44 protein-coding genes (1 of these 44 running past the window's edge) are annotated in these 57,671 nt (G+C 56.6%); 33 read left to right on the top strand and 11 right to left on the bottom strand.

From position 1 onward, the window contains the following. The 14 genes from L991_RS07275 to rfaE1 all read left to right on the top strand — a co-directional run. Positions 1-790, top strand: the 3' portion of a protein-coding gene (locus L991_RS07275; protein WP_052190706.1) for a DUF3422 family protein. Its footprint begins 545 nt before the window's first position; only the last 790 of its 1,335 coding nucleotides appear in the window; the start codon falls outside the window, past its left edge; the stop codon is at positions 788-790. 114 nt (positions 791-904) lie between these two features. After that, positions 905-1,471, top strand: coding sequence for a CDP-diacylglycerol--glycerol-3-phosphate 3-phosphatidyltransferase (gene pgsA, locus L991_RS07270; protein WP_047394155.1), 567 nt, complete (start codon positions 905-907; stop codon positions 1,469-1,471). 62 nt (positions 1,472-1,533) lie between these two features. Beyond that, positions 1,534-2,700: an MFS transporter gene (locus L991_RS07265; protein ID WP_047393706.1), complete on the top strand. Its 1,167-nt coding sequence runs from the start codon at positions 1,534-1,536 to the stop codon at positions 2,698-2,700. A 162-nt stretch (positions 2,701-2,862) separates the two neighbouring features. Beyond that, a complete protein-coding gene (aroF, locus tag L991_RS07260) occupies positions 2,863-3,867 on the top strand; it encodes a 3-deoxy-7-phosphoheptulonate synthase (RefSeq protein WP_231550505.1) in 1,005 nt (334 codons plus the stop codon). A 10-nt stretch (positions 3,868-3,877) separates the two neighbouring features. Next, positions 3,878-4,546: an META and DUF4377 domain-containing protein gene (locus tag L991_RS16490; protein ID WP_052190705.1), complete on the top strand. Its 669-nt coding sequence runs from the start codon at positions 3,878-3,880 to the stop codon at positions 4,544-4,546. Beyond that, positions 4,543-5,412: a prephenate dehydrogenase/arogenate dehydrogenase family protein gene (locus L991_RS07250; protein ID WP_047393703.1), complete on the top strand. Its 870-nt coding sequence runs from the start codon at positions 4,543-4,545 to the stop codon at positions 5,410-5,412. The genes L991_RS16490 and L991_RS07250 overlap by 4 nt, the downstream gene beginning before the upstream one ends. 27 nt (positions 5,413-5,439) lie before the next feature. After that, positions 5,440-6,429, top strand: a complete 990-nt coding sequence (mgrA, locus tag L991_RS07245; RefSeq protein WP_047393702.1) for an L-glyceraldehyde 3-phosphate reductase — start codon at positions 5,440-5,442, stop codon at positions 6,427-6,429. Positions 6,430-6,535: 106 nt separating this feature from the next. After that, on the top strand, positions 6,536-7,192 hold the full coding sequence (cmk, locus tag L991_RS07240) for a (d)CMP kinase (RefSeq protein ID WP_047393701.1): 657 nt from the start codon (positions 6,536-6,538) through the stop codon (positions 7,190-7,192). Between the two features lie 179 nt (positions 7,193-7,371). After that, the gene (gene rpsA / locus L991_RS07235) at positions 7,372-9,060 is read left to right on the top strand and encodes a 30S ribosomal protein S1 (protein WP_231550504.1); all 1,689 of its coding nucleotides are present in this window, start codon (positions 7,372-7,374) and stop codon (positions 9,058-9,060) included. A 25-nt stretch (positions 9,061-9,085) separates the two neighbouring features. Beyond that, on the top strand, positions 9,086-9,370 hold the full coding sequence (locus L991_RS07230) for an integration host factor subunit beta (protein ID WP_028449033.1): 285 nt from the start codon (positions 9,086-9,088) through the stop codon (positions 9,368-9,370). Between the two features lie 114 nt (positions 9,371-9,484). After that, a complete protein-coding gene (locus L991_RS07225) occupies positions 9,485-9,787 on the top strand; it encodes a lipopolysaccharide assembly LapA domain-containing protein (RefSeq protein WP_047393700.1) in 303 nt (100 codons plus the stop codon). 3 nt (positions 9,788-9,790) lie between these two features. Continuing rightward, positions 9,791-10,966: a lipopolysaccharide assembly protein LapB gene (gene lapB, locus L991_RS07220; protein ID WP_197053836.1), complete on the top strand. Its 1,176-nt coding sequence runs from the start codon at positions 9,791-9,793 to the stop codon at positions 10,964-10,966. Between the two features lie 41 nt (positions 10,967-11,007). Next, positions 11,008-11,706 (top strand): orotidine-5'-phosphate decarboxylase, encoded by a 699-nt coding sequence (gene pyrF, locus L991_RS07215; protein ID WP_047393699.1) that lies wholly within the window; start codon positions 11,008-11,010, stop codon positions 11,704-11,706. Between the two features lie 4 nt (positions 11,707-11,710). Further along, positions 11,711-12,634 carry a D-glycero-beta-D-manno-heptose-7-phosphate kinase gene (gene rfaE1 / locus L991_RS07210; RefSeq protein WP_052190704.1) on the top strand — a complete coding sequence of 308 codons (924 nt, stop codon included), beginning with the start codon at positions 11,711-11,713 and terminating at the stop codon, positions 12,632-12,634. A gap of 63 nt (positions 12,635-12,697) precedes the next feature. Here rfaE1 and L991_RS07205 read toward each other — a convergent pair whose 3' ends face one another. The 6 genes from L991_RS07205 to flgA all read right to left on the bottom strand — a co-directional run bounded on the left by L991_RS07205 (position 12,698) and on the right by flgA (position 20,674). Beyond that, positions 12,698-14,470: a GGDEF domain-containing protein gene (locus L991_RS07205; RefSeq protein ID WP_047393697.1), complete on the bottom strand. Its 1,773-nt coding sequence runs from the start codon at positions 14,468-14,470 to the stop codon at positions 12,698-12,700. 105 nt (positions 14,471-14,575) lie between these two features. Further along, positions 14,576-15,496, bottom strand: a complete 921-nt coding sequence (gene ispH / locus L991_RS07200) for a 4-hydroxy-3-methylbut-2-enyl diphosphate reductase (protein ID WP_028449038.1) — start codon at positions 15,494-15,496, stop codon at positions 14,576-14,578. Continuing rightward, the gene (gene lspA, locus L991_RS07195; RefSeq protein ID WP_047393696.1) at positions 15,493-15,984 is read right to left on the bottom strand and encodes a signal peptidase II; all 492 of its coding nucleotides are present in this window, start codon (positions 15,982-15,984) and stop codon (positions 15,493-15,495) included. The genes ispH and lspA overlap by 4 nt, the downstream gene beginning before the upstream one ends. After that, positions 15,977-18,862, bottom strand: coding sequence for an isoleucine--tRNA ligase (ileS, locus tag L991_RS07190; RefSeq protein WP_047393695.1), 2,886 nt, complete (start codon positions 18,860-18,862; stop codon positions 15,977-15,979). Before ileS ends, lspA begins: the two co-directional genes overlap by 8 nt. A gap of 30 nt (positions 18,863-18,892) precedes the next feature. Then, entirely contained in the window at positions 18,893-19,819 is a 927-nt protein-coding gene (locus tag L991_RS07185; protein WP_047393693.1) for a bifunctional riboflavin kinase/FAD synthetase, read from the bottom strand. A gap of 156 nt (positions 19,820-19,975) precedes the next feature. Further along, positions 19,976-20,674 carry a flagellar basal body P-ring formation chaperone FlgA gene (gene flgA, locus L991_RS07180; protein ID WP_052190703.1) on the bottom strand — a complete coding sequence of 233 codons (699 nt, stop codon included), beginning with the start codon at positions 20,672-20,674 and terminating at the stop codon, positions 19,976-19,978. Between flgA and rmuC the strand changes: the two genes are divergently transcribed. Together rmuC and acnB are read left to right on the top strand one after the other, a co-directional pair. Continuing rightward, on the top strand, positions 20,673-22,226 hold the full coding sequence (rmuC, locus tag L991_RS07175) for a DNA recombination protein RmuC (RefSeq protein WP_231550503.1): 1,554 nt from the start codon (positions 20,673-20,675) through the stop codon (positions 22,224-22,226). The two genes, flgA and rmuC, sit on opposite strands and share 2 nt — an antisense overlap. Before the next feature lie 241 nt (positions 22,227-22,467). Continuing rightward, complete coding sequence (gene acnB / locus L991_RS07170; protein WP_047393691.1) at positions 22,468-25,053, top strand: bifunctional aconitate hydratase 2/2-methylisocitrate dehydratase; 2,586 nt, start codon at positions 22,468-22,470, stop codon at positions 25,051-25,053. 72 nt (positions 25,054-25,125) lie between these two features. Here the strand turns inward: acnB and L991_RS07165 are convergent, their stop codons facing one another. Beyond that, the gene (locus L991_RS07165; protein WP_052190702.1) at positions 25,126-25,932 is read right to left on the bottom strand and encodes a carbonic anhydrase; all 807 of its coding nucleotides are present in this window, start codon (positions 25,930-25,932) and stop codon (positions 25,126-25,128) included. A gap of 196 nt (positions 25,933-26,128) precedes the next feature. Here L991_RS07165 and L991_RS07160 point away from each other — a divergent pair, with 196 nt between their 5' ends. The 6 genes from L991_RS07160 (at position 26,129) to L991_RS07135 (ending at position 31,571) form a co-directional block, all read left to right on the top strand. Then, the gene (locus tag L991_RS07160; protein ID WP_047393689.1) at positions 26,129-26,584 is read left to right on the top strand and encodes a PilZ domain-containing protein; all 456 of its coding nucleotides are present in this window, start codon (positions 26,129-26,131) and stop codon (positions 26,582-26,584) included. After that, a complete protein-coding gene (gene ung / locus L991_RS07155) occupies positions 26,581-27,258 on the top strand; it encodes a uracil-DNA glycosylase (protein ID WP_047393688.1) in 678 nt (225 codons plus the stop codon). The genes L991_RS07160 and ung overlap by 4 nt, the downstream gene beginning before the upstream one ends. A 2-nt stretch (positions 27,259-27,260) precedes the next feature. Then, positions 27,261-28,139, top strand: a complete 879-nt coding sequence (locus tag L991_RS07150; RefSeq protein ID WP_047393686.1) for an ROK family protein — start codon at positions 27,261-27,263, stop codon at positions 28,137-28,139. A 78-nt stretch (positions 28,140-28,217) separates the two neighbouring features. Next, on the top strand, positions 28,218-29,993 hold the full coding sequence (locus tag L991_RS07145; RefSeq protein ID WP_231550502.1) for a glycoside hydrolase family 9 protein: 1,776 nt from the start codon (positions 28,218-28,220) through the stop codon (positions 29,991-29,993). A gap of 9 nt (positions 29,994-30,002) precedes the next feature. After that, positions 30,003-31,007 (top strand): ADP-glyceromanno-heptose 6-epimerase, encoded by a 1,005-nt coding sequence (gene rfaD / locus L991_RS07140; RefSeq protein ID WP_028449048.1) that lies wholly within the window; start codon positions 30,003-30,005, stop codon positions 31,005-31,007. A 129-nt stretch (positions 31,008-31,136) separates the two neighbouring features. Then, positions 31,137-31,571, top strand: coding sequence for a DUF4124 domain-containing protein (locus tag L991_RS07135; RefSeq protein WP_047393685.1), 435 nt, complete (start codon positions 31,137-31,139; stop codon positions 31,569-31,571). A 100-nt stretch (positions 31,572-31,671) separates the two neighbouring features. Here the strand turns inward: L991_RS07135 and L991_RS07130 are convergent, their stop codons facing one another. After that, on the bottom strand, positions 31,672-33,564 hold the full coding sequence (locus tag L991_RS07130) for an MFS transporter (RefSeq protein ID WP_047393683.1): 1,893 nt from the start codon (positions 33,562-33,564) through the stop codon (positions 31,672-31,674). 170 nt (positions 33,565-33,734) lie between these two features. Here L991_RS07130 and L991_RS07125 point away from each other — a divergent pair, with 170 nt between their 5' ends. The 4 genes from L991_RS07125 (at position 33,735) to L991_RS07110 (ending at position 39,466) form a co-directional block, all read left to right on the top strand. Beyond that, positions 33,735-34,568, top strand: a complete 834-nt coding sequence (locus L991_RS07125; protein ID WP_047393681.1) for a DUF1338 domain-containing protein — start codon at positions 33,735-33,737, stop codon at positions 34,566-34,568. Continuing rightward, positions 34,568-35,686, top strand: a complete 1,119-nt coding sequence (locus L991_RS07120) for a saccharopine dehydrogenase family protein (protein WP_052190747.1) — start codon at positions 34,568-34,570, stop codon at positions 35,684-35,686. The genes L991_RS07125 and L991_RS07120 overlap by 1 nt, the downstream gene beginning before the upstream one ends. Then, on the top strand, positions 35,683-37,251 hold the full coding sequence (locus tag L991_RS07115; protein ID WP_081986570.1) for an aldehyde dehydrogenase family protein: 1,569 nt from the start codon (positions 35,683-35,685) through the stop codon (positions 37,249-37,251). The genes L991_RS07120 and L991_RS07115 overlap by 4 nt, the downstream gene beginning before the upstream one ends. Positions 37,252-37,342: 91 nt before the next feature. Next, on the top strand, positions 37,343-39,466 hold the full coding sequence (locus tag L991_RS07110; RefSeq protein WP_231550501.1) for a prolyl oligopeptidase family serine peptidase: 2,124 nt from the start codon (positions 37,343-37,345) through the stop codon (positions 39,464-39,466). Positions 39,467-39,468: 2 nt separating this feature from the next. Here the strand turns inward: L991_RS07110 and L991_RS07105 are convergent, their stop codons facing one another. Genes L991_RS07105 through L991_RS07095 form a run of 3 tightly spaced genes read right to left on the bottom strand, consistent with a single transcriptional unit; the run spans position 39,469 to position 42,180 of the window. Next, complete coding sequence (locus L991_RS07105; protein WP_047393678.1) at positions 39,469-39,717, bottom strand: DUF2164 family protein; 249 nt, start codon at positions 39,715-39,717, stop codon at positions 39,469-39,471. Between the two features lie 18 nt (positions 39,718-39,735). Continuing rightward, positions 39,736-40,833, bottom strand: a complete 1,098-nt coding sequence (locus L991_RS07100; RefSeq protein ID WP_047393677.1) for an anhydro-N-acetylmuramic acid kinase — start codon at positions 40,831-40,833, stop codon at positions 39,736-39,738. Between the two features lie 24 nt (positions 40,834-40,857). Next, positions 40,858-42,180 (bottom strand): peptidoglycan DD-metalloendopeptidase family protein, encoded by a 1,323-nt coding sequence (locus tag L991_RS07095; RefSeq protein ID WP_052190701.1) that lies wholly within the window; start codon positions 42,178-42,180, stop codon positions 40,858-40,860. A 318-nt stretch (positions 42,181-42,498) separates the two neighbouring features. Between L991_RS07095 and L991_RS07090 the strand changes: the two genes are divergently transcribed. The 7 genes from L991_RS07090 to L991_RS07060 form a co-directional block, all read left to right on the top strand. After that, positions 42,499-43,329: an SAM-dependent methyltransferase gene (locus L991_RS07090; protein WP_028449055.1), complete on the top strand. Its 831-nt coding sequence runs from the start codon at positions 42,499-42,501 to the stop codon at positions 43,327-43,329. Positions 43,330-43,573: 244 nt separating this feature from the next. Beyond that, positions 43,574-44,989, top strand: coding sequence for a GNAT family N-acetyltransferase (locus L991_RS07085; RefSeq protein ID WP_047393675.1), 1,416 nt, complete (start codon positions 43,574-43,576; stop codon positions 44,987-44,989). A gap of 208 nt (positions 44,990-45,197) precedes the next feature. After that, positions 45,198-46,346, top strand: a complete 1,149-nt coding sequence (locus L991_RS07080) for an HD-GYP domain-containing protein (protein ID WP_047393674.1) — start codon at positions 45,198-45,200, stop codon at positions 46,344-46,346. Beyond that, positions 46,343-47,962: an ABC transporter transmembrane domain-containing protein gene (locus tag L991_RS07075; RefSeq protein ID WP_047393673.1), complete on the top strand. Its 1,620-nt coding sequence runs from the start codon at positions 46,343-46,345 to the stop codon at positions 47,960-47,962. Before L991_RS07080 ends, L991_RS07075 begins: the two co-directional genes overlap by 4 nt. Then, positions 47,955-50,105: an ATP-binding cassette domain-containing protein gene (locus tag L991_RS07070; protein WP_047393671.1), complete on the top strand. Its 2,151-nt coding sequence runs from the start codon at positions 47,955-47,957 to the stop codon at positions 50,103-50,105. The genes L991_RS07075 and L991_RS07070 overlap by 8 nt, the downstream gene beginning before the upstream one ends. Further along, a complete protein-coding gene (locus tag L991_RS07065) occupies positions 50,102-51,433 on the top strand; it encodes an HlyD family type I secretion periplasmic adaptor subunit (RefSeq protein ID WP_047393669.1) in 1,332 nt (443 codons plus the stop codon). The genes L991_RS07070 and L991_RS07065 overlap by 4 nt, the downstream gene beginning before the upstream one ends. A 30-nt stretch (positions 51,434-51,463) precedes the next feature. Continuing rightward, a partial coding sequence (locus L991_RS07060; RefSeq protein WP_047393668.1) for a VCBS domain-containing protein occupies positions 51,464-57,671 on the top strand: 6,208 nt, incomplete at its 3' end.

Here is a 57,671-nt window from a genome sequence, read left to right as displayed (position 1 = left end):
TTACCAGCCCGATCACAATGGCTTTTTGCGCTTTGTGCTCGCCGATCGGCGTATGGGGCGGCGGCAGGCTGGGCGGATGTTGCAGCGGCTGTTTGATATCGAAAGCGCGCGGGCGCTGGCCCAGCTGGCGCCACCGATCGCCCAGCAAATTGCCCCTGAGCTCGCCGCGGCCGATCTGGAGCTGGCCGAGCTCATCAGTAGCTTGCAGGATTTGAGCGCGCACAATGAATGGCCGCTGCTGCAGCGGCTGACGCGCCTGTCGGCACAGGTGGAAAGCGCGCTATCGCGCACCGACCACCGCTTTGCCGCCTCGGCGGATTACTACACGCAGGTGCGTGAACGGCTGCTAGAGCTACGCGAAACCCGGGTGCAAGGGGTGCAACCCTTGAGTCAATTCCTGACTCGCCGACTGGCGCCCAAGTTGCAGCATTGTGCGGTGGTGGCGCAGCGCCAGCGCACCTTGGCTCAGCGCGTGAGTCGCGCCACGGCCTTGCTGCGCACGCGGGTTGAGGTCGGGCTAGAGCAGCAAAATCAGCATTTATTGAGCGGCATGGCCGAACGCGCGCGGCTGCAGTTACGTTTGCAGGAAACCGTGGAAGGCTTGTCGATTGCGGCGATCAGCTACTACTTATGTGGGCTGCTGGGCTATGGGCTGAAGGGGCTCAAAGCCATGGGCGTGCCAGTGGCGGTGGAGCTGGTGCAAGGTCTGAGTTTGCCGCTGTTGGTGGCGGTGCTGTTTGCTGTGCTGCGGCGGGTGCGGCGTAAGCTGGGCGAGCAGCCGGCCGCTTAGGGCAAGCGGTGGGCGCGGAAAACAGTTACAATCTCGGCCATTCTCATGCGGGTGGGCTTAGTTCGCCTGCATGGCCGTGATAGCTGGCCACCGGCCTACCGACGACCTCAGACTATGCCTTTGAATTTGCCGATTTTGCTAACCTGGTTGCGCGTGGCGCTGATTCCGGTGTTTGTGGGTGTGTTTTATCTGCCACATACCGATTATCCGGTGGCCTGGCAAAATATGGTCGGCACGGGCCTCTTTGCGCTGGCCGCCATCACCGACTGGTTTGATGGCTTTCTGGCCCGGCGCTGGAATCAGACCAGCCAGTTTGGCGCCTTTCTCGATCCAGTCGCTGATAAATTGATGGTGGCAGCGGCGCTGATTTTGCTGGTGGAGATCGATCGCGCGCCATCGTGGCTGGCGGTGATTATCATCGGTCGCGAAATCACTATTTCGGCCCTGCGCGAATGGATGGCTCAGCTGGGTAAATCCAGGAGCGTGGCGGTGAATATGATCGGCAAGCTCAAAACCACCGCGCAGATGATTGCGATCTTGTTCCTGTTGTGGTGGGCGCCGCTGGTGCCGGGCGTGTCAACGCCACTGATTGGCAGCATTGCGCTCTATCTGGCCGGCATTCTGACCATCGTGTCGATGTTTTATTATCTGCGCGTTGCGGCCGAGCAGTTTAAATCGTGATGCAAGGGTATTACTACCCACGCCAATCTTAATCAGCTTGCTAGGCCTATACCTAGCTAGGTATGCAGAAAAAAACCGCCTTGCTGGCGATCGCCGGCTTTTATTTTTGCTATTTCGCCTTTAACGGTCTGTTTTCCCCTTACTGGGGCCTGTATCTGGCTGGGCTGGCTTTTCCGGCCTGGCAGATCGGCATTCTGACCAGCCTCACGCAAATCAACCGCATTTACGCGCCAGCCATCTGGGGCTATCTGGCCGATCGCAGTGGCCGCCGGCAAACCATTTTGCGCCTGGCTGGTATCGCGGCCCTGTTGTTTTTTATTCCGCTGACCTTTAGCACCAGTTTCTGGCCGCTGTTTCTGGCGGTTTTGCTCGCCAGCTTTTTCTGGAGCGCGGCTTTGCCGCTGGTGGAAGCCACGGCCATGAATCTGCTGCAGGGCGATTCGGGTGCGTATGCGCGCTTGCGCATCTGGGGCTCGGTGGGTTTTGTGGTGGCCACGCTGGTGGCGGGCTATTTGATCGAAGCGCTGGGCGTGGGCGTATTGCCATGGGCAGTGATCTCGGTGATGACGGCCCTGGCGCTCTATTGCTGGTGGGTGCCAGAAACCGGCGCGGCGGCAGCGCGCAGCACGGTACAAGCGGGCTTTGCCCAGATATTGCGCCAGCGCGAAGTTTTGGCGTTGCTGGGCGCCACCTTTCTGATGTCGCTGGCGCATGGCCCGTATTACAGCTTTTACTCGATTTATGCGGCCGAGCAGGGCTATAGCAAGAGCTTGATTGGCTGGTTTTGGACCATCGGGGTGGTGGCTGAAATCGCGGTGTTCTGGCTGATGCCGCAGCTGACGCAGCGGTTTCGCTATCGCAGTCTCTTATTGTTCGGGCTGGCCGTCGGGGTGCTGCGCTTTGCGCTGATTGGCTGGTTGCCTGCGACCTTGGTAGTGGTGATCGTGGCCCAGCTGGGGCATGCCTTTACCTTTGGCAGCAATCACGCGGTGAATATGTGGTATATCCATCGTTACTTTGCCGGTCGACATCAGGCCAAGGGGCAGGCATTGTATATTGCGATGTCTTTTGGCTTGGGTGGCAGTTTAGGCGGTATCCTGGCCGGGCTAGTCTGGCCGCTGTGGGGCGGGGCGTGGGTGTTTACCGCTTCGGCGCTGGTGTGTGCGGCCGGCTGGGCGCTGGCCCGCTGGGGTGTGCCGCCGGATGAGGTTGTGCGAGCCGCCCCCTAAGCAAACTGGCCGCGCTGTTGGGTATGGCGGTGCGAACCGCTGGCAGTGATTAATACCGACCGTATTGGCGGGTAAGGCTTGCCGGTGTTAGTCTGGCTGGCTATACCTCGGTGATTGCACCGGGTTTAACATGTTAAAAAGGGCGATACGATGATCATTGTGATGAAATTATCGGCCACCGATGCACAGGTGCAGGCGGTGGTGAATGAAATCCGCGCCCGTGGCCTGACCGAGCACGTATCGCGGGGCTCGGAGCTGGTTATTATTGGTGCGATGGGCGATGAAGACCTGCTGGATGCCTCGCGCTTTGAAATCCTGCCTGGGGTGGAGCGTGTGACCCGCATCATGAAGCAATACAAAATTGTCTCGCGTGATACGCACCCGGCCGGCTCGGTGATTTCGGTGCGCGGTATACCCCTGGGCGGCAAGCAGATTCAGGTCATCGCCGGCCCATGCTCGGTAGAAACCCAGCCGCAAATGGCCGATGCGGCCGCCATGGTGGCCGCCGCCGGTTGTCGCATGATGCGGGGTGGGGCCTTCAAGCCACGCACTAGCCCATATGCGTTTCAGGGCTTGGGGGTGCAGGGGCTGGATTATTTGCAAACCGCGGCGCGCGCGCACAATCTGCCCGTGGTTACCGAGCTGATGGATGTGCGTATGCTCGACACCTTTATGGAATACGACGTGGATGTCATCCAGATTGGCGCGCGCAACATGCAAAACTTTGACCTTCTCAAAGAAGTGGGCCGGGTCAATAAGCCGATTATTCTCAAGCGCGGTTTGTCTGCCACCATTAATGAATGGTTGATGGCGGCTGAATACATTGCCGCCGGTGGCAATCACAATATTATTTTCTGCGAGCGCGGTATTCGCACCTTTGAAACCGCTTATCGCAATGTTTTAGATGTAACGGCTATTCCGGTCCTGAAGCGGGAAACGCATTTGCCGGTGATCGTTGATCCAAGCCATGCCGGTGGTAAAGCGTGGATGGTGTCGGCACTGGCGCAGGCCGCCGTTGCGGCTGGCGCGGATGGCTTGCTGGTGGAAATGCACCCCAATCCACCCGAAGCCTGGTGCGATGCTGATCAGGCCCTCTCGGCCGAACAATTAACCAGTCTGATGGCCACTTTGCGCGCAATTGCCAGCGCACTGGGCCGCGAACTGTAGGAGAACCTTGATGCGTACGATTTCTTGTATTTTGGCAGCTGCACTGGCAACCCCGTTACTGAGCTATGCGGCAGAATCTAAGCCATTGTTGCTCAATGGTGAGTATGAACTGGTGTCTCTCAAACAAGCGGGCAAGGCCATCAAGCTGGATGCCAAGCAACGCCCTAGTTTGCAGGTGGGTGAAGATGGTCGTGTCAGTGGTTTTGCCGCTTGTAACCACTTTCATGGTGAGCTGCAAGCCAATCCGCTCAAAATCGGCCCGCTGGCTACCACGCGGATGATGTGCGCCCCAGTGCAAATGCAGGTTGAAACCGCCTATTTGCAGGTGCTGCAGGGCGCTGAGCAGTTGCAAATGCATAAAAAAGGCCAGGTTTTGCGAGTGAAAGACGGTCAGGGGGGCGAGTTGCGCCTGCAACGCACTCCTGCCGTACGCACCGCGGAGCTGTGGGTTGGCCCCGAAACTAAGCCGTGCTCGGCCGGGGTGATGAAAATGGATTGTTTGCAGGTGAAAACCAGCGCCACTGGCGAGTGGGAAAACTTTTATAACTCGATTGCCGGCTTTCAGCCGGAGGCGGGCAAAAGCTACCGCCTGAAAGTCAAAATCGAAAAAGTGGCCAATCCGCCGGCCGATGCCAGCAACTTGCGCTACAGCCTGATTAAGGTGCTGGAGCAGCAATGAAACTGCGCAAACTGGTCTTGCTGGGTACGGGCCTGATTGGCGGCTCGTTTGCGCTGGCTTTGAAGCGCGCCCGGCTGGTGGAAGAGGTGGTGGGCGTTGGGCGCAATGCGGCCAATCTGCAGCGGGCCATTGAGCTGCGGGTGATTGATCACGCCAGCCATGTCGCCGCGGAAGCGGTGCAAGGTGCCGATCTGGTCTTTCTGGGGACACCAGTGGGGCAGATGGGCGCGTTGTTGCAACAAATCGCCCCGCATTTGGCCCCCGATTGCATTGTGACCGATGGTGGCTCCACCAAGCAGGACGTTTGCACGCTGTATCGCCAGTATTTGCCACAGCAACTCAGCCGTTGCGTACCCGGGCACCCGATTGCGGGGTCCGATCTGTCCGGCGCTAGCGCCGCCACCTATGGCCTTTATGAAGGCCGACGGGTGGTGCTCACGCCGCTCGCCGAGACCGATGCTGCGGCTTTAGCGCTGGTGCGCCAGCTGTGGCAAGCCTGCGGGGCGCAAGTGTATGAGATGGATGCCGCCAGCCATGATGGCGTGTTTGCCGCGGTGAGCCATGTGCCGCATCTCTTGTCTTTTGCTTTTATGAATACGGTGCTTGATAAAGACACTGCGGCGCAGTGCCTTGATTTTGCCGGCACCGGCTTTCGTGATTTCACCCGCATTGCCGGCTCGCACCCGGATATGTGGCGCGATATTACCCTTGCGAATCAGCAGGCCATTTTGCAGGATTTACGCGCCAATGCCGCGCAGTTGCAGCAGCTGATTGGCTTGATCGAAGCGCAGCAAGCTGATGCGCTCACCGAATACATCAATCGGGCCAGTCAGGCGCGCAGCGCTTGGGGCAAAACCTTTCGCTAAGCGGCCACTGGCCGGTAGGAGATTTTTATGCGCTATGTCGCCGACCCACAGCGTTATACCCAGATGCCTTACCGTCGCTGCGGGCGCAGCGGGCTGAAACTGCCGGCCGTGTCGCTAGGGATGTGGCATAACTTCGGCGAAAATCGCCCTTATGCCAACAGCCGCGCCATGGTGCTCAAGGCCTTTGATCTGGGGATTACGCATTTTGATCTGGCGAATAACTACGGCCCCAAACCCGGTGCGGCGGAAGAAACCATGGGCCGGCTCTTGGCGACCGATCTGCACGGCTATCGCGATGAACTGATTATCAGTAGCAAAGCCGGCTGGGAAATGTGGCCCGGCCCTTATGGCGATCTGGGGAGTCGCAAATACTTGATTGCCAGTTGCGAGCAAAGTCTGCGCCGGATGGGGCTCGATTACGTCGATATTTTCTACTCGCATCGCCCTGATCCGGACACTCCGATAGAAGAAACCATGGGCGCGCTCGATAGTTTGGTGCGCCAAGGCAAAGCGCTGTACGTGGGCATTTCGTCCTATTCGGCGGAGCAAACTGCGGTGGCCGTGAAGGTACTCAAAGAATTGGGTACGCCTTGCCTGATTCACCAGCCTTCGTATTCGATGTTTGATCGCTGGATTGAGGGCGGCCTGACCAAGGTGCTGGCCGATGAGGGCGTAGGCTCGATTGCCTTTTGCCCTCTGGCGCAAGGTTTGCTCACCGATCGTTATCTGGCGGGTATTCCCGCAGATTCGCGGGCGGCAGATGCCCAGAATCATTTCTTAAGTACTGATAAGGTGGAGGTGCGCTTGCAGCAGATTCAGGCCTTGCATCTGCTGGCGCAGCAGCGCGGCCAGTCGCTAGCGCAAATGGCGCTGGCTTGGGCCTTGCAAACGGTGACTTCGGTGATTATTGGTGCTAGCCGGCCGGAACAGATTATTGAAAATGTTGGCGCCATCCACCATCTAGACTTTAGCGCTGACGAATTGCAGGCCATTGAAGCGATTCTAGCCAGCGCTTAATTCGCTTTAGATCAAAAGCATCCTGCAGCCCTTGCTGCAGGATGTTTGTTTTTTGGGCGGGCAACTGCTCGTTCTGACTGAGTTGTTTTGGAGAAGGAGTTGCAGTATGCCGCACATTCCCGTGATCGCCATTGATGGGCCTTCCGCCTCCGGCAAAGGCACCGTGGCCCAGCGCGTGGCCGATACCTTGGGTTTTCATTATCTGGATTCCGGTGCCATCTATCGCCTCACTGCGCTCGCTGCATTGCAGCAGGGGGTATTGTGGTCTGATGAAGATGCAGTAACGTCTGTGGCGCAATACCTGGATGTAGTATTTGATGGCGACCAGATTTTGCTGGCAGGCCAAAATGTTACCACCGCGATACGCAGCGAAGAAATTGGCTCGGGTGCTTCGCAAATCGCCGCCTTGCCCAAAGTGCGTATTGCTTTGCTGGCGCGCCAGCAAGCCTTTGCCAAGGCGCCGGGGCTGGTGGCCGATGGTCGCGATATGGGTTCCGTGGTCTTTCCCGATGCCAAGCTCAAAGTCTTTCTGACCGCATCAGCCGCTGCGCGGGCCGAGCGGCGCTTTAAGCAGCTTCAGGCACGCGGTGAGGCGGCTGATTTGGCGGTGATTACCGCTGATCTGGAAGCGCGCGATGCACGGGATCGTGCGCGCAGCGTAGCGCCGCTGGCGCAAACCGAAGGCGCCTTGCTGCTGGATACGACCGAGTTGACTGCGGATGCCGCAGTTGAGCAGGTGCTGGCTTGGTGGCAAGACCGCTAAGGGCTTGATCGCAAGAGAGAAAATCTGTAGAATGCGCGGATTCTGTGTAAATCCATTTTTACATGGACGCGCGTCCTGCCAGCGGACTGATTCTGCTGGCCTTTTTTATTAACTTAACCCGCCGTTCTTGCATTGTGTGACGCGCGCGCAAGCGACCGGCAAATGGAATTTTCCACATAATGACTACCGCTACTATGGACAGCTTTGCAGCCCTGTTTGAGGAAAGCCTCACCCGCCAAGAAATGCGCGCTGGTGAAGTGATTACCGCTGAGGTTGTAGCGATCGACAGCAACTTTGTCACTGTAAATGCTGGCCTGAAATCAGAATCTCTGATTCCGCTGGACGAATTCAAAAACGACAGCGGCGAAGTTGACGTTAAAGTTGGTGACTTCGTACCTGTTGCCATCGACAGCCTGGAAAACGGCTACGGTGAAACTAAGCTGTCTCGCGAAAAAGCGAAACGTCTGGCTTCTTGGATCGAGCTGGAAGACTGCCTGGAGCGCGGCGAGATCATGACCGGTGTTATTTCCGGCAAGGTCAAAGGTGGTTTGACTGTGATGGTAAATGGCCTGCGTGCCTTCCTGCCAGGTTCTCTGGTAGACATCCGTCCAGTGAAAGACACTACGCCTTACGAAGGTAAGCAAGTTGAATTCAAAGTGATCAAACTGGATCGCAAACGCAACAACGTGGTGGTATCACGTCGTGCGGTACTGGAAGACTCTCTGGGTGAAGAGCGTCAGAAACTGCTCGAGACCCTGAAAGAAGGCTCGATCGTTAAAGGTATCGTTAAAAACATTACTGACTACGGTGCGTTCGTTGATCTGGGCGGTATTGATGGTCTGTTGCACATCACTGACCTGGCATGGCGCCGTGTTAAACACCCATCTGAAGTTCTGTCAGTGGGTGATGAGCTGGAAGCTAAGGTTCTGAAGTTCGATCAAGACAAGAACCGTGTATCTCTGGGTCTGAAACAACTGGGCGAAGATCCATGGGTGGGTCTGTCACGTCGTTACCCATCAGGCACTCGTCTGTTCGGTAAAGTAACTAACCTGACCGACTACGGCGCGTTCGTTGAAATCGAACAAGGCATCGAAGGTCTGGTACACGTTTCTGAAATGGATTGGACTAACAAAAACGTTCACCCATCGAAAGTAGTAGCGCTGGGCGACGAAGTTGAAGTGATGATTCTGGATATCGACGAAGACAAACGTCGTATCAGCCTCGGCATGAAACAGTGCATGGCTAACCCATGGGACGATTTCGCTGCTAACTACAAGAAAGGCGACAAAATCAAAGGCGCGATCAAATCGATCACTGACTTTGGTGTGTTCGTGGGTCTGGCTGGTGGTATCGACGGTCTGGTTCACTTGTCTGACCTGTCTTGGAACGTGGCTGGTGAAGAAGCCGTGCGTAACTTCAAGAAAGGCGATGAAGTTGAAGCCATCGTTCTGTCTATCGATGTAGAGAAAGAGCGTATCAGCCTCGGCATCAAACAGATGGAAGGTGATCCATTCAACAACTTCATCTCTCAATTCGACAAAGGTGCCGTAGTTAAAGGCGCGGTTAAATCACTGGACGCGAAAGGCGCCGTAGTGACTCTGTCGGATGATGTTGAAGGCTACCTGCGTGCGACTGAAGTTTCACGTGATCGCGTAGAAGACATCCGCACCGTTCTGAAAGAAGGTGATGAAGTTGAAGCGATGATCATCAACGTGGATCGCAAAACTCGTTCGATCAACCTGTCAATCAAAGCTAAAGACAGCGCTGAGCAAAGCGAAGCAATGAGCAAACTGTCAACAGACGCTAACGCTGGTACCACTAGCTTGGGCGCGCTGCTGAAAGCTAAGCTGTCAGGTTCTGCTGAATAATCCTGCATAGGAATCGCAGTAGGATATGACCAAATCTGAACTCATCGCACGACTGGCCGAGCGCTATCCACAGCTGGTTGCCAAAGATGCAGAGTTGGCCGTGAAGACAATGCTCGATGCCATGGCCCGTAGCCTTTCGCAAGGCCAACGCATCGAGATTCGCGGTTTTGGTAGCTTCGACTTGAACTATCGCCCGCCACGGGTGGGGCGCAACCCAAAGTCAGGCACGAAAGTGGCTGTACCGGAAAAGTTTGTGCCGCACTTTAAAGCAGGCAAAGAGCTGAGAGAGCGGGTCGATTTCGAGCTGTAATCTGAGTGGCTTTACCCAAAGCGGCCTCTGCGGAGGCCGCTTTTTTATTGTGCTTGGTAAACCCAGTGCTAATTTAGGCTACAATGGAATGCAGATAACAAGGGGAGTATTACGATGCAATATCTGGGCTGGATCGTTAAATTTCTGATCTTTGTGTTGTTGTTTGGCTTTGCCATGCATAACGCTGTTCCCGTCGATCTGCATTTTTTCCTTGGTTATGTCTGGAATGCCCCTTTGGCCATGATTTTGTTAGTGTTTTTCGTGCTGGGCGTGGTGTTTGGCTTGCTGGCGAGTTTTAGCCAGGTATTTCGTCTGCGTCGCGAGCTGGTGAAATTGCGCAAAGAAAACAAACAACTCGCGCCGATTACTGCGCCACTCACTGACTCCCCCCTGATTCAACCAAAAGACGCGATCTAATCAATGATTGAAATCCAATTCTGGTGGCTGGTAATTTTGCCAGCCTTTTTTGGCTTGGGCTGGCTTGCCGCCCGGGTCGATATCAAACACGTTATTGCTCAAAGTAAATCGCTGCCGGCGGCTTATTTCAAAGGCCTGAATCACCTCTTATCGGGTGAAACCAATAAGGCCGTGGAGATTTATGTCGATATTGCCAAGCAGCATGAAGAAACCATTGAATTGCAATTCACGCTCGGGCATTTATTCCGGCGGCGTGGCGAATTGGAGCGTGCTATTCGCATGCACCAAAAATTGCTCGCCAGGCGTGATCTAAGTGACGTTCAGCAAGAAAAAGCCAAGCTTGAATTGGCGATCGACTTTATTAAGGCAGGGCTCTTTGATCGTGCTGAAAACTTGCTACATGAATTATCCGGAACCGGTGCGGCACGCGCCGCTTTAGTCGAGCTCTTGGCAATTTATCAGCAAGAACACGAATGGCTCAAAGCCATTGAGATTGCCCAGCAATTACGCGATGAAAGCCACAGCTATCAGCATGAAATTGCCCAATTTTATTGCGAATTGGCAGCATCGGCCTTGGTGCGTAAAGAGTTAGATACGGCGAATGGTTTTCTGGAGCAGGCTTTACAGATTCATCGCCAATGTGTGCGCTCGCGCCTGATGCGCGGCGAGATCTTGCTGGCCCAAGGCAGTGCGCAAGCAGCGTTGGATGAATGGTTGGCGATTGAAAACCAAGATCCACAATATTTAACTTTGGCTGCCAAGCAGGTCTTGCATGCTTACACCCAAATGGGGCAGGCGGCCGAGGGCGTGGCACTGCTGCGGCGCTATCTGGCGCGGTATCCGGAGCTGGATATTGTTGATCTCTTGTACGAGCAAATTATTGCCGCAGATGGCGTGGAGGCGGCGCACGACTTTGTGCGTGAACGCCTGCGTGAGACGCCAACGATGTCCGGGCTGCGCAAATTGCTGGAGGCTCATCTGCTGGTGGCGCCCGATGAGCAAAAGCCAGAAATCGAACTCATCGGCAAACTGCTGCACGACAACACCCGCGAACACACGATGTATTACTGCCATGAATGCGGCTTTAAAACCCGCCAATTCTTCTGGCATTGTCCCGGTTGTAATGGCTGGGAAACCTATGCGCCGATCCGCGGCAAACGCCGTACGGCTAATCATTGATTGCTCGCTCTGCTAATTCTAATTTCTGTTTGGTTTTAAATATGACGCTTGATCCTCGTATTGTGGTGGCACTGGATTATCCTAATGCCGCTGGTGCTTTGGCCTTTGCTGAGCGTGTAAACCCGCAACTGTGCCGTTTGAAAGTGGGTAAAGAGTTGTTTACTGCCGCTGGCCCACAGCTGGTGGAGCAATTGTCGGGCAAAGGCTTTGAAGTTTTTCTTGATCTAAAATTTCATGATATTCCGAATACTGTTGCGCAAGCCTGCAAAATGGCCGCTGATCTGGGTGTCTGGATGGTGAATGTGCACGCCAGTGGTGGCCGCAAAATGATGGAAACCACCCGCGAAACGCTGGATAAGCTCAGCCAACGGCCGCTACTGATTGCGGTTACCGTCTTAACAAGCATGGGAGCCGAAGACCTGCAAGAGCTTGGCTTGCACTGCAGCCCCGCCGAGCAGGTAGAGCGTCTGGCAAAATTGACCAAAAGCTGCGGTCTTGATGGCGTGGTGTGCTCTGCGCAGGAAGCCAGCTTATTAAAGGCTGCTTGCGGGCAAGATTTTAAATTGGTTACCCCGGGCATTCGCCCAGCCGATGCGGCCTTGGATGATCAAAACCGCGTGATGACGCCTGCCGCCGCGATTGTGGCTGGAGCGGATTATCTGGTGATTGGCCGTCCGATCACGCAAAGTGCCGACCCACTGGCGACGCTACAAGCCATTCAGGCATCTTTGCTGGGGTAAGCCAATGCAGTTAAAAGAGCAGGTAAAGCAGGCACGCGTATTGGTGGTCGGTGATGTGATGCTGGATCGCTACTGGTTTGGCGATGTCGAGCGGATTTCGCCTGAAGCCCCGGTGCCGGTTGCACGGATTACTAAAAGTGACGAGCGCGCCGGTGGTGCCGCGAATGTGGCACGAAATATCGTGGCGCTGGGTGGTCAGGCTAAGCTTTTGTCGGTGATTGGTGATGACGAGGCGGGCACAAGTCTGGAAAAACTCTTACAGCAGGCTGGGGTAGAAACGGGCCTGCACCGCGATGCCGAGATCTCCACCACCGTCAAATTGCGAGTGTTGTCACGTCAACAGCAATTACTACGCATCGATTTTGAAGACAAGCCCAGCCACGAAGTGCTGGCCGCGAAGCTCGATGATTTCAAAGCCTCGTTGCTGGATATTGATGTGGTGATTTTGTCCGATTATGGCAAAGGCAGCCTATCGCACGTACAGGCCATGATTCAGGCCGCCAATGAAGCAGGCAAACCGGTGCTGGTCGATCCGAAAGGGGATGAATACAGCATTTATGCAGGCGCTACTTTGCTCACTCCCAATCGTAGCGAATTCAAGCAAGTGGCGGGTAGTTGGCACGATGAGGCAGAACTTACCCGCAAAGCTCAAGCTCTGCGCGAGCAATTGCAGTTGCAGGCATTGCTGGTAACGCGCAGCGAAGAAGGGATGAGCCTCTTCAAAGCGGATCAAGTGGTACACAAACCCACCCAAGCCCGTGAGGTGTTTGATGTCTCAGGGGCGGGCGATACGGTCATTGCCACGCTGGGCTTAATGATGGCGGCGGGGCTGGATTTGCCAGAAGCGATGGATTGGTCGAATAAGGCGGCCGGCATCGTGGTGGCTAAGCTGGGTACTGCCGTAGCAAGCTCAGAAGAACTATTCTAGCGGGCTATACTAGGTAGGGGTATGCAAAAGGACGCCGTGGCGTCCTTTTTGTTTGTGGCTCGTTCAGCCTTGTTCCACCCGATTTTTGCCGTTTTTCTTTGCCCGATACATGGCTTCATCTGCACGCTTGAGGACCGCATCGCGCGCTTCGGTGGGCTCGGCCAAGGTAATGCCTGCGCTAAAGGTGATCAGTACTTTTTCGTTGTCATGCATGAAAAAGCGCTTGGTGAGCTCACGCTGCACCCGCTGCATAATCATGGTCCCCGCGGCCAAATTGGTGTCCGGCATGAGCACCACAAATTCTTCGCCACCATAGCGGGCGACGGTATCGGTGGGGCGCAGCAAATCTTTCACAACTGCCACTAAATGCTTGAGCGCCGCATCACCCGCGGCATGGCCCATGCCATCATTGAGTTTTTTGAAGTTATCAATATCCAGCAACGCCACGGCAAACTGGGTATGGCTGCGTAGGGCACGTGAAGTTTCGATCTGATAGGCGTCTTCTAGTCCGCGGCGATTGAGGGCGCCGGTAAGTTGGTCTTCGCGGACTTTATCACTTAGCGCGGTGAGCTCTTTTTCTAATTCAAGCACGCGGGAATGGGCGAGGTCAGCCTGTTTGCGCGCTTCACGCAGCTCATCACGCGAGCGCATTACATCCAGCTGCATGCTGCGAGTATCTTGCAGCAGATCTTCCATCACATGACGGATGGAGGTTAGATCGTTGGCAACGGTGATTTTCTCGGCATAGCCACTGATTTTCTCGTGATAGGTGTCGGTGCTTTCAGACATAAAGCTTAAGCGATCGATAAAGGTCGCCAGCATGTCTTTCAAGACCGATTGCGCTTCAACCAGGCTGTGCTTTACCTGACTTTGCTTATACAGCACTTCTTTGAGGCCGGCTTCGGCGTCGTATAGCACGCGCATATCCAGCGGTTGGGCCATGATGGTTTGCACCACGGCAATCTGACCGCGCACCCATTCATCGTCGACCACGATCTCGGCCATATTGTCGGTCAGCAGGCGTAATAGGCGCATCAGCCCATCGCAGAGTCGGTCTTCCTGATCGTTCTGCAGCTCAAGTTTGAGCCAGAATTTGCGCAAGCGCGGTAGCCATTTATCCATCTCGGCAGCATTGCTCACCGCACGGGCTTCACCCGCCATTGCTTGCGTTTCCTGCTGCAGATCTGGGTTGTGGCTAAGGCGCGCCTGTAGGCCGAGCTCTAATGCGGTAACCGTGGCATCGCGCCAGTCCTGCCAGTTAATGCCGCCATAGGCAGCCCCCTCGGCTGGTGTAGTGGATGCGGCGGGCACATTGCCCTCGCTAGCCTCGGCGCTGCTCAGCCCACTATCAATGCCAGTTTCGCCCCAGGCCGTAATCAGGCCGCTGAGCTTTTGATTGAGTTCGTTGCTGTCACTGCCAAAATTGATCAGCACTTTATCCAGTGCTTCACGCTTGCGGCTAGGGGGGTAGGCGGGGTTACGTAAATCCCACTGCAGGATCAGATCTTTGATCAGATCGGCCCAGTTGCGGGCCAGGTCGGCACTGCCGTGCTGCAGGTTATAGCAGCGGATAATCTGATCGAGTAATGGCTGCCACTCTTCGCGTTTAATAAGGCGTTTAAGTTGCTCAAGCTGGCGCTTGGCATCGGGATGCTCGCTACCATCCAGTGCCTGAATCAGCTCGCGCAGACCAGGATGAATCCGTTCTTCCTCGCTACTTTGCGCGATTTCGTGATAAATCGACTGATAATGATCCGGGCTGGGGACGATGCGGCGGAGCGCCAATTGCTTGAGCGTTTCGCGGGCAATATCGGTCGGGTTGGTCAGTTTTTCCATACGGGCGAACCAGAGGGCAGGTAGACGAAAGTATAGAGCAGCAAAGCGCTGCGCCCAATAAAAAACGCCACGTCAGTGACGTGGCGTTGGGCGGATAATTTATGCTTAAACCAAGCCTTTCGGGAGGGCAAAAATGACGTTTTCTTCCACGCCGGGCATGGTTTCGACCGTGGTGGCACCAAAGGCCTGAATCTGCTCGATCACGCGGCGGACTAATACATCCGGTGCCGAGGCGCCAGCCGTAATGCCGACACGACCTTGGCTGGCAAACCATTCGGCTTTGAGCTCGGTTTCGTTGTCGACCATATAGGCGGCGATACCAAGCCCCGCGCCAACTTCGCGCAGGCGATTGGAATTGGAGCTATTGGGCGAGCCCACCACGATCAGAATATCAATGTCTTTGGCCAGCTGTTTTACCGCATCTTGCCGGTTTTGGGTGGCGTAACAGATATCGTCTTTCTTCGGGCCGACAATCGCCGGGAAGCGTGCCCGCAAGGCATTGATTACTACTTGCGCGTCGTCCACCGAGAGTGTGGTCTGGGTGACGTAGGCCAGTTGCTCGGCATTGCGCACTTGCAGATTCAGCACATCTTGCTCGTCTTCCACCAGGTACATGCCACCTTCGCTTTGGCCCATCGTGCCTTCGACTTCTGGGTGGCCTTTGTGCCCGATCATTACGATTTCAAAGCCTTGCTCGCGCAGGCGTTTGACTTCGGAGTGCACCTTGGTCACCAGCGGGCAGGTCGCATCAAAAATCGTCAGCCCCCGTTCGGCGGCTTCCGCGCGTACGGCTTGTGATACGCCATGCGCGGAGAAAATCAGCGTGTTGCCGGCCGGCACATCGGCCAAATCTTCGATAAAAATCGCGCCTTTGGCTTTTAGATCTTCGATCACGAATTTATTGTGCACCACTTCATGGCGCACGTAGATCGGGGCGCCGTATTTTTCGAGCGCTTTTTCGACGATGGCAATCGCACGATCCACTCCGGCACAGAAGCCGCGTGGCTGGGCGAGGATGATGTTCATGCGGTTTTTTCCTTTTTAAAGCTGTCGATCACCAATAAAGCGGCGCCAACGCAAATGGCCGAATCGGCAATATTAAACGCGGGGTAAAACCAGCGTTGCTGATAGTGCAGCTGGATAAAGTCGATCACATGACCAAAGATCATCCGGTCGATCGCATTGCCGAGCGCACCACCCAGAATTAATGCCAGCGCGGTGGCATAGCGCGGCTCGTGCTGGTGTTTTTTCAGCAAAAACACAATCACTACCGACACCACTAGCGCGAGGCCCGTAAAAAAGTGCCGCTGCCAGCCACCGGCATCAGCCAGAAACGAAAAGGCCGCGCCCGGATTGTAGGCGAGGGTCAGGTTAAAGAAACCGGGAATGATTTCATGCACCTGATACAGCTCGAATACTGCCTCAATCCAGTGTTTGCTCACCTGATCGAGTAACAGCACCAGCGCGGCCAGCCCGAGAAAAGCGCTGAACCGCGGCGTGAACAGCTTAGGCATGCTCGCGCACCTCGCCTTGGCCGTGCAGATTGTCATCACAGCGCGCGCACAGCGTGGTGTGGCCAGCTACCGTAGATACGGTAGGGTGGTAATGCCAGCAACGCTCGCATTTCTCATAGCTTGAAGGCAATACCTCGATGGCAAACTCGCCAGCGGCGACGCTAGCCTGTGAAGTGATCAGTACAAATTTCAGCTCGCCACCCAGTGCTTGCAAGGCGGCCAGTGTGTCGCCTGCGGCCTTGATGCTGACTTCGGCTTGCAGGCTTGAGCCCAGCTGGCCGCTGGCGCGCAAGACTTCGATGTCTTTTTGCACTTGAGCGCGTACATCACGCACCAGCGCAAATTGCGCTGCGAGTTGGTCAGCATCGGCCACGCCCGGTACGGCATACCAGCGATCCAGGAAGACGCTTTCGGTCTCGGTGCCGTGCAGCACTTCCCATACCTCGTGCGCTGTGAACGATGTAATAGGCGCGAGCAGGCGTACCAGCGTTTCGGTGATATGCCACAGCACCGTCTGCGCCGAACGGCGGCCGAGGCTATCGGCACTCATGGTGTACAGACGATCTTTGATGATGTCCAGATAGAACGAGCCCAGCTCTTCCGAGGCGTAGCTGGTCATTTCCTGCACGGCGAGGTGGAATTCGTATTTGTCATACAAGCCCAGTACGGTCTGCTGGAAGTTGCCCAGCTGCGCAAGAGCGTAACGATCCAGTGTGGTCAGCTGCTCCACCGGTAGCAATTGGGCGGCCGAGAAATCAGACAGATTAGCCAGCAAGAAGCGCAGTGTATTGCGCAGACGGCGATAGCTGTCTGTGGTGCGCTTGAGGATCTCATCTGAAATCGACAGCTCGCCTGAGTAATCGGTGCTGGCCACCCACAGGCGCAGCATATCGGCGCCCATTTGGTTGATGACGGTTTGCGGCGCAATCACATTGCCCTTGGATTTGGACATTTTCATGCCCTTGCCATCAACTACAAAGCCGTGTGTCAGTAGCTGATCATACGGCGCGCGGCCTTCGGTGGCGCAACCTGTTTTCATTGATGACTGGAACCAGCCACGGTGTTGATCCGAGCCTTCCAGATACAGATTGGCTGGCCAAGGCAGGCCACGCGCTTTAAGCACCGCAAAATGCGTGGCACCAGAGTCAAACCACACATCCAGCGTGTCTTTGAGTTTGACGTAATCATTGGCTTCATCGCCCAAGAGCTCGCTGGCATCCAAGCTAAACCAGGCTTCAATGCCTTGCGCTTCGATGCGCTGGGCAACTTGTTCGAGCAATTCACCTGAACGTGGGTGCAGTTCGCCCGTTTCTTTGTGCACAAAGAAGGTCATCGGCACACCCCAGTTGCGCTGGCGGGAAATACACCAATCCGGGCTATTGCCGATCATGGCGGTGAGACGCGCGCGGCCCCAAGCCGGGAAAAACTCGGTGGCATCTACTGCCTGATTGGCTTTGCTGCGCAGCGAGACACCTTCGTGGCCTGGCTGATCCATAGAAATGAACCACTGGCTGGTGGCACGGAAGATAATCGGGGTTTTGTGGCGCCAGCAATGTGGGTAGCTGTGCAGCAGTTTTTCATTGGCAAACAGCGCATTGTTGCTTGCCAGGACTTCCAGCACCAAGGGGTTGGCTTTCCACACGGTGAGGCCAGCCAGCTCCACTTCACCATTCATGGCAGGGGTGCTGCTGATATAGCGGCCATCATTGCCGACCGGATTTTCAGTTGGCAGTTGGTATTTCAGGCCCACTTGATAGTCTTCTACCCCGTGCGCTGGCGCGGTGTGAACCAAGCCCGTACCGGCATCGGTGGTGACGTGTTCACCCAAGATGATCGGCACTTGGCGAGCAAAGAATGGATGTTGCAGTTGCAAGCCTTCCAGCGCCGCACCTTTGGCCTGGGCAATCACTTCGTTGGCATCAATGCCATAGCGTTTCAGCGCGGCTTCGGCCAGCTCGCGTGCCAGAATCAGCAGACCTTTTTCTGTGGCGATCAGATCGTAAGTCAGCTCAGCCGACAAACACACCGCCTGATTGGCGGGTAGGGTCCATGGTGTGGTTGTCCAGATGATAGCGTAAGCCGCTTGCTCGCCCACCTGCACGCCACCAAAGGCTTGCGACAAGGCCGCGGTATCCACTACACGGAAACCCACGTCGATGGCGGGGGAGGTTTTGTCTTCGTATTCCACCTCGGCTTCGGCAAGCGCCGAGCCACAGTCTACACACCAGTGCACGGGTTTTTGCCCGCGGCGCATGTAGCCGTTGGCATGGATTTTACCCAGCGTGCGCACGATTTCGGCCTCGGTGCCAAAATCCATGGTGCGGTATGGGTTTTCCCAGTCGCCCCATACGCCTAGACGGATAAAGTCGACTTTCTGACGTTCAATCTGTTTGGCGGCATAAGCGCGGCACAGCTCGCGGGTGAATGAAGCCGGCAGCTGGGTTTCTTTTTCATCCAGACCATGGGCTTTGCGGTATTCCACGATGCGGGCGTGGATGTCGGGGTTGTTTTTAACCGCGTCTTTATCGAATTTAACGATTTTTTCGATCTGGTGTTCGATCGGCAAGCCGTGACAATCCCAGCCCGGAATGTAGGGCGCATCAAAGCCTGACAGCGATTTGGCCTTGATGATCACGTCTTTCAGGATTTTATTTACGGCGTGTCCGATGTGGATGTCACCGTTGGCATACGGAGGGCCATCGTGCAGCATGAATGAGGGGCGATTTTCCGCTTTGGCTTTGGCGCGCAGCTTTTGATACAGCTGCTGGTCTTGCCATTGTTTCAAAAAGCCCGGCTCGCGTTTTGCCAGATCGCCCCGCATTGGGAAGGGGGTGTCCAGCAAATTAACCGGGTACTTATTGGCGGGCTTGTCACTCATGGCTGTCTCTTTCTTTCAATCATTCAAATATCAAACGGTGGTCTGCGCGGCAAACCAGTCTCGGGCTTGCTGGCAGTCAACGCCGATCTGGGCGATCAGCGTGTCAAAATCGGGGTATTTCTCTTCGTCGCGCAGCTTGTGCAGAAAATCAATGCGCAAATGCTGGCGATAAATATCACGGGCAAAATCAAATATATGTACTTCCAGCTTCGGCGTTGGATCACCACCGTGGATGGTGGGGCGAAAACCTAAACTCGCCACACCCTGATAGCTGCGCTCTAGACCGTGGATTTCAACCACGAATATACCAAGAAGCGGCGGGCGGTTGTGTTTGAGCTGGATATTGGCAGTGGGAAAACCGAACTGCCGCCCCAATTGCTCGCCACCCACTACACGGCCTGAAATCGCATACGGACGGCCTAGCAGTTTTTGCGCGAGCGCCATTTCGCCTTGGGCTAAGGTTTCCCGCACTGCAGTGGAGGAAATGCGGTTACTGCCTTCGGACTGGGTTGGCAGGCTTTCGCATTGCAGCTGCGGGTGGGCTTGCAGCAGTGCCAAATCGCCGGCGCGCTTGGCGCCAAAGCGAAAATCATCGCCAATTAACACTTGGCGGGCATTGATTTGCTTTACGATGATGTCATCACGAAATTGCTCGGCACTGAGCGCCGCAAAGGCGCGACTGAAGCGCTGCACAATCAGGTAATCGATACCACAGGCACGCAATAATTCGATTTTCTCGCGCAGGCTGGTGAGCCGAGCGGGCGCAGCTTGCGGAGTAAACAGCTCGCGCGGATGCGGCTCGAAGGTCATTACCACCGAGCAGAGCCCTTGCGCGCGGGCCAGCGCGCTTAAGCGCTGCAATACGGCCTGATGCCCCAGATGCAGGCCATCAAAATTGCCGATGGTGAGCGCCGAGGGGGGTAAGGGGCTGGTCGGGGTGCCGCGGATAACTTGCATGCCGTGCTAATAGCTTCGCTAATAAAGTGGGTGACACAGTAAAAAGACCCGGCAAAAGTCGGGTCTGGGTAGGGCAGATTCTACCTTGGATGGCGCGCTTTGTCAGATGGGCGTGTGGCCATGCTGGAGCGCGCTGGGTTGGTGGCGCGGGCGCGATTAGGGGTTAGACACCAAAACGCTGCCGTTCGATTGTGCTATGCCGGAGATAATATTATTACTCCCCACCCGTACCCGTACGATTGCGCCTTCTGCCGCGGCCCCCAGCGCTATACCCTCGTTATTGATTTCCAGCCCGTCTTCACGAAAGATCACTTTTACCCGCTGGTTTTGCTGGATCACCATCGCTGCGCGCAATTGCTCTTTCCGAATCGGCTGGCCGGCGGCAATGGCCGAATTCAAGGTACGGCCGATGGCTTGGCTCGCGTCCAGAATCACCGAGCCGGGCAAAGTGCCCAAATCGCCTTTTTGTAGCAGTACATCGGCTTCGCTCAGGGTTTGGTTGGCGGCAACCGGGCGGGCGGCGCTGACGTATTGCACCTGCAGGCTAATCTGCGCGGGCAGATTGATGCTCCAGCTGGCGCCCGCAACGCAACGCACCCGCAGCATGGTTTTGCCCATCAGCCGGTAGCCGCTCGGTAAGCCGATTTCGAGTTGCTGGCAGGCGGGGAGATTAAGTTTGCTATCTGGCTCGCTGAGGGTGTAGCTCGGTACGCCCGGGCTGTTGGCCAATGCTTCATCCAGCCAAGCGCTGGCCGCACGTTGCAAAGCGCCCAAATCCTGGCGCGTATTGGCCACAACCGGCTGGCAAAGACTCAGGGCGAGGGCGCTTAGCAGCGCAGAAGTGTATTTATGCATGCCGTCGATTATAGGCGCATGTGGCTGCATCGCCTACAATCGCGGTTTGGTTCTCTTTGCGGAAAAATACCCGATGTTGGAAGTGCTGTTTGGCGTTACCACGATTTTTGTTTTACTCGGTTGTGCGCTGGTGGTGGTGCGCATGCAGCAGCTGGTGACCCAGCAGCGCGAGGTACTCGATACCTTAACCCAAGATTTGGAAGCCAAGCATCGCGAAATGCTGGGCGATCTACATCAGGGCTATGCCAAGCAGAGCGAAGCACTGCAGTCGGGGCTAACCCAGCATGGTAGCTTGCTGCATGAAGCGGTCAACCGCAGTGGTGATCGCTTACGCGACACGATGAGCGAGTCATTTGATCGCCTGCGCGGTGCGGTGGGCGCGGAAATGAAAGACAGCCGCGAGGCGCTGGGTCGCCTGCAGGCGGCGCAAACTGATGCGCTCGCCACCTTGCGCCTCACGCTGGTGGCGAGCTTGAGCGAAAGCCGCGAGCAGATTAATAAACAGCTGGCCGAAATTGCGAGCGCATTGCAAAGCAAACAAGATGCGCTGCGCGAAGATATGCTGCTGAAACTCTCCACCATGCTGGCGGAGCAATCCAAACGCGAAATGGAGCAAATTGCGGCGGCGCTGGCCCAATCTGCGGCCACGCTCACGCAAAGTGTTGCGGAGCTGACCAAGGCCACCGATCAACGGTTGGGCGAGATCTCGGGCAAAGTCACCGAGCGGCTGGACGAAGGCTTTAAGAAAACCAACGAGACCTTTGCCAATGTGATGGCGCGCCTGGCGACGATTGATGAGGCGCAAAAGAAAATCGATGGCCTGACCACCAATGTGGTGAGCCTGCAGGAATTGCTGGGCGATAAACGCTCGCGCGGCGCTTTTGGTGAGGTGCAGCTGGAACACCTGGTGAGTAATGTCTTGCCGGCGCAAGTGTATGAGCTGCAAGCCGTGCTGCCAGGCGGGGTGCGCGCGGATTGCTTGCTCAAACTACCGGAGCCTACCGGCACAGTGGCGGTCGATTCCAAATTCCCGCTGGAAAACTATCACCGCATGTTTAATGGCGAGCTGGATAAAGTACAAGCGACGCGCCAGTTCAAGCTCGACGTGAAAAAACATATCGATGACATTGCCAGCAAATACATTATCCCGAATGTGACCGCCGATGGCGCGGTGATGTTTATACCGGCCGAGGCCGTGTTTGCCGAGATTCATGCCTACCACCCTGAGCTGGTGCAGCATGCGCTGGCCAAGCGAGTGTGGATTGTGTCGCCAACCACGCTGATGGCAGTGCTCAATACCGCCCGTGCCGTGATCAAAGACGTGGAAACCCGCAAGCAAGTGCACATCATCAAAGAAGCGCTGGGCAAGCTGGCGCAGGAATTCACCCGTTTTGATGATCGGATGAAGAAACTGGCCACTCATATCCGCCAGGCGCACGATGATGTGCAGCAGGTGAGCATCACCAGCGAGAAAATCTCCCGGCGCTTTACCGAAATCGAGCAGGTGCGGCTGGCTGGCGAGGGCGAATTGGCTTTGCCTGGCGCAGATTAAGCGTGCTGCATGGGGTATAGGTTGCGAATGATTGTGTTGTTTGGCTTCGGGCTTGATACGGCATAGGGTATTGCGGGGTGGTCGCGCCACGGGGGCGATTATTACCGCTTTACCCATCAGCGTATGTAGTGATTGACACCTTGCTACGCTTTGATTCACAGCAGCCTAACAAAGGGGTAGAATCGAAAAGATTTGTTGTATATCAAGTTTCATCCCCCTCAATACATATAAAGGTAACGCCGTGTTAGAAGCCTACCGTCAACATGTTGCCGAGCGCGCCGCCCAAGGCATCGCTCCACTACCACTGTCTGCACAACAAACCGCTGATCTGATCACCCTGCTGCAAAACCCACCGAAAGGCGAAGAAGCTTTTCTGGTTGAACTGCTGACTCACCGTGTTCCCGCCGGTGTTGATGATGCAGCTAAAGTTAAAGCCGCGTTTCTGGCCGCTGTAGCCCAAGGCACTGATACCTGTGCGCTAATCAGCCGCGCCAAAGCGACTGAATTACTGGGCACGATGCTGGGTGGCTTCAATATCAAGCCGCAAATCGATCTGTTGGCCGATGCCGAAGTGGGCGCGATTGCTGCAGAAGGTCTGAAAAAGACCTTGTTGATGTTTGACTACTTCCACGATGTGAAAGAACTGGCTGATGCTGGCAATGCCAATGCCAAAGCCGTCCTGCAATCATGGGCGGATGCGGAGTGGTTCACTAGCCGTCCTGAAGTGCCCGCTAAAGTGACTGTCACAGTGTTCAAAGTGACTGGCGAAACCAATACCGATGATCTGTCACCTGCGCCTGATGCATGGTCACGCCCAGATATTCCGCTGCACGCACTGGCGATGCTGAAAAACCCACGCGAAGGCATCAATGCCGACGTACCAGGCCAAGTTGGCCCGATCAAACAGCTGGTTGAGCTGCAAAAGAAAGGCCATCCAGTGGCCTACGTAGGCGATGTAGTCGGCACTGGCTCTTCACGTAAATCAGCCACCAACTCGGTGCTGTGGTGGACCGGTGAAGACATTCCATTCGTGCCCAACAAACGCTTTGGTGGCTACTGCATTGGCGGCAAAATCGCACCGATCTTCTTTAACACCATGGAAGACGCGGGCGCACTGCCAATCGAATTTGATGTAAGCAACCTGAATATGGGCGATGTAATCGACATTTACCCATACGAAGGCAAAGTAGAAAAAGACGGCCAGCTGGTAACCACCTTCAACCTGAAAACTGAAGTGCTGCTTGACGAAGTGCGCGCGGGTGGCCGGATTAACCTGATTATCGGTCGCGGCCTGACGGCTAAAGCGCGTGAAGCGCTGGGTCTGCCTGTTTCAACGACATTCCGTCTGCCGCAAAACCCAGCCGATTCGGGCAAAGGTTTCTCACTGGCACAGAAAATGGTGGGTCGTGCTTGTGGTTTGCCAGAAGGCCAAGGCGTACGCCCAGGTACTTACTGCGAACCGAAAATGACTTCAGTTGGCTCGCAAGATACTACCGGCCCAATGACCCGCGACGAATTGAAAGACCTGGCGTGTCTGGGTTTCTCGGCTGATCTGGTGATGCAATCGTTCTGCCACACGGCGGCCTATCCAAAACCAGTGGATGTGAAAACGCACCACACTCTGCCAGAGTTTATCCGCAACCGTGGTGGTGTTTCGCTGCGCCCAGGTGACGGGGTTATCCACTCATGGCTGAACCGCATGCTGATGCCAGATACCGTCGGTACTGGTGGCGACTCGCATACCCGTTTCCCAATCGGTATTTCATTCCCAGCTGGTTCTGGCTTGGTAGCGTTTGCTGCCGCTACCGGCGTGATGCCGCTGGACATGCCAGAATCAGTGCTGGTGCGCTTCAAGGGCGAGCTGCAGCCTGGTATCACCCTACGTGATCTGGTTAATGCCATTCCGCTGTACGCAATCAAGCAAGGTCTGCTGACTGTTGCCAAAGCCGGTAAGAAAAACATCTTCTCGGGCCGCATTCTGGAAATCGAAGGTCTGCCAGACCTGAAAGTTGAGCAAGCCTTCGAGCTGACCGATGCTTCTGCCGAGCGTTCTGCTGCAGGTTGTACCGTACGCCTGAACAAAGAGCCGATCGAAGAGTATCTGCACTCCAACATCGTGCTGCTCAAATCCATGATCGCAAATGGCTATGGCGATGCGAAAACGCTGGCGCGCCGTGTGAAAAGCATGGAGCAATGGCTGGCGGCGCCAAACCTGCTGCAACCTGATGCCGATGCTGAATACGCTGCCGTGATCGAAATCGATCTGGCCGACGTGAAAGAGCCAATCCTGGCTTGCCCGAACGATCCGGATGATGTGAAAGTACTGTCTGAAGTGGCTGGCACGCAAATCGATGAAGTGTTTATCGGTTCGTGTATGACCAATATTGGTCACTTCCGTGCCGCCGGTAAACTGCTGGAAGGCAAACGTGACTTGCCAACCAAGCTGTGGATTGCGCCACCGACGAAAATGGATGCCCAGCAACTGACCGAAGAGGGCTACTACGGTACCTTCGGCGCAGCGGGTGCCCGTACAGAAATGCCAGGTTGCTCGCTGTGTATGGGTAACCAAGCGCAAGTACGTGAAGGTGCAACCGTGGTTTCTACTTCGACACGTAACTTCCCGAATCGTCTGGGTAAAAACACCAATGTATTCCTGAGCTCTGCCGAGCTGGCTGCCGTGGCTTCGCGCCTGGGCCGTCTGCCAACCGTTGCTGAATACATGGCGGATGTTGGTGTGCTGGATAGCAAAGCCGGTGAAGTGTACAAGTATCTGAACTTTAACGAGATCGATACTTATCAAGCCGAAGCCGATTCAGTGCAAGTGTAATCGGCACTGCGTAAAAAAAGCCCCGCATTGCGGGGCTTTTTTATTGGTTTTTCTTAACTTGTTGAGTGGTGCTTAGTTGCTATCGAGTACTGCACGCTCGAATAAAGGCTGCAATGGTCGGGCATTCATGCTGAATTCGCGCTTGAAGCGGCTGATTTGTTTGGCTGAAATATTCAGTGGTTCTTTGAGCACAAACCAGCGTACGCCTTCGCTGCAGGGAGGTGTAGTCAGCGAGCCCATAAAGGTCCAGTAGCTGCTATTGCCAGGAAGTAGACTGGCGACATTGTATTTGATGTCGTCTTTAATCTTGGTTTCGTTGTGTTCGCTCGGTAGATTTTCCCAGAACTGGGTAAACAGCGGGTTGTCGGCCTTGCCTTGGTTAATCAGTAGCGCAACCACGGCCAGCTGGCCCGCTTCATTTTTATGCACTAGGTGAGCCACCATCGGATAGCGTTTGCCGCCAATTGCTTCTTCACTGGGGGTATGAAAGTGAAATTGCAACAACTGATAGCGATCTTTGCCGACCTCCAGAAAACTGCCGCCATCGTAATTGAGCTGAATCGTATGCCCGTTATTCTGGATGTTTAATTTGCTGGGCTGATAGAAAAATTGCAGCCGATCAAGGTTTTGCGCGTAGGCTTCATTAATATTGATTGGGGACTGCTGGGTGCCGCTTTTGCAAAGGGCAAACTCGGGTTTCATATTGCCCCAGTTCTCGGCACCAGTGCTGCCCTCATAGCTCCAGTGGCTAGGGTCGTGCGGGGCTGCGCTGTGGCTTTTTTTACTATGGCTGACCGTGTGCCCGCCACTGGCCAAAAGTGAAGTGCTGAAGATACTAGTGACTAAAGCCAGGCCAAGCCAATGCAGGTGTGGGCGCATGATATTGTCTCGATGTCGTCAGAATAAAACCATTTTAGCAATGCCATTTGAATTCACCATCGAAAAAGTCAAATTCAGCGCGCATTGCGTAAAGCCACAGCTCAATCGCCACAGAAACGACGATATAATGGCCAGCAATTAACCAAGGGGTATTTCGGTGATCCTGAGCGGACCCACATTGACCGCGCAGTTGCCCATGCAGTGGTGTCAGAGTTTGCCGCCGGCGGCAGCCAGCGATTGGGAAATGCTGCGCTACTTAATGGTGTTGGCCGATTTCGAGCAGCCTGCGGCGCCGATCGAGCTAGCGCAGGCTAAGCAAGACCTGCAGCTTTTATGGCTGGCGCGGCAGCAAGTGGCGGCGTTGCCTCTTGCGCAAACCGTGCAGCTTGGGATGCAGGCCATCGTATGGACCAGCCAAACGGCCACGCCTCAGCCCGGTGCAACGGGCTATGTGGCATTGGCGCTATCCACTCATTTTCCGCGCCTCTTGCATTTGCCGGCCACCATCACTGCCGTGGCGGCGAACCCGGCGGGTGGACAGTGGGTTCAGGCGGAATGGCAATTAGCCGGTCCCTTGCAAGATCAATTTGAAACCACGGTGTTTCGCTATCATCGCCGGGCTATTTCCAATGCTCGGCAAGGACAAGTATGAATTTATTTTCGCTGCTGCCCAGCGCCTGGCAGTTGGCGCTGCCAGAGTTGGCCAATGATGCCAAATTTGCAGCTTTGGGCGATTTTTTGGCGCAGGAAATGGCGAGTCAGGTCGTGTATCCGCCAGTTGCACAGTGGTTTAGTGCCTTAGAAACGCTGGCGCCCAGTGCAGTGAAAGTCGTGATTTTAGGGCAAGATCCATATCATGGTACCGGCGAGGCGCATGGCTTGGCGTTTTCCGTGCCGCATGGCGTGAAAGTACCGCCTTCGCTGCGCAATATCTGGCAAGAATTGGCCCGCGATTTGGGCTTGACCCCGCCGCAGCATGGCAATCTCACGGGCTGGGCTGCGCAGGGCGTACTGCTGTTAAATACCGCCCTGACCGTACGCGCCGATTGCGCCGGCTCGCACAGCAAACAAGGCTGGGATGTACTCACCAATGCCATTATTCGCTATCTGGCGCGCCAGCGGCAGCAGCTGGTGTTTGTCTTATGGGGCTCACATGCCCACAAACGGGCCGCATTGATTGATGCTAGCCAGCATTGCGTGTTGCAATCGGTGCATCCATCGCCGCTCTCGGCCTATCGCGGATTTTTGGGTTGCGGACATTTTTCGCAAGCCAATCGCTATCTTTTAGAAACAGGACAAACGCCCATTGATTGGGCGCAGGCATAACTATGGCACTGATTGCTTTTGATATTGGTGGTACCCAGATTAAATACGGCTTGGTCGAGCGCGATGGCACGGTGCTGAGCGCCGCGCTGTACGACACGCCCAAGTACGCCGGTGGCGAAGGGCTGGTGGCCGCGCTGATTCAGCTGGCGCATTCATTGCAGCAACAGCAGCCCGTTGAAGGCATCGCCATCAGTAGTTTTGGCCTGATTGATGCAGAAAATGGCGTGGTCTTGGGCGCGGCCGAGGCCGTGCCCGGCTACACCGGCACCGCGGTCAAAGCCGCGCTGCAAGCAGCTTTGGGCCTACCCGTGAGCATCGATAATGATGTCAATTGCGTGGCCTTGGCCGAAGGCTGGCGGGGCGCGGCGCAGCAAGTGCGGCATTATATTGCGGTGGCGATTGGCACTGGGATTGGAGGCGGCATTGTACTCAATGGCCAGATATACCGTGGCCATCGGGCGGCAGCGGGCGAGTGGGGCTATATGTGGATCGATGGCCTGGTCTGGGAAGACCACGCCTCCATGCGTGGCCTTGTTAATGCCGTGAATGCCGATCTGCAAACCCAGCTGGATGGCCGCGACATCTTTGCCCGCTATGATGCCGGCGATGTAGCGATAGTGCCGCATGTTGAGCGCTGGTTTGGCCTTCTGGGTAAAGGCTTGGCGAATCTGATTTATGCCTTTAACCCGCAACGGCTGGTGATCGGCGGTGGGATTACCGCCCGTGGGGATGCTTTTCACCGTCAGTTGCAGGCAGCGGTACAGGCAGCCTTGCAGCCTGATTTTCAGCTGATGACCGAATTAGTGCTGGCTAGCGCCGGTAATCATGCCGGCATGATCGGCGCGGTGCGCAACTGGCTGGATGAACACGCGCGCGCATAACAACTAAACGTGCCCGGCGGCAAGCGCCGAAAAACTGAATTTCAATACTTTCTAGCGATAAGCGAGTGCATTGTGAAGATGATCCTGAATCACCTGGGCTTTGAGCCCCAAGGGCGCAAAGTAGCACTGATCGAGGCTGGTCCCGATCTGCTGGTAGGCAAAACCTATACCGTATATGACGCAAAGACCCGTCAGGCTGTGCTGCGCGGGCCGATACTCCCGCAGGGTACGGTAGCGAACTGGACTCGTGATGGTAAAAAACGCCACTACTGGCAGGCCGATTTCAGCGAGCTAAGCCAGCAGGGTGAGTATTTCATCGCAGTGGATGATTTGCTGCCACCGCTGGTGTCGGCGCCTTTTAAAGTGGCCGGCCATTTGCTGGGCGAGCTCTTGATTTCCGACATCGTGCATTACATCAAAGGCCAGCGCTGCACCGGCATTTTTGATAATGCTGATCGCAACGCGCCGATTGAAGGTAGCAACGCCACCAAAGACGTGCACGGTGGCTGGTACGACGCCTCGGGCGATGTCTCGAAATACCTGTCGCATTTGTCCTTTGCGCAATACATGAATCCGCAGCAAACCCCGCAGGTGGTGTGGAATCTGGTCGATGGGCTGGCGCAGCTGCCCGCGCGCCCCATCTGGCTGGAAAACCACATTGCCTTGGGGCTGATTCCGGATGACGCCGAGAAAATCGCCTTCTTTAATAAATGGTTTTACGAGCGGATTACCGACGAAGCCTGCCACGGCGCAGATTACCTGCTGCGCATGCAGGATGAGAGCGGCTTTTTCTACATGACGCAGTTTGATCAGTGGAGCAAAGACCCGGCTCGCCGTAGCTTATGCGAATACAAAACCAATAAAGGCGACAAATACACCACCTATCAGGCGGCTTACCGGCAAGGTGGCGGCTCGGCGATTGCGGCACTGGCCCGTGCCAGCACCCTTGCGCGCGATGGCGAATTTAGCCGCGCCGACTACCTCGCCGCGGCGCAACGCGGATTTGCCCATTTGCAAGCGCACAATGTCAGCTACCTCGAAGATGGCGTTGAGAATATCATCGACGACTATTGCGCCTTGCTGGCCGCCTGCGAGCTGCAAGCGGTGGCACCAGCCGCTGAATATTTAAGCGCGGCGGCCAGCCGTGTTAGCCAATTGCTGGCGCGCCAGCAGGCTGCTGGCTGGTTTGTGGCCGATCATCTGGGTGAGCGCAGCTTCTTCCACGCGGCTGAAGCGGGCTTACTGTATATCGCCCTGATGCGCTTTGTTGAGGTGGCGCCTGATCACGCGCTGGTGGCAGATGTGAAAGCTGCGCTGCGCAAAGCCTATGCGTATGAGCTGCAAATTACCTTTAATGAGGTGAATAACCCCTTCGGGTATCCGCGCCAATACGTTAAGCAGCAAGGCGTAGCGGGCAATACCCAGTTCTTTATCCCGCATGACAATGGCACGGGCTACTGGTGGCAGGGCGAAAATGCACGTTTGGGCTCGATTGCTGCCGCGGCGGCGCGGGCACAGCGCCTGTTTGCGGGCGAGGCCGAATTGGTCGCGCAACTCGCGCGCTATGAGCAGGCCGCGCTGGATTGGGTGTTGGGCAATAACCCGTTTGACGCCTGCATGTTGCAAGGCTGGGGGCGGAATAATCCGCGCTATGAACCGGGCTTCTTTAATGCTCCGGGTGGCGTGTGTAATGGCATTACCAGCGGGCTGGATGATGAAACGGATATCGATTTCCGTCCATCCGAGATCGCGACCATGGCCAATAGCTGGCGCTGGACCGAACAATGGATGCCGCATGCAGCCTGGCTGTATCTGGCATTGTGTACCCGCCTGGCCACTCAGGCCGCGGCTTAAGGAGACAATATGGCAATTATCGTCACTGGCGCAGCCGGTTTTATCGGCTCGAATATTGTAAAGGCGCTGAATGAGCGCGGTGAAACCGACATCATCGCCGTAGATAACCTCACCCGCGGGGATAAATTCCGCAATCTGGCCGATTTACAGATCGCTCACTATCTGGACAAGCACGATTTTATCGAAGAACTGGCCGCTGGCACCTTTGATGGCATGGTGTCGGCTGTGCTGCATCAGGGTGCGTGCTCAGACACGATGGAGCACAATGGCAAGTACATGATGGATAACAACTATCAGTACACCCTCAGTCTGTTTGACTGGTGCCAGTCTGAAGAAGTGCAGTTTCTGTACGCGTCTTCAGCGGCCACCTATGGCAATGGCGAAAACGGCTTTATCGAAACGCCCGATTGCGAGCGTCCGCTGAATGTCTATGGCTACTCGAAGTTGCTGTTCGATCAGGTCTTGCGCCAGCGCATCGCCGCCGGCGAGATTACCGCGCAAGTAGCGGGTTTCCGTTATTTCAACGTCTACGGCCCGCGCGAATGGCACAAAGAACGGATGGCCTCGGTGGCTTTCCATCACTTCAATCAGTATCAGGCCACCGGCAAGGTGAAATTGTTTGGCGAATACGGCGGTTATCCGGCCGGCGGCCACACGCGCGATTTCATCTCGGTAGAAGATGTGGTGAAAGTGAACCTGTGGTTCCTCGATAACCCCGAAGTGTGCGGCATTTACAATGTGGGCACCGGCCGGGCACAACCGTTTAATGATATTGCCGTCGCCGCGGTCAATACCTGCCGGCTGGCCGAGGGTAAACCCGCGCTGAGCCTGGAAGAGCTGCTGGCGCAGGGCTTGCTGGAATACGTTGATTTTCCAGAGGCACTCAAAGGCAAATATCAGTGCTTTACCGAGGCGGACCTCACCTTGTTGCGCGAAGCGGGCTATCAGGAGAAATTCCTGACCGTGGAAGAGGGCGTGGCCCGCTATGTGCAAAGCTTGTTAGGTCAGCGCTAAATCGCGCTGTTCCGAGTCGTGCCATAATTACGCCATTACGTCACAGTGGGCCTGCATACTGGCAGGCACCGCTGTGGCGGGCTAAGATGGCAAGCAGCAGAGCAAAAGCCAGAACGCAAAGGACATCAAATGCGCGCAGTAATCGGATTGGCCATCGTGGCCGCAGGCCTTGCCTTAAGTGCACAGGCCCAAGTCTACAAATGGGTAGATTCAACTGGCCGGACCGTCTATTCCGACCAGCCGCCCCCCAAAGAAGCCGGCAAAGCCAAGCCGATCAATATTAAAGAATCTGCAGTCACCACCGTGAGTGCACCAAAAACCGATGCCGCGGCCAGCGCGGTGGCAAAACCAGGTGCCGCACCGGCGTCCCCCGCGTCGCCCACCACGAAGCCAGCGCGTGATGAAGCGGCGTGCAAGGCCGCGCAAGAGCGGCTGAATTTCCTGCAGCAAAGCAAACTCTTTAAAGCTTATCGGCCCGATGGTTCGATTGAATATCTGCCGGCAGAAAAGAAAACGGCAGAAATCGCCGAGAAACAGGCTTATCTGGAGAAAAACTGCAAATAAGCAGCTCGGTCGTGGTTTAAGTCGTGCGCCGCACGGTGACCGAACTGCGACAGTAAAAAAGGGTGCCATCGGCACCCTTTTTATTTGCATGCAAAAGCCTTTATTGCACCTCACCACGCAGCGCCCTTACCGCATCCTCTAGCCCCTGGCGGTCAGACTCGGCGGCGGCAATGGCTGGGCCAATGCGTAAGGCAATTTTCGAGAACAGGCCCCGTGGCCATTTCATCATCGCCGCGCCATCTTTGCGGCTAAAGAAACTCCCCCACAAGCCTTGCAACGCCATTGGAATAACTGGCACCGGGCTATCGCGCAAAATCCGCTCAATGCCCGGCATAAAGCGATTCATTTCGCCGGTTTTGGTAATGCGCCCCTCGGGGAAAATCACCACCAAATCACCCGCCGCCAGCGCGGCAGCAATGCCCTCAAAGGCGGCTTCTTTAATCTGCGCGTCTTCACGCGCGGAAGCAATCGGGATCGTGCCGGCGGTGCGGAAGATAAAATTGATCACCGGCAGATTGTAGATTTGATAATCCATCACAAAGCGGGTGGGGCGGCGGATGGCGCCGGCAATCACCAGCGCATCCATATAGCTAACGTGATTACAGACCAGCACCGCGGGGCCACTGGCCGGAATATGCATTAGGCCCTCTTTTTTCACCCGATACAGCGTGTGGGTGAGGATCCAGACCATAAAACGCATCAAGAATTCGGGGATCAGCGTGTAGATGTAAATCGCAACCAGAATATTCATGATCGCCACGATCAGCAGTAATTCACGGATGCTCACGCCATTGCCCAGCAGTAGCATGCTCATAATCGCGCCAATCACCATAAAGAGAGAATTCAGGATGTTATTGGCGGCGATAGCGCGGGAAGTGTATTCGCGCTCGGTGCGTGTTTGGATGAGGGCATACAGGGGCACAATAAAGAAGCCGCCAAATACCCCAATCAGCAAAATATCTGCCAATACTCGCCAATGGCTGGCCTCGGCCAGAAAGCTGCTGAGCGTGTAATGGGCGGCAGGCACTGCACTGGTGGCGAAAAAGAGATCAACCCCAAAAACCGATAAACCGATCGAGCCAAACGGCACTAAGCCCAGCTCAATCTGCCGATCCGAGAGCTTTTCACACAATACCGAGCCCAAGCCTACACCCAGCGAAAACACCGCCATAATCAGCGTGTACACATCGGCGGTGCCATGCAGTACGTTTTTGGCCAGCTCCGGAAACTGGGTCAGATACACCGCGCCAAAAAACCAAAACCAGGAAATCCCAAGTAGGCTGTTAAATACGGTTTTGTTGTCTTTCACATGGCGAATAATCGCCATGGTTTCGCTAAAGACATTCCAATTGAGCTTGATATTGGGGGCCGTGGGCGGGGCGGGCGGCATGCTGCGGCTACTGAGGTAACCAATGACCGCCACCGTCACGCAGGCAAACACAATCAGGTTTTCACCGCCGGCGCGACTTTGCACAATCATGGTGCCAGCAATCTGGCCCAGCAAAATGGCCACAAAAGTGCCCATTTCGATCAGACCATTGCCGCCCAGGAGCTCGCGTTCATGCAGGTACTGCGGCAATACCGAGTATTTCAGCGGCCCAAATAGCGCCGAATGCACGCCCATCATAAACAGACACGCCATCAGCAAGGTAGCGTTGTGCCAGATAAAGCCAAAGCCAGCTACTAGCATAATGGCGATTTCCAAGAGCTTGATCCAGCGCGCCAGCGTGGCTTTATCGTATTTCTCCGCCAGCTGCCCGGCCAAGGCCGAAAACAGGAAAAACGGCAGCATGAAAATCCCGGCGCTCAGATTCACAATCATCGCGGTATTCATGCCCAACATCGACAGGCCATGAAAAGTCACCAGCACCAGAAAGGCGTTTTTAAACAGATTATCGTTAAAAGCGCCAAAAAACTGGGTGATGAATAGCGGCAGGAAACGGCGCTGGCGAAAGAGACCAAACTGGCTTTCGGGTTGCTGGGTATCGTGCATGGGCATGAGGGCAAAAAGTAGAGTGCCGCCAGTCTAATCGAAAGCCGCTCGCAAGCCTATCCCACTGCCATGTAGCCCGTACCGCGCCCATGCACCGCTAGTCGGCATGTTGCAGCAGCACATCAGCCGCACTGCCTATGGTGGGCATAAGTGCACCGCAGGAGTGCCCCATGGACTACCCCACATTCTTTGCCCAGCTTTGGGATGACTATACCCAGCTCAACCCGCAGGCAGCCATTATCCGTGCGCGCTTTGGTGGTGAGCAGGTACCCAATGATCACGTCGCTTTTCGCACCTTTGCGACCCCTGAGCTAGGCATCGCCGTGCTTGAGCCTTGGCTCTTAGAGCTTGGCTACCGGCGCGAGCAGCGCTATGTGTTTCCGGATAAACACCTGCAGGCCTGGGGCTATGTGCATCTCGAGCCTACAGCCCCGCTGGTGTTTTTAAGCGAACTGCAAATCAGCGCTTTGCCAGACACCGCCCAGGCGATCTTGGCGCGGTTACTGGGGCAACTGGCCCTGCCGCCGGATTTGGGCTACGCACTATTTTGGGCCGGGCGGCTATGGCCGGCCCCGAGCTATGCCGAATTTCAGGCGCTGGCGGCCGTGAGCGAATACGCGGCCTGGCTGGCGGTGCATGGCCTGCATGCCAATCATTTTACAATTGCCGTGCATCACCTTGGGGTATCGCTGCAAGATGTAGTAGATACGTTGCTCGCAGATGGATACCTCATGAATACGGCTGGCGGATTGATTAAGGGCCAGCCGGCAGATCTGCTTATTCAGGCCGCGACTTTAGCCAGCCCGGTAGAAGTGGCGCTGGCCGATGGCCGTTATACCGTGCCTGGCTGTTATTACGAATTTGCCCAACGTTTTCGCCAGCCTGATGGCCAGTGGTATTCGGGCTTTGTGGCTGCTAACGCGAATCAAATCTTCACCTCCACAAATCGAGCGACCAATAGCGCCATGAATCAGCCCGCCGCTGCTGCGGCAAGGGGGCAATGATGCAGGTAGTGATCATCGGCGCAGGGAAAATTGGCGCCAGCATCTGTAAATTACTGCTACTCAGTGGCGATTATCAGATTGTGTTACTGGATACCGCCGCAGCCGCACTCGCGCGGCTGCAAGCTTATTGGCCTAAAAGCGGGCTGCAAACGTTGCAACTGCGCGGCGATGAAGATCTCAGCGTGTTATTGCGCGGGCAAGATGCGGTCATTGCCGCTACGGCCTTTGATCAAAACCCGCGCATTGCCCACGCGGCACTGCAAGCAGGCTGCAGTTATTTTGATCTGACCGAAGACACCACCACCACCGCGCTGATACGTGAGCTGGCCCTGCAGGCCCGTGCGGGGCAAATCTTTGTGCCGCAATGCGGCCTGGCCCCCGGTTTTATCGGCATCTTGGCCCATGCGCTGGCTAGCCGCTTTAGTTGCTTGGATACGCTGAAAATGAGGGTGGGGGCTTTGCCGCAATACCCGAATAACGCGCTCAAATACAACCTCACCTGGTCGACCGACGGGCTGATTAATGAATATTGCAACCCTTGTGCGGCCATCCGCCATGGCGTGCGGCTGGAAGTGCAGGCGCTAGAAGGGCTAGAGCATTTCGCGCTCGATGGGATCGAATACGAGGCGTTTAACACCTCGGGTGGGCTTGGTACCTTATGCGAAACCTGGGCGGGGCGGGTTAATCAGCTCGATTACAAAACCGTGCGCTATCTGGGGCATCGCGAACGGATGGATTTTCTGCTCAATGATTTGCGCCTGGGCGCCGACCATGCCAGCCGGCGGCAACTCAAACAGATTTTGGAAGCCGCCATTCCGGTGACGCTGCAGGATGTGGTGCTGATTATGGTGGCCGCCAGTGGCGAGCTGGATGGCCAATACCGGCAGATTACCGACGCGCGCAAGGTGTATCACCGCGAAATTGCTGGTGAAACCTGGAGCGCCATCCAGCTCACCACCGCCGCGGCGGCGTGTGCCGCAGTAGATCTTTTACTGCCGCAACGCGCCACGCGGCGTGGCTTTGTGGCGCAGGAGGAAATCACGCTGGCCGCTTTGCTGGCCAATCGCTTTGGGCAGTATTACGCGATTGATCGCTATGCGCAGGAGGTGCCGGTATGACGGCCCTGTATACGCTCAGCGAAGTTGCCGCCGAGCTGGGGCTGGCCTATCTCATCCGGCAGGGGCGCTGGCCGGCCGGCTGGATCGATGGGCTGCCGGTGTACCCGGCTTTGGTAGTGGGCGAGCGCGAGTTATCTAGCCCGATTGATTGCGCCAGCCACGGCCGCCAGGCCTATTTCCCGCCCACTGAGCTACCGGCTGCCTTGAATTCCGCGCAGGCGGCATTTGTAGAGTGGCGGCTGCGGCCCGCCCCACAACGTGGCGCACTGGTGCGTGCCTTGGGCGAGGTGATTCGCGCCCATAAAGCGGCACTGGCCAAGCTCATCGTGCTGGAAACCGGCAAGATCGAAAGCGAAGCGCTGGGTGAAGTGCAGGAATGCATCGATATTTGTGATTTTGCGGTGGGGCTTTCTCGCCAGCTGCATGGGCTGGTCATCGCCAGCGAGCGGCCCGAGCATCGCTTGCTCGAGCAATGGCATCCGCTCGGCGTGGTGGGCGTGATTACCGCGTTTAATTTTCCGCTGGCCGTGTGGGCGTGGAATAGCATGCTGGCGCTGGTGTGCGGCGATGCGGTGGTATGGAAACCCAGCGAGAAAACCCCGCTGATTGCACTGGCGATGCAGCAGCTGGCCCAACCCGTCTTGCAGGCGCATGCCGCACCGGCAGGCTTACTGCAATTGGTGCAGGGCGATGCGCTCGTTAGTGGGGCGCTGGCCGATTCGCCCGTGGTGGCGCTGCTGTCGGCAACGGGCTCAACGCGGATGGGGCAGGCTTTGGCGCCACGGGTGGCCGCGCGCTTTGGTCGCAGTTTGCTGGAGCTGGGGGGCAATAATGCGCTGATTTTAACGCCCACCGCCGATTGGGCGCAGGCGCTGCCGGCCATTGTGTTTTCGGCGGTGGGTACTTGCGGGCAGCGTTGCACCAGCTTGCGCCGGCTCTTGGTGCCTCGCAGTATCTTGGCACAAGTAAGCGAGGCGCTGGTGCAGGCCTATAAAACGCTGGCGATTGGCGACCCGCGTGTGGCTGGTACGCTGGTGGGGCCGATTATCGATAGTATTGCCCTGCAGGCTATGAAAAATAATATCCAGCAGGCGATACAAGAGGGGGGTACTTTACTCTCAGGCGGCCAAGTGGTGGTCGGAGTGCCAGTGGGGCATTATGTGCAGCCTGCTCTGATCAGTATGCCGGCGCAAACCACCGTGGTGCAGGAAGAAACCTTTGCGCCGCTGTTGTATCTGCTGCCCTACGATACGCTCAGCGAAGCTATTGCCTTGAATAATGCCGTGGCCCAGGGCTTATCCTCGGCGATTTTTACCCGCGATCTGCGCGAGGCCGAGTTGTTTATCAGCGCCGCCGGCTCGGATTGTGGCTTGGCGAATGTCAATTGTGGCACCAGCGGGGCTGAAATTGGCGGCGCTTTTGGCGGCGAGAAGGCCACTGGTGGCGGGCGGGAATCAGGCTCGGATGCGTGGAAAAACTATATGCGCCGCAGCACCAATACCATCAACTACGGGCAGAGCCTGCCGCTCGCGCAAGGGGTGCAGTTTGGTCTAGGCGCTGACTGAGCGGCCGCGGGTGGTATCATCGCCAGCACACCCCCTTTTACGACACATCCACAACCCATCTACAACTCTTCTGCCACCCATTCCCTCTGCAATGATGACTACCCCCGCGCTACCCACCCCAAGCCACGATCCCTATTTATGGCTAGAAAACAATGCCGACCCGGCGGTGCAACGGTGGGCTGCAAGTGCCACCGCGCAGACGCAGCAGCAACTGGAGAGCGACCCCGCTTTCGCCGCCATCAGTGCGGCTGTGCTGCAAACGCGGCGGGATCAGCGGCAGATTCCCTATGGCAATGTGCACGGCGAATATCTCTATCATTTTGCCCAGAGTGCCGCGCAGCCGCTAGGCATCTATCGCCGCTGCCGCGTAGCGGACTATGGGCAGGGCCAATGCGAATGGCAGACCCTGCTGGATCTGGATGCGCTGTCCGCAGCCGAAGGCGTGGCCTGGCAGCTGGCGGGCGTGGCGCATTATGTGCTGCAGCCGGAGCGTTGCTTGCTGAGCCTGAGCCCCGGCGGTGGCGATGCCTGTGTAGTGCGCGAATTTGATCTGGGTGCGCGGGCCTTTGTGGCCGATGGGTTTGCCTTCCCGCTAGGCAAAAGCCAGATCAGCTGGCGTGATCTCGATAGCCTGTGGGTGTGCCCGGCGTGGGATGAAGACCAGCAAACTACTGCCGGCTATTCGCGCGAGCTGGTGCTGTATCGGCGCGGGCAAAGCTGGGCGCAAGCCACCTCGATGCTGGTGCTGCCTGAGCAGGTATTGCAAGTTGGCGCGTGGCGCTTTTTAGCGCAAGGCGAGCGTGGCGCGGCGCAAATTGATTTGGCAGAAGTGGCGCTAGATTTGCATCGGCGCAGTTATTTCTGGCTACCCGAATGCGCGTGCGACGAAGAGATCGAGCCGATCCATTTGCCCTTGCCGCCCAAGGCGATGGTCGAAGCCTACAGTCATGGCGATCTGATTGTGCGGCTGGAGGCCGCTTGGGCCTATACCGATCCGGCTGGGCAGGGGTATGAGTTTGTGGCCGGCAGTGTGGTTGCGGTAGAGCTCGATACCCAGCAAGGTATCTTGGGGCGCGCGCAACTGATTTTCGCGCCAAGCCCGCAGCAGGCGGTGCAGATGGTGGTGGGCAGCTGGCAATGCCTGCTGCTGATTGTGCTGGATCAGGTGCGCTGCGTCGCGCACAGCTGGCGCCATGCACAGGGGGAGTGGCAAGCTTGTCCTAATCCACTGCCCACGGGCGGGGTGTTAGAAATCATGTGCCAGCCATGGCAGACCGATACCATCTACTACAGTTACAACGATTTTCTGACCCCCGCGGCGGTCTATGCCTGTGAGCTGGGGGCTGCGAGCCCGGCGCAGTGCTTGCGCCAGCAGCCGGCGGAGCTCGACCCTACGGATTATCAGGTACAGCAATGTTGGGCCACCAGTGTCGATGGCACGCAGGTGCCGTATTTTGTGGTCGAAGCCACCGCGCTAGCTGGGCAGCCGGCCCCCACATTACTGTATGCCTATGGCGGGTTTGCCGTGCCACAGCTGCCGTATTACCTCGATCACCTCGGCCCGCACTGGCTCGCGCCCGGTGGGCGCTATGTGGTGGCCAATGTGCGTGGCGGCGGTGAGTTTGGCGCGCGCTGGCATCAGGCGGCGCTGCGCGAACAGCGCCAATGCAGCGTAGACGATGTACTGGCCATCATGGCCGATCTGCAAGCTAAAGGCTGGCTGCAAGCGCAGCAGCTGGCTTTGCAAGGCGGCAGTCACGGTGGCTGGCTGGTGGCACGCACTATGCAGCAGGCGGCGCAGCGGGCAGATTTGTTGCCGCTCGGGGCGGTGGTCTGTGAAATGCCAGTGCTGGATTTACTGCGCTATCCGGAGCTCGGGGCGGGCGCCAGCTGGCTGGCTGAATATGGAAACCCGGCCAAGCCCGAACAGGCGAGCTGGCTGGCGGCTTTATCGCCCTATCATTGTGTTCAGCCGGCCAGCGCCCATCGCTACCCACCGATCTTGCTCAGCACCGCTAGCGATGATGATCGGGTGCACCCCGGACACGCGCGCAAAATGGCGGCGGCGCTGGCGAGTGTGGGTCAGCCAGTATTATTTTGGGAAAGCGCGCAGGGCGGGCATGGTGGCCGTAGCGGCCAGCAGGCGGTGGCCGCCGACTTTGCCCGCGTGATGGTGTTTTTACGCCAGCAGCTGGGGATGTCGGCAGCGGGGTAAGTTTAGCTGCGCCGTCGCTCGGCTGGCGGCAGGCAGTACAGCGGCAGATCTTCCAGTTGCCGCTGCAGTTGCTGCTGAGCGTCTTGCAGCGCACCGTGATACAGCGCCGTACCAAACTCACTGTGCAGCAAAAAGTCGAGCAGGAGCTGGCATTGTAGCTGGCTGGCTTCGACTTCCATTTCTTGCGCTAAATAATCCTGCACTACGCTGCTGGCGCGCAGCAGCGTGGCTTTATCGATTAGCTCGGCCATGGCTTCCCCTTCGATGGTTTAGGCTGGATAAATCGCGCCCAGAATGCGCTCGCCCCGTGCGCCAGTTACAGCAGGTAAATTGCCGCTTTGCCCTTGCTGGCAGCGCAGTGCCAGCCAGGCAAAGGCATAAGCCTCAACCCAGGTAGGTGCTACACCGAGCTCCGCGGTGGTGCTGATCGGGCAGCCAAGCTGGCGCGCTAGGCGTTGCAGCAGGTCGGTGTTATACGCACCGCCGCCGCAGACTAATACTTCGTCAGGCTGCCCAAGCTCCAATATCGCTGCGGCCATGGTCTGGGCGCTCAGCTCTGCCAGCGTGGCTTGGACATCCACCGCGGCCAGCGCGCTAAAGGCACTGAGTTTGTCGTGCAACCAGGCCGCATCAAATAAATCCCGCCCGGTGGATTTAGGCGCGGGCAGGGCGAAGTAGGGCTCGGCCAGTAGCGCGGCTAACAGCGCGGCATTGACCGTGCCAGTGGCCGCCCAAGCGCCATCGGCGTCGTAGCTGGCGCCGCGTTGTTGGGCGATCCAGCTATCGAGCAGCACATTGCCCGGCCCGCTATCAAAGCCAGTGACCCAGCCATCGGCGCCCAGCCAGCTTAAATTGGCCATGCCGCCGATATTGAGCACCACCCGGTTGCGCCCGGGCGCGGCAAACAGCGCGTGATGAAAAGCCGGCACTAGCGGTGCGCCTTGGCCACCGGCTGCTACATCGCGCGAACGAAAATCACCAATCACCGTAATACCGGTATCTTCCGCCAGCAAAGCGTGGTTGCCGATTTGCAGCGTATACCCCAGCTCAGGGCGATGACGGATGGTCTGGCCATGGTTGCCGATGGCTTTGATTTGCAACGGGCTGAGCTGTGCTTGTGCTAATAATTGCTGCACCAAGGCCGCTGAGGCGCGGCTATGGCCATTGGCGGCCAGCGCCGCGCGCTGCAGCTCATTCGCGCCGGGGCTTTGCAAGGTCAAGAGCTCGGCGCGTAATTCGGTGGGGAGGGGCGCACTTGCGGTGGCAATCAGTTGAGGGGAGGCGGAGGCAAAATCCACCAGCACCGCATCGATCCCATCGAGGCTGGTGCCGGTCATTAAGCCAATGTAATACGCAGTAGCAGTCATGGCGCAGGCGCGCCTACGGCGCGATTAGTCGAGTTGCGCCAATTCTACCTGTCCGGCGATAGAAAGTTGGCGTTTCATGCTGCGCGCCACCGGGCCAAAGGCCAATAGCTGCTGATTGGTCAGCTTTTTGCCTTCGGGCAGTTTCACCGCCAGCGGGTCAACCTGCTCGCCATTGATTTTGAATTCGTAATGCAAATGCGGCCCGGTGCTGCGGCCGGTACTGCCTACTTCACCGATGATCTGGCCTTGAGTGACGTTGCTACCCACTTTCAAACCCGGCGCAAAGGCATTCATATGCGCATACAGGGTGCTATAGCGGCCGTCGTGGCGAATTTCGATCACATTGCCATAGCCGGCTTCGCGCGCCAGCTTGGTAATCACGCCATCGGCGGTAGCCATAATCTCGGTGCCGGTCGGCGCAGCATAATCGACGCCGCGATGCTGTTTCCAGTCAAACATCACCGGATGAAAACGCATGCCAAAACCGGAGCTCACCCGCGAAAACTTCACTGGCGAGCTGATAAAGCCCTGTTTCAGGCTGGCGCCATCCAGCGTGTAGTAATTGCCGCTGGGGCTGCCAACGGCATACCACATCGCCTCGTGTACCACGCCGTTGCTGATAAATTGCGCGCCCAAGATTTTACCGGGCCGCACCAGACTGCCCTGATGCACTTCGGCATCGTAAATCACGGTGAACTGATCACCTTTTTGCAGCTTGTGGTGAAAATCCACCCGGCTGGCAAACAGCTCGATCAATTGCTGGGTAATCGCATCGGGTATATCGGCCGCATCGGTGGCGGCAAAAAACGAGCTATTAATCCGGCCCGATTTCAAAAAGGTTTGGGTCTGCGTTTGCGCCGGGCTGGCTTGCGCGGTGAGGGTGGTGTTTTCGCGGCCGATGCGGACTTCTTCGCCTTTGCTGGTGACATAGCTGATTTCGCGAATCAGCCCATCGGGGCGCGTGCTGGCCTGCAGAAAACGGCCAGGGCTGAGTTCATACAGTTTGCGGGCGGTGGGGTCGGTTTGAATAAACTGCTGCAGTTCGCTATCGATTACGCCCATCCGCGCCAGCAGGCGGCTCAGGCTGTCACCACTACGGATCACTTCCACATGATTAAGGCTGGCATCGCCATTTTCGGCGCGCAGCTCCGGCGTGGGCAGCGTTTGGGTGACGGTGCTAAAGGTGGTCGTAACCTGAGGGCCGAATTCCACCACGCCATAGGCGGTGAGGGTCATACTTAGGGGGACTAAGACAGCGGCGGCCAGCCATTGCATATGCTGGCGCTGCCAGCTGGCAACAGGGCTACGGTCCGCGCGCGGCGGGTTTTGCGGTAAAATCTCGGCCATTCAAACACCATCTCGACTGCTAAGCGGCTGATCTAACAGCCTTTCCGGGCGCTAGACTACCAGTTTTTACCAAAATGCCAATTTCTAGCGGCCAACTAGGGCTGACTAGATTAGACAGAAATGCGCTACCGGCCGGTCTGATAGGCCGTGAGCGTAGGCAGGGACTGCAGCTGGCAGACTGTCGCCGCTGATCGGCAGTTCCGCGGTGGTACTTTTACCAAACCGATCAAAGGTTTGGCTTTTGATTTTTAAAGTGGGTATCTGGTTAGACGTGTTAATTAGATTTGGCCTTAGCCTTATACCCCTGGAGAGTATTTTATGAGCACGATTCCTGAAATTCGCCCCGGCCAATCGGTGGAGCTTCTAAAAGCCCTGCATATCCTGACTCGGGATGGCAAGCTCAACCAAGATAGCCGTCGCAAGCTCAAGCAGGTGTATCACCTGTTTAATTTCATCGAGCCGCTGCTCAACGATGTGCTCAGCCAGCATGAGCACGTCACGCTGGTGGATCATGGCGCAGGCAAGTCGTATCTGGGCTTTATCATTTACGATCTGTTTTTCAAAGACAAAGCCGCCGGCCACATCTACGGCACCGAGTTTCGCGCCGAGCTGGTACAAAAATCGCGTGAACTGGCGCAAAACTGCGGCTTTAGCCGGATGACATTCCTCGATATGCTGGTCGAGCAGGCCGCCGCGGCCAAAGAGATGCCGGCCGAGATCGATATCGTAACGGCGCTGCACGCCTGCGATACCGCGACCGACGATGCGATCCGCTTTGGCCTCGAAAAAAATGCCCAGCACATGGTATTGGTGCCGTGCTGCCAGGCCGAAGTGGCCAGCGTGCTGCGCAAACACAAAAGCCAGTCGCTCTCGCGCACGCCCTTGGCCGAGCTTTGGCGCCATCCGATTCATACCCGCGAATTTGGTAGCCAACTGACCAATGTGTTGCGCTGCTTGCTGTTGCAATCGAAAGGCTATCAAGTCACCGTGACCGAGCTGGTGGGCTGGGAGCACTCGATGAAAAACGAGCTGATTATTGCCAGCCGCAATAGTAGTGTGGCGCGCAAGCAAGCGCGTGAGCGCATGGCGCAAATCCTAGATGAGCTCAATCTGCAAGAAATGACCAACCGCTTTATGTACGAGGTATAAAGCGACGGGTATGAGCAGTTTCGCGACACCCTCGGCGCTGGTATTGACCATATAAATTATATGGGTATATGCTGGCGCCATACCTTACATCGACTTTGAGTGTATTCCTGTGCCGAATTAATTTGCCCCCAACTCAGCAAGCTGATCGCGCCTAAGGCGCCATCGGGCTCGCTATTTCCTTGGCAAGCAGCTTAGTTCTGAGCTGGCTTGCGGCAAATTTGAATTCGCTATTTCAGGTACACTCATGCTCTCTTCTCTGACGACTGCGCGGCTGGTGCTGCGCCGTTTTTCCCTCGCTGATCTTGACGCAATGCTGGCGCTGACCGCGCAAGCTGAAATCCTGGCCGTTTTGCCCGATTGGGCCATGAGCCGGCCTCAACTTACTGATTATCTCAACTGGTGGATTGCCCATTACGCCGAGTTTGATCCACAAGCCCCCGAATGGCTGGCCGCCATCTGCTTGCGTAACAGCGGTGAGCTTATCGGCTGGCTAGGGATCTGGCCCAAAATTGGTCTGAATGAAACGGGGCCGGAAATTGCTTACGCCCTTTCCCCTGCGCACTGGGGGCAGGGGCTGATGACCGAGGCGGTGCGGGCGTTTACGCAAACCATCTTTGCGCAATGCCCGCAACTGGCCGCCGTGCTGGCGATTGTCAAAGACTGGAATCAGGGCTCGCTGCGGGTGGTGCAAAAGGCCGGCTTTATCGCACGCGGCGAAGTAACGCTGGATGATGGTGAGCCATTCACCTTCTGGCGGTTACCGCGACCTGATCTACTGGCATGGCCGCTGCAACTACGCCGCGCCACCCAGGCCGATGCGCGCGAATTAGCTGCCATGCAAACTGTGGCCTATGTTGAGCACGCCAAGCGTTGGGGGCCATGGAATGCACTGGATAACTCCGCCGCCGGCCCGGGTGGATACAACTCGGCCGAGATGATCCGCTACTTGATTGAGGCCGCGCAATACTGGGTAGTAAGTCTGGGTGAGGTCCTGGTTGGCGGTGTCTGCGTGGAAGGGCCGTTTGCGGGCGATATCAGCATCAACTGGTTTTTTATCGATCCGGCCTTCGGGCGCAAGGGGCTAGGGCAACGCGCGTTGCAGCTCCTTGAGGCGCAATACCCTACGGCGCAAAGCTGGAGTCTGGGTACGTCTGCGGCCAGTGCCGACAATGCGCGTTTTTATCAGCGCTGCGGCTATCAAGAGACTGATTGCAGTGGCGGCTATCGCTATTTTCGCAAAGAGGTGGCCGCGGCGGAGCCAGAGGCGCCTAGCCAACCGCATGGCTATTTAGGCGAATATCGGCCCGAGTTGCACGTGGTCGATTGTGGCTGGCCAGATTTGCAGATCGTCAATAGCTCAATCGAGCGCGCGCGATTGCACAATGTGAATGCCACGGGCCTGCGTATCGGCGACGCGCGCCTGGCGGGGCTGGAGATTTGTCATGCCTCATGGGGTGGAGCCCATTTACATGATCTGGCGCTGGGATGGCACGGTGATGTGCAGCCGGTGAGGCTAAGCCGAGTAGATTTATCGGGCGCAAGGCTGGAAGATTGTGATTGGCAAGGCGCCCAGATTCAGGGCGGGCAGCTGGATGGGCTAGTGATTGAGGGCGTTCCATATGCTGAGTTACGCGCGGCGTGGTTGGCCCAGCAAAGATGAGTTTCAGTTGGGTTTACGGTAGGTTGTGATAGCGGCCGCCAAACAGCAATAGCAACTGCCGGTAAGGACAGGGGTAAGGTGGTGGTTCACTTTGCCCCTGTTTTTTAGCTGCAGATGGGGCGAATGGTTAGCATTAAGCGGCGCAGCTGAAAGCGCTGACTTTCCCTGCTACGCTGGAGAGTAAGTTTTCATCTCGGCAGGCACAGACATGACTGAAATTCTCCGCCCCCGCATCTTGGTTGTTGACGATGCCAGTGAAAATCTGGTGCTGATGAGTGATCTTCTAAAGGATGAATATCGGGTCCGCTTAGCCAGCAGTGGTGAAAAAGCCATTCAGCTGCTAACGCAGGGGGAATTGCCGGATCTTATCTTGCTGGATGTGGTGATGCCGGGAATGGATGGCTATGCCATTTGCGCTCAACTCAAGGCAAATCCGGCTTGGCAGGCGATACCGGTGATTTTTCTTACCGCCAATAATAGTGCGGCTGAGGAAGAGTGTGGTCTGGCCTTAGGGGCGGTTGATTACATTACCAAACCATTTAGTGCGCCGGTGGTCTTGGCCCGGGTGAGAAATCACCTACTACTTAAAAGTGCGGCCGATTTTTTGCGTGATCAAAATGATTTTTTGGCGGCCGAAGTGCGGCGCCAAACAGCTGAACTCGCCGCCATTCAACAAGTCACGATACAAGTGATGGCCTCCTTAGCCGAGACCCGCGACAGCGATACCGGCCAGCATATTCGGCGTACACAACTGTATGTACGGGCTTTGGCCGAGCAGCTGCGTCATCATCCGCGCTTTGCGGCCGAGCTTACCACCACGCAAATTGAAACGCTGTATCAGTCAGCGCCATTGCATGATATCGGCAAGGTGGGGATTCCGGATCGAATTTTGCTCAAGCCTGGCAAACTCGATGCCGCCGAGTTTGAAATTATGAAAACCCATGCCCAGCAAGGCGCCGCGGCAATCGAAACGGCTGAGGCAAATTTAGGCTTAAGCGTGCCATTTCTTGCCACTGCGAAAGCGATTGCCCGCTCGCATCATGAAAAATGGGATGGCAGTGGCTACCCGGATGGCTTGTCTGGCGATGATATCCCGCTGGCAGCGCGACTGATGGCGATTGCCGACGTCTACGACGCGCTCATTAGTCGTCGCATTTACAAAGCTGGCATGCCCCATGCCGATGCCGTGGCCGAAATCTACCAGGGGCGAGGCAGCCATTTTGATCCCGATATTGTGGATGCTTTTATGCTGCTAGAGGCGCAATTTGCGCATATCGCCGCCGAACATGCGGATGCTGAGGCAGATTGGCAACGGAAATTGAACTACCTTGACCAATCTTTGGCCGAAAAGCCATGATCGAGCCATTACGATGGACTGACAAAGCCATGCAAACTCGGCGCACGATTCATTTCACCCGTTCTGCCTTTTTGGCCTCAGTGGTGATTCATACCTTGGGTTTGGCCTTGCCCTTGGCATTGCTGCAAATCTACGACCGAATCTTGCCTGCCCAGGCCTATGGCACGGCCACCTTTCTGGTGCTGGGCGTGGCTTTGGCGATCGTGCTGGAGGCGCTACTTCGCTTTGGTCGCAGCGCCTTATTTGCGAATTTGGGGATGCGCTATGAAGTACAAACCACGCTTGAACTCTGTCAGCGTTTGCAATCAGCACCGATTGCCCAATTAGAGCGCATCGGCACCGCGCAAACCCACGAGGCCTTGCGCTCTGTGCAGCAAGTACGTGATTTCTGGTCGGGCGCAGCGGCGGTGGCGCTATACGAAGTGCCTTTTGCCTTACTGTATATCGGTTTGATTGCCTATTTGGGCGGTTGGCTAGCAGCTATTCCACTCTTGCTGTTTATTCTCGCGATTGGTCTGGCTGGTTATCGAGCGAAACAAATTCAGCGCTATGCCGCGGCCACTGCCGCGCAAGAGGCGGTGCGCAATGATTTTCTATGGACGGCGTTCACCGCTTTACCTTATGTAAAAAGCATTGCGGCCGAATATCGAATTGCCATGCGTTGGCGACAAAAAAATGCTGACTATTTTGCTGCTAATGCCGCGCTTGAAGCGCAAAGTGGGGCGGTGCGGGAAAATGCGATCCTGATTGGGCAGTTGTCGACTATTTTGGTCGTTACTTTGGGGGCCGTCTTGGTATTGCAAGGTCAGCTTACAACGGGCGCTTTGGCCGCGTGCAGTATGTTGGCAGGCCGTTCAATCGGCCCGGCGATGGCCAGCCTAGGGTTTTGGGCGCAATGGTCGCGGACAGGAGAGGCGCAGTCCCAAGTAGATCAGCTACTAGCGCTGCCACCTCAGTCAAGCCAAGATGGTGTTGAGATTAGGCCAAAGGGCAGCGATCAAATCGAATTGATTGCACCAGCGTATTTATCTATACCATTAGCGTTGCCAGCAGGACAAGTCATTGCCGTTAAAAGCAATGATCCCGTGCGTGCGAGTGATTTTTTGCACGCAGTTGCATCGCTTGTCTCCACGCCAAACAGTTCATCACAGACATTAGCGACGACAGCTTCTTCGGTTTCCCCCGTTGCTATGGTGGCTATGGCAGGCCGGCAGGTCGCGCTGGTACCTGGCACCATTCGCGACAATCTGCTGCTGTTTGATGAAAGCCGGCAAGCGCAGCTTAGCGAGTTGATGCAAGCGTTGGATTTCGATGCCGCACTAAAGTCCTTCGCCTTAGGCCTGCATACACCGATTGGTGCCGTAGGGGCGGAAACGCTGAATCAGGGCATTGTGCAGCGGATTGGCGTACTGCGTGCTTTGCTGCAGCAGCCCAGATTGCTGCTTTTAGATCATGCAGCGATAGGGATTGATTTAGGTGGGCTGAAACAACTGGCTGACTATCTGGCCAAACAGGCGCACGGCACTACGGTGTTGCTGGTGAGTAATCAGCCCGAGTTGTTGGCGGTAGCCCAGCAGATCATCACACTCGATAACGCTGAGGTGGGTCATGACTGAGCATGTAAATGGCCAATGGCAAACCGAATTTGAGCAATCAGCCCGCTTGCAAGCGCTGCATGAAGTCATCTCCACCTGCCCACACATCAACGCCCAAAGCGCCAAATTACTGGCCAGCCTATTGTGTCTACAGCAATGGTCTGGCTCAGAGCGGCAGTTACAAACTGCATTGAGTGTTATTGAAGCAGCCGCGCCGCTGGTACAGCTTTGTGCGGTGTTGCAACAATTGGGCTTTCGGCTACTAAAGCGTCCGCCGCAGCGCTACGCCGGCCGGATAGGGCAGCTGCTGGTTTTACCAGCGGGTCTTGCTGTCGATCTTGGGCGACAGCAACAACAGATTTTGCTTCATGATGGGCTAAGTCTTCATGCAGTCAGCCCCGCAGCGATCGAACAGGTGATTGAACTTGTACCTGATCCGCTGTTAAGTCAGCCGCAGGCCGGCGGTGCTAGCTGGTTGGGGGATTGGTTGCAACGTGCCGCACCCGAGCTCCGCGGAGTCGGGGTACTAAGCGCCTTGATCAATCTAATTGCCTTGGTAGTCTCCCTATTCACCATGTTGGTGTACAACTCGGTGATTCCTACTGGGGCGTATGACACCATGCTGGCGATGAGTGTGGGTGCCTTAATGCTGGTGCTCGGGGCGTGGGTATTGCGTCTGGTGCGCAATCAGGTCTTGAGTGCACTCTCTGCGCGCACGGGGCAACGCATTGCTCAGCTGGCTTTACAGCGCACGTTGGATTTACCTTTGGCGGCCAGTATGCGCTCTGGGGTAGATAACAACCTTTCCCGCATGCGTAGCCTTGAGTCAGTGCGGCAATGGTTTTCCAGCCAAGGCCCCCTCAATATCGATTTTCCCTTTGTGCTGCTTTTTTTGCTGGTGATTGCCTTGATTGGTGGCCTGGTGGTGCTAGTGCCGCTGCTAAGCTTGCTGCTCTTTGCGCTACTAGCTTGGCCGCTCAACCGCTGGCTGGGTTGGCATGCCCAGCAATCTGGCACAGCTAATCGGCAGCTTGGGGCTCTGCAGCTTGCATTGGTTCAGCGCTTACGGGCAGTGCGGCACACTGTAGCGCCATTGCTTTGGCAGCAGTTTTTGCCACAGAAGATATTGCAGTCAGCCAAGGCTAGCCGAGATCACGCTTTGGCGCAGGGCGCGGTGTTGGCTGCCGGACAGATGCTATCGTCTCTCACAGTTTTGGCCACGATGGCGGTGGGAATCTGGCTGGTGTTAGCGCAGCAAATGAGCACCGGCGGTTTGATTGCCACCATGATGCTGATTTGGCGCATTACTACGCCGGCGCAGCAGATGCTACAAACCCAAGCGCGCCTGCGTTTATTGCACGCCGCCAATCAACAACTGGTGCAGTTGCTAGCTACACCGGGCGAGCCCGAAATGCCACTGGGCCGGCGGCTGGAAAAAGGCTCAGCGCTAGGTATTGAATTGGATCGGCTTTATCTGCGATTTGCGCAGGATCGTGAGCCGGCTTTACAAGGGCTAAGTTGGGTGTTACCTGCCGGCGCCAGCCTTGCCCTGGTCGGGCCGAATGGCGCGGGTAAAACCGTACTGGTGGAAGCGCTGCTTGGTTTACACCCTCCGCAAAATGGCCGTGTCTTGATTAATGGCACCGATTTACGGCAAATGGAGCTGGCTAGTTACCGTGCTGTAGTGGGCTATTTGCCGCAAAGAATGCCGGGGGTGCCGCTTACCTTGCGCGAATCACTCACCTTGCGCCACCAGCAGGCGACGGATACGCAATTGCTGGCGGTGCTTACGGATGTGGCCGGGCCAGACTGGTATCGATATTTTAATGCCAGCGATGCGCAAAGCGGCTTGGCGCAGCAAATTATGGCTTCGCGGCAAGATCTTGCCGCCCTGCGCGGGCGTTATATCGCGAGGCTGGCCAGTGCCTTGCTTGGGCAGCCACCGCTGCTGATTCTAGATGATCCATTACCCGATCGAGATCCAGAGCTTGACCCGTATCTACAAGCTTTGCTTCGCCGGCTGCATGGCAAGACCACAGTAATTCTAATTACCCATCGCCCAGAGCTGATACAACTTATGTCACACATCGCCGTGTTACATGCGGGCAGCTTGGCACATTTTGGCCCTGTAATCGCGGCCGATTCTGTGGAGGCTCGTTCATGATGCCGCAACACTCCTCTAGCCAAGCGCTGCTAGCGCAGACCCAAGGACAAATCCAGCAACTACTTGAAGACCCGGGCATGAGCCCCGCTTTGCGCCGCAGTATGTGGTTGATTGTGCTGCTGGTGCTCGCTTTTTTGTTTTGGGCCGTATTTTCCCCCGTCAATGAGCTGGCGCGCGCGCGCGGGGAAGTGATTCCGAGCGGTTACGTGCAAGTGCTGCAAACCCAAACTGGCGGGGTAATCGAGCAGCTCTTGGTACGAGAAGGCGATACCGTGAAAGCCGGCCAGCTTGTGGCGCGCTTTAAAGCTGTTGATGTTGAAAAGCGGGCTGCACAAGCCAATATCCGCTTGAATTCGCTTGCGATCGATCGTGAGCGGATGCTGGCCTTGCTTGAAGGTCGGGCGCCAGATTTCTCACCCTATGAGGCCGACTATCCGCGTCTCGTGAGACAAGCGCAAAGTAGTTATCGCGAGCAAAAAGCCGTCCGTGATGCGGCGCTTACCGCCAAACGTAGCGAAGGTGGGCAGCAAACAGCCCAACAGCAGGCGGCCCAGCGCGATATCCGGCTCGTTGAATCACAGCTTAATGAAGCACGCCAGCGGATAAAACGATTGGAAGAAGGGGTGCAAAAAGGCGTGATTTCACAGCTAGCCTTAAGCGAAGCCCGCCAACAAGCCAGTGCACTGGAAGAGCGCTTATCTGATCTACAAGCCCGGGTGCAAAGCATCGGTAGCGGCATGGGGGCGATTGATGCCGATTTGCTGAAAATCCGCGCCGACCTTAATCAGCAACTCAGCCTTGAGCTGAGCAAAACCACCGAGGCCTATCGTGAGCTTGAGGCTGAACTCGCTGCACTGACAGATAACCAACGCGATATCGAAGTGAAAAGCCCAGTGGCCGGCGTGGTTACCAATCTGCCGCATACCCAAGCGGGTTCGGTTATCCCGCCAGGCGGGACGGTAGCTGAAGTCGTTCCTACCGGGCAGGGTATGTTTTTGGAAGTCATGGTCAGCCCGCGGGATATCGGCTTTGTGAAAAATGGCCAGACCGTAACGGTGAAAGTTGACAGCTTTGATTCGGCCCGTTTTGGCACTATCACTGGCACGGTACAGCGTGTGTCACCAACTTCAAGCAAATTGCCCCCTAATAATCAGCCGTTTTACCGGGTTGAAGTCGCATTGGGGCAGACCTATGTCGGCCAATCCCAGCATCAGCTGGTGCCCGGCATGACTGCGGAAGCCGATATTGTCACCGGGCGCAAATCGGTGCTGCAATTTCTGCTCAAGCCAGTGTATACCGCGACCGATACCGCTTTTCACGAGCGTTAGCCTACCTGCCGATGTAGCTGGGGTGTTTGAATGGAAGACCGTGATGTAAAAAAACCGCAGCGGCTAGCCGCATCTGATCCACTGGCGGTGAAAGAGCAGGACCCCGGCCAGCGTATCTGGCTACAGCCGGAAGAGCTGCAAGCCATGGGATGGGAAATCCTAATTTCACCCGACAACGGCCTACCTGATACGCCAATATCTGACCATCCGGTTCATTCCTCGGTTACCGATGCGGGCACATTACATGGGCAGCTACCGGCGTTTACACCAGCCGCTACCGCGGCCATTCATCTTGCGCCACAGCAACACCCCGCTGCGTCATTACCGAGCGGAACTGCGAGAGCCCCAAGCTACTGGCTAGCGCAAAAAACGGGTCAGCATGGACAGCTCCTACTCGGCAGCCAAGGTGATTGGCATTATGTCCCCACAGCAGAACACCATCCGACCCAGACAGATGTACTCCAGCCGCTCGTCGATCATTTTCAGCTAATCGATGCGCAGCAACGTGTGCACACTCTGCAAATTACCCAGCAGCCCCACAACCAGACCACGCCTTATACCGCCAGTGTTCTAACGCAAAGCCAGACTCTCTCCACGAGCGGATTGACCAAAACTGGGCCGAGCAGCACTACACTAGCCCAGTTTGCAGGTGATGTGGTGGGCGCAGTGACTGAAGATCATCCAGTACTGGGTGGCTTGCTGCAGGCGCAGGGGCAGTTACACGTTACTGATCCAGATCCACAGCAAGACGCGGTGCGTGCGCAACTTAATACCCCACTAGGGTATGGGGTTTTTAGCATTAATCAGCAAGGTGCATGGGTATATACTGCCGACAACTCAAATCCTGCGATCCAACAGCTGGCGCAAGGCGGCGTGCTACTGGAAACCGTTTGGGTGCGCAGTATTGACGGTAGCTCGCAAGCGATCACGATTAAAATTCACGGTACGAACGATGGCGCCGTCATCGCGGGTAACGACACAGGCCTAGTCACTGAAGATCAGGGCCTGAATGCCGCCAGCCAACTGCATACCAGCGGCCAGCTGACTGTTACCGACCCCGATGCCGGGCAAGATCATTTTATTGCCCAAGCGAATACCCCCGGCACCTATGGCGTTTTCGCTATGGATGAGCATGGGCTGTGGACGTATACCGCCGATAATAGTCAAACGGCGATTCAGCAACTCAAAGCCGGTGCTACGCTCACTGACAGCATCACCGTCAGTAGTGCCGATGGCAGCACTCACACGATTACCGTCACGATCGCCGGTAGCAATGATGTACCGGTGCTCAGCGCGCAAACGCAAGCCGTCATTGAAGATGGTATGCAACTGACGGGCCGCATGGTCGCCACCGACGTCGATGCCGGCGATGCGCAAACCTTCAGCCTCGCCAACATAGTCGATGGCTTCACGCTGAAGGCTGACGGCAGCTATAGCTTCGATCCAAGCCACGCCAGCTACCAGCATCTGGCAGCGGGGCAAAAGCAAGATGTGGTCATTCCGATCACAGTGACCGACAGTGCGGGTGCGCGCAGCACGCAGAACCTGACCATCACCATCACCGGCACCAATGACGGCGCTCATATCACGGGCACTGACACTGGCGCTCTCAGTGAAGACACTCACCCGATTCACGGCAGTGCTGGGGATGTGATCACAACCACCGGATATCTGCATGCCGCCGACCTAGACCAAGGCGAATCGACCTTCCACATGCAGATGGGCGCAGGCGCCAGCGGCTACGGTAACTTCATCATTGCGTCCAACGGTAACTGGACCTACACCGCCAGTAACGGCCAGGCAGCCATTCAGCAACTTGCTGCCGGTCAGCAACTGACTGATAGCTTCGTGGTGCACAGCGCCGACGGCACCACGCACACCATTACCGTTACGATCAGCGGTACTAACGATGTGCCAACGGTGGCGCATGCGCTGACTACCGCTACAGTCACCGAAGATGCAGCCTTTACCTTCCATCTGCCCGCAAACACCTTCAGCGACATCGACACTGGGGATACGCTGACTTTGAGTACCGGCAGTCTGCCGGCTTGGCTGCATTTTGATGCCGGAACGGGCACTTTCTCCGGCACACCCACCAACGGGGATGTAGGTACAACGCAAGTTACCGTCACCGCTACTGACGGCAGCGGGGCGCAGGTCAGCACCACCTTCAATCTGGTGGTAAGCAACACCAACGACGCGCCCACGCTCAACCCAATTGCCTCGGTGCGCGTCACTGAAGACGGTGTGCAGGCTAGCGGCCAATTCACAGCTACCGACCCAGACAGCGGCGACACGCTGACCTACAGCATTGCGCAGCCGGTGGATGGCCTCACCGTCAACGCCGACGGCAGCTGGAGCTTTGATCCGAGCCACGCCAGCTACCAGTCCTTGGCTGCGGGCCAGAGCCAGACGCTGACTATCCCGGTCACCGTGACCGATGCTGCTGGGGCGACTAGCAGCCAGAACCTCGTTATCGAACTGACCGGGACCAACGACACCCCGGTGATTGCAGCAAGCTCCGTTCTGAGTGGGGGTGTTGTCGATGGCCAGGCTACTGCACCGTCTGCCGTGGCGTGGGGTAGTCTGGCTACTACTGATGCAGATGCGGGCGATACCTTGAGCTACGCTCTCGTCGGTAGTTCTCCAATCAGTTACGGGCATTTTGCGCTGGATGCCCACAGTGGCCAGTGGGCCTTCAGGCTTGATACCAATTTCCCGGCCACCAATGCCTTAGGCAATGGCCAGAGCGCGCAGCAAACTTTCACCGTTCGTGTGACGGATAACCACGGTGCTTATACCGACCAAGTTGTCACTGTCACCATCACTGGCACCAACGATGCGCCTGTACTGGCTCATACGTTGGTGACTCAGACCGCGAATGAAGATGCAGCCTTCAGCTTTGGTATCCCCAAAGACACCTTTGCCGATGTTGACTCCGGCGACACATTGACGCTGACCACCGGCACGCTGCCCGCTTGGCTACACTTTGACGCCGCCACCGGCACTTTTTCCGGCACACCCGCCAACGGTGATGTGGGTAGGACACAAATCACCGTCACCGCCACCGATAGCAGTGGGGCGCAGGTCAGCACCATCTTTGCTCTGAATGTGGTCAATACCAATGATGCGCCGACGCTCAACCCGATTGCCTCGGTACGCGTCACCGAAGACGGCGTGCAGGCCAGCGGCCAATTCTCTGCTACCGATCCAGACAGTAGCGACACGCTGACCTACAGCATTGCGCAAGCAGTGGATGGGCTAACCGTTAACGCTGATGGCAGTTGGCGCTTCGACCCTAGCCATGCAGGCTATCAATATCTTCGTGCGGGCCAGACCCAAACCCTGACGATTCCAGTGACGATAACAGATGCCGCAGGCGCCACCAGCACCCAAGATCTGGTGATCAAGATCAACGGCACGAACGATGGGGCGGTGATTACCGGAGCAGATGTCGGCACCGTCACCGAAGATCACACCGCAGGGGGCAGCCACTATCTGCAAGCCAGCGGCACGCTCAGTGTGACCGATGTGGATGCGGGCGAGGCGGTGTTTCAGGCAAGTACCTCCACTGGCCACTATGGCGACCTCGTGCTGCACAGTGACGGCCAGTGGCTGTATCAGGCTGACAATAGCAGCGCCGCCATACAAGCACTCAAAGCGGGTGAACAGGCCACGGATTGTTTTACCGTCCACAGTGCGGATGGTACCGCGCATACCATTACTGTCACCCTGACGGGGACCAACGACGGAGCGATCTTCAGCGGAACCGACGCCGGTAGCCTCACCGAAGATGTGGCCGTGAGTATCACCGGACAAATTACCGCTTCTGGAACACTGGCCGTTAGCGATGCAGACACCGGCGAAGCCGTGTTCTCCGACCAAATGGGCACTAGTGCGCAGGGCTATGGCGGCTTTGTGCTGGGGCCAAGTGGGCACTGGACGTATACCGCCGATAACGCCAATCCGGCAATTCAGGCGCTTAAAGCTGGCGATACCTTAAGCGACAGCTTTGTGGTGCACAGCGCCGATGGCTCGACACATACAATCAATGTCACCATTCAGGGCACCAATGATGCGCCAGCTCTTGGGGGAACGCGCGCGTCCGCACGTTTTGTGGCTGAGGATTCCGCAACGACGACCATCAAGGGCCTTGTGCATAGCCGTGATATGGATGCCGGCGACACTTTAAGCTGGTCGATTAGTGGCCAAGGACAGGGCAAGTATGGCCATTTGGATTTTGACCCACAGTCTGGCCGTTGGTCTTACCGACTCGATAACACCGATGTAGATACCAATGCACTGGCCGCAGGCCAGCGCGGCGAAGATGTTTTTCAGATCACGGCTACCGACAGTAGTGGCGCCAGCGCCAGTACCGTGGTCAGGGTCTGGGTTACGGGGGCCAATGATGGCGCGCTAATTGCCGGGGTTGATGTTGCCACGCTAACTGAAGACCAGAACCTGAACGCCGCCAATCAACTGCATACCAGCGGCACACTGACGATTGCCGACCCCGATGCCGAGCAGAATCACTTTATTGCTCAAGCCAATACCCTCGGGACCTATGGCGTATTTGCCATTGATGAGCATGGGCTGTGGACGTATACCGCCGACAATAGTCAAACGGCGATTCAGCAACTCAAAGCGGGTGCTACGCTCACCGATAGCATCACCGTCAGCAGTGCCGATGGCTCCAGCCACACGATTACCGTTACGATCAGCGGCAGTAACGACGCTCCAGTACTCAATGCGCAAACGCAAGCCGTTACCGAAGATGGTACGCAGCTTACGGGGCACATGGTGGCCAGCGATGTCGATGCAGGGGATACGCAAACCTTCAGCCTCGCCAACGCGGTGGTCGGCTTCACGCTCAACGCCGACGGCAGCTACAGCTTCGATCCATCGCACGCCAGCTACCAGCATCTGGCGGCGGGGCAGACGCAGGATGTAATCATTCCGATCACGGTGACCGACAGTGCGGGTGCAAGCAGCACGCAAAACCTCACTATCACCGTCACCGGTACCAACAATGCGGCCGTAATTGGCGGCGTGCACACCGGAGCCGTCACGGAAGACAGCGCACAGGCCGTCACCGGCCAGCTCACTGTCGCTGACCTCGATGATGGCCAAGCGCACTTTACGGCGCAAAGCAATACGGCCGCGGGTTATGGCGTATTCAGTCTGGACGCCACCGGTGCCTGGACCTACAACCTCGACCACAGCAACAGCGTGGTTCAGGCCCTTAAAACCGGTGAAACTCTCACCGACACTCTGACGGTGCACAGTGCCGACGGTACAACGCAAAGCATCACCATCACCATCAACGGGCAAGATGACGGCGCCGTCATCACCGGGATAGATCGCGGGCAGGTGACTGAAGATCTGAACCTGAACCTCGCTGGCCAGTTGCACACCAGCGGCCAGCTTACCGTCACCGACCCCGATGCCGGCCAGGATCACTTTATTGCCCAAGCCAATACCCCTGGCACCTATGGCGTCTTTACCCTTGATGAACATGGCGCATGGACGTATACCGCAGATAACCATCAAGATGCAATTCAACACCTTAAAGCCAGCGACACCCTCACTGATCAACTGACGATCCACAGTGCCGATGGCACAACGCACACCATTACAGTCGATATCGTCGGCAGCAATGACGCGCCCGTATTCCAAGCGCAAACCCACGCCGTCACCGAAGACGGTGCGCAACTGACGGGTCAAATGATCGCCACCGATGTCGACACCGGCGACACCCAAGCCTTCAGCATCGCTCAGCCTGTCGCCGGCTTCACGCTCAACACTGATGGCAGCTACCGCTTCGACCCGAGCAACGCCGCCTACCAGCATCTAGCCGCCGGTCAGACCCAAACGCTGACGATTCCAATCACGGTGACGGATAGCGCGGGGGCCAGCAGTACCCAGAATCTCACCATCACGCTGACTGGCAGTAACGACGGTGCCACCATTGGCGGCGTCAATACTGGTAGCACCAACGAAGATAGCACCCAGCTCACCACCGGCCAGCTGACCGTGACCGATGTCGACGACGGCCAAGCGCACTTCACCGCGCAACAAGGCACTGCCGGCACTTATGGCCACTTCAGCCTTGAGGCCAACGGCCAGTGGACTTATCAGCTCGACAACAGCAAAGCCGAAGTGCAGGCCCTCAAGACGGGTGACAGCGTCACAGAACACTTTACCGTCACCAGTGCAGATGGCACGACCCAGCAAGTCA

Source organism: Chitinibacter sp. ZOR0017, from assembly GCF_000799095.1.
In the GTDB taxonomy this organism is placed as follows: Bacteria; Pseudomonadota; Gammaproteobacteria; order Burkholderiales; family Chitinibacteraceae; genus Chitinibacter; species Chitinibacter tainanensis.
Note: the sequence above shows the minus strand (reverse complement) of the source record. Positions and strands in the feature narration are given on the sequence as shown.

Coding starts and splice junctions, on each gene's coding strand:
- pgsA (WP_047394155.1), top strand. CDS start 905: ATGCCTTTGAATTTGCCGATTTTGCTAACCTGGTTGCGCGTGGCGCTG.
- L991_RS07265 (WP_047393706.1), top strand. CDS start 1,534: ATGCAGAAAAAAACCGCCTTGCTGGCGATCGCCGGCTTTTATTTTTGC.
- aroF (WP_231550505.1), top strand. CDS start 2,863: ATGAAATTATCGGCCACCGATGCACAGGTGCAGGCGGTGGTGAATGAA.
- L991_RS16490 (WP_052190705.1), top strand. CDS start 3,878: ATGCGTACGATTTCTTGTATTTTGGCAGCTGCACTGGCAACCCCGTTA.
- L991_RS07250 (WP_047393703.1), top strand. CDS start 4,543: ATGAAACTGCGCAAACTGGTCTTGCTGGGTACGGGCCTGATTGGCGGC.
- mgrA (WP_047393702.1), top strand. CDS start 5,440: ATGCGCTATGTCGCCGACCCACAGCGTTATACCCAGATGCCTTACCGT.
- cmk (WP_047393701.1), top strand. CDS start 6,536: ATGCCGCACATTCCCGTGATCGCCATTGATGGGCCTTCCGCCTCCGGC.
- rpsA (WP_231550504.1), top strand. CDS start 7,372: ATGACTACCGCTACTATGGACAGCTTTGCAGCCCTGTTTGAGGAAAGC.
- L991_RS07230 (WP_028449033.1), top strand. CDS start 9,086: ATGACCAAATCTGAACTCATCGCACGACTGGCCGAGCGCTATCCACAG.
- L991_RS07225 (WP_047393700.1), top strand. CDS start 9,485: ATGCAATATCTGGGCTGGATCGTTAAATTTCTGATCTTTGTGTTGTTG.
- lapB (WP_197053836.1), top strand. CDS start 9,791: ATGATTGAAATCCAATTCTGGTGGCTGGTAATTTTGCCAGCCTTTTTT.
- pyrF (WP_047393699.1), top strand. CDS start 11,008: ATGACGCTTGATCCTCGTATTGTGGTGGCACTGGATTATCCTAATGCC.
- rfaE1 (WP_052190704.1), top strand. CDS start 11,711: ATGCAGTTAAAAGAGCAGGTAAAGCAGGCACGCGTATTGGTGGTCGGT.
- L991_RS07205 (WP_047393697.1), bottom strand. CDS start 14,470: ATGGAAAAACTGACCAACCCGACCGATATTGCCCGCGAAACGCTCAAG.
- ispH (WP_028449038.1), bottom strand. CDS start 15,496: ATGAACATCATCCTCGCCCAGCCACGCGGCTTCTGTGCCGGAGTGGAT.
- lspA (WP_047393696.1), bottom strand. CDS start 15,984: ATGCCTAAGCTGTTCACGCCGCGGTTCAGCGCTTTTCTCGGGCTGGCC.
- ileS (WP_047393695.1), bottom strand. CDS start 18,862: ATGAGTGACAAGCCCGCCAATAAGTACCCGGTTAATTTGCTGGACACC.
- L991_RS07185 (WP_047393693.1), bottom strand. CDS start 19,819: ATGCAAGTTATCCGCGGCACCCCGACCAGCCCCTTACCCCCCTCGGCG.
- rmuC (WP_231550503.1), top strand. CDS start 20,673: ATGCCGTCGATTATAGGCGCATGTGGCTGCATCGCCTACAATCGCGGT.
- flgA (WP_052190703.1), bottom strand. CDS start 20,674: ATGCATAAATACACTTCTGCGCTGCTAAGCGCCCTCGCCCTGAGTCTT.
- L991_RS07165 (WP_052190702.1), bottom strand. CDS start 25,932: ATGCGCCCACACCTGCATTGGCTTGGCCTGGCTTTAGTCACTAGTATC.
- L991_RS07160 (WP_047393689.1), top strand. CDS start 26,129: ATGCAGTGGTGTCAGAGTTTGCCGCCGGCGGCAGCCAGCGATTGGGAA.
- ung (WP_047393688.1), top strand. CDS start 26,581: ATGAATTTATTTTCGCTGCTGCCCAGCGCCTGGCAGTTGGCGCTGCCA.
- L991_RS07150 (WP_047393686.1), top strand. CDS start 27,261: ATGGCACTGATTGCTTTTGATATTGGTGGTACCCAGATTAAATACGGC.
- L991_RS07145 (WP_231550502.1), top strand. CDS start 28,218: ATGATCCTGAATCACCTGGGCTTTGAGCCCCAAGGGCGCAAAGTAGCA.
- rfaD (WP_028449048.1), top strand. CDS start 30,003: ATGGCAATTATCGTCACTGGCGCAGCCGGTTTTATCGGCTCGAATATT.
- L991_RS07135 (WP_047393685.1), top strand. CDS start 31,137: ATGCGCGCAGTAATCGGATTGGCCATCGTGGCCGCAGGCCTTGCCTTA.
- L991_RS07130 (WP_047393683.1), bottom strand. CDS start 33,564: ATGCACGATACCCAGCAACCCGAAAGCCAGTTTGGTCTCTTTCGCCAG.
- L991_RS07125 (WP_047393681.1), top strand. CDS start 33,735: ATGGACTACCCCACATTCTTTGCCCAGCTTTGGGATGACTATACCCAG.
- L991_RS07120 (WP_052190747.1), top strand. CDS start 34,568: ATGCAGGTAGTGATCATCGGCGCAGGGAAAATTGGCGCCAGCATCTGT.
- L991_RS07115 (WP_081986570.1), top strand. CDS start 35,683: ATGACGGCCCTGTATACGCTCAGCGAAGTTGCCGCCGAGCTGGGGCTG.
- L991_RS07110 (WP_231550501.1), top strand. CDS start 37,343: ATGATGACTACCCCCGCGCTACCCACCCCAAGCCACGATCCCTATTTA.
- L991_RS07105 (WP_047393678.1), bottom strand. CDS start 39,717: ATGGCCGAGCTAATCGATAAAGCCACGCTGCTGCGCGCCAGCAGCGTA.
- L991_RS07100 (WP_047393677.1), bottom strand. CDS start 40,833: ATGACTGCTACTGCGTATTACATTGGCTTAATGACCGGCACCAGCCTC.
- L991_RS07095 (WP_052190701.1), bottom strand. CDS start 42,180: ATGGCCGAGATTTTACCGCAAAACCCGCCGCGCGCGGACCGTAGCCCT.
- L991_RS07090 (WP_028449055.1), top strand. CDS start 42,499: ATGAGCACGATTCCTGAAATTCGCCCCGGCCAATCGGTGGAGCTTCTA.
- L991_RS07085 (WP_047393675.1), top strand. CDS start 43,574: ATGCTCTCTTCTCTGACGACTGCGCGGCTGGTGCTGCGCCGTTTTTCC.
- L991_RS07080 (WP_047393674.1), top strand. CDS start 45,198: ATGACTGAAATTCTCCGCCCCCGCATCTTGGTTGTTGACGATGCCAGT.
- L991_RS07075 (WP_047393673.1), top strand. CDS start 46,343: ATGATCGAGCCATTACGATGGACTGACAAAGCCATGCAAACTCGGCGC.
- L991_RS07070 (WP_047393671.1), top strand. CDS start 47,955: ATGACTGAGCATGTAAATGGCCAATGGCAAACCGAATTTGAGCAATCA.
- L991_RS07065 (WP_047393669.1), top strand. CDS start 50,102: ATGATGCCGCAACACTCCTCTAGCCAAGCGCTGCTAGCGCAGACCCAA.